Consider the following 57671-nt stretch of genomic DNA (forward strand, 5'->3'; position numbering starts at 1 on the left):
TTTTACTGCAAACGATACAGGCTGCTTTTCTCCGTAATATTCGTAGGTCATAAAACGGACTTGCCCGACAATGGGAACGCTTTCGTATTCCCCCGAACCTTCTGCATGAAAAATCGCATCCCATGTACGTGGGGGCGTTGCCTGCGCCAATCCCGCCAACATCATCACGCCAAATCCCAACATTCCCGCCAGTTTATTCATTTTATTTTTCCTCTTGTAAGAGTTTTGCCGCTTCTTTTGCGAAATAGGTCCAAATGATTTTTGCGCCAGCGCGCTTGATTCCCATGAGGCTTTCTAGAACGACTCGACGGCGATCCAGCCAACCGTTTTGAGCCGCAGCGCAAAGCATGGCATATTCGCCGCTGACCTGATACGCAGCGACAGGAACTTCCGAAAAATCCGCCACTTCGCGCAAAACGTCCAGATAGTAGCACGCCGGTTTTACCATCACCATGTCGGCGCCTTCTTCGATGTCCAGGGCGACTTCGCGAATCGCTTCCTTGCGGTTTGCCGGATCCATCTGGTATGTTTTTTTGTCGCCTGCTTTGGGTGCAGAATCCAAGGCGTCTCGGAAAGGCCCGTAAAATGCGGATGCGTATTTGGCACTGTACGCCATAATGGAAGTATTTGTCAGCCCTTCGGCGTCCAATGCTGCCCGAATCGCTCCGATGCGTCCATCCATCATGTCGGATGGGCAAACGAAATCGGCTCCGGCTTTCGCATGGCAGACCGCCATTTTGCACAGGACTTCCACCGTTTCGTCGTTGAGGATTTCACCCATCGGCGAAACAATGCCGTCATGCCCGTCGATATTGAACGGATCCAGGGCGACGTCCGTCATCACGACAACTTCCGGAAATTTTTCCTTGATGGCCCGAACGCAAGTCGGTACAAGTCCGTCGGGATTGAAACTTTCGCTGCCTGTCCGGTCTTTTTTTTCTTCGGCAATGCTGGGGAACGGAGCGATGGCTTTAACGCCCAACGCCACGCATTCTTCGATTTCTTTCAACAATACATCGACGGTTTTGCGGGTCATTCCCGGCATCGAAGGAATTTGTTCCTCTCGCTGGGAACCTTCCATGATGAACACCGGATAAACCAGATCTTTCACGGAAAGTTCCGTTTCGCGAACCAAATCACGAACCGTTGCGCTTTTTCGGTTACGGCGCGGACGCTGAGTCAAATCTAAAGAAAAGGGATGATTCATAATTCCTCAACGCATTCTGCCGGAACGCAGAACGTCCATCATATCGAAAGGTTTTGCGGAACCTTTTTTCAATTCTTCCGCCAAAAAATTCACGGCATCGACGGAGCCTTCCGCATAGATTTTCCGCCCGCATACGTTGTGCTGAAATTCAAAATGTACGGTGCCGTCTTCGCTGTCGAGGCTGTAGGTGTGAAAGGCGTGTCCGGAAAGATAGGCTTCTGGAACTCCCATCCGTTCCATCGCTTCCTTGTCGTTGCGCACTTTTTCAATCTGGCTTTCGTCGATGTTCAAGCCCATGTTCGCAAAGGAGTGGGCGACCGCTTTTGCCGTTCCGCTCGTGTCCGCTTTGGTTTTCTGGTGGCTTTCGACAATGGAGAGCTTGTAACCCGAAAATGCCGTCGGGAATGTTTGGGAAAGCCATTCGATCATCGCTTGGAATGCAACGATTTGCTTTGCCATATTCGGCGCAATCACGCTCGGGTGATTCGCTTCGGCGACGAGTTTTTTCAGGGCTTCCCGGTCGCCGCCGGTCGTTCCCATGACGAACGGAATCTTGTGCGCCACATAAAAGGCGGCGTTATCGTTCACGGCGGTCGGGTGCGTAAAATCGACGGCGATCAGTCCCGGATATTTTTCCAAGACTTCGCCGATGCGCGCTTCCCGATTGGAAGGTTTCAAAAGCTGGATGTTCTTGCCCGCGACTTCCGATTCATTTTCGACGATGATTTCCCCGGTCAAAGAATAGGGAACCAGTTCCAATCCTCGCTTGACGCAGGTTTCCGCCACGATTTTTCCCATATTTCCCGGAATGCCGTTTACCATTACCAACGTTGCCATAAAGACTCCTTGCCGCTAAATATTGATGCGCTCCAAAGATAGAAAAAACAAAAAAGAATCGCTGATTGGCGATTCTTTTTCATCGAGAAACAAAGGAAACTAGGCGTTCTTTTTGAAGTTTACGTATGCGCGAAGCACGTCGCAGAATACTTCGTCCGGCGTGTTGTCGCCCACAATGTGGCTGATGATTTTCGGGTCGTATTTTTCCAGAACTTTCGCGGTGGAGTCCTTGTAAACGTTCAAGCGGTTCTTGATGACGTTTTCGTCGGCGTCGTCCTTGCGTCCTTCGATTTTGGCGCGGTTCAAAAGGCGGGCGACGATCGTCGCTTCGTCCTGAATGTCAAGTACAAAGATATGCTTCACATCGACAATCGGGCGAATCAAATCGACCTGGGCGACCGTGCGAGGGATGCCATCCAAAAGGAGAGTGTCCTTTTCCGGGTTCAACTTGTTCGTGTTTACCAGCCCTTCTACATAGCGTTCAAAAATTTTGACGGTCGCTTCGTCTGGGACCAAAAGGCCTTTGCTTGAATAGGAGGCAAGCAATTTGCCCGATTCGCTCGACGGTGCGATGCCGCGGAAAATGTCGCCCGTGGAAAGATGCTTCAGAGAAGTGGTCGCTGCGAGTTTTGCGCCGACAGTTCCTTTTCCAGAACCCGGAGCACCAAAAATAAGAACAGCAGAAATAGCCATAATGGTATCCTCTTGAAAAATTGTTTCGCTGGCAAATGTAGAAAATAAACCTGCCCGCCGTTGGTGCTTTTGAATTTCGCTTGGAAATTCCCAGATTTGTTTGCACGATTATTTTACAATCAAGGCGACAATGGCGGTGACAAGTCCCCCAAATAGCAGAACAATGCCGACGGTCGCTAAAATCAGGAACCATTTGAAATACTTGACGATTTTCACCAGCAGCGACTTTTGATTGCTCGTAAATTGCTGCACCACATTGAGTACTGCAAATGCCGACACGCCCAAATCGTCCATCCACCCCAAGACCGGAATGGCATCGGGCAAAATATCGATAGGGGAAACGGTATATAGTCCAGCAAGAATGGAAAGAAAAATCGCCAGCCCTTTCTGCAAATCAGACGCTCCTTTTTCGGCCTGTTTGCCCGCCGCTTTTTTGTCCGCTTCTTTTTGCCGCTCTTCTTGCAACGTTTTCACGTCGCCGATTTCCACATAGGGCTCTTCTTTTTTCTGCATGAATCCTCGGACAAAGTGTTTCTGTTCTCCGTAAAGAGAATTTATAAAAATCGGAGAGCCTTCTTTAAAAATGGACGGGATTTTTTCTTTTGGAATGGTATATCGGAACGATTATTTCTACATTGTGCGATATGGAAAAACTTTGGTCTAAAACTTTTGTTTTAGTCGGCATCACCAATTTTCTACTTTTCTTCGCCTTTTACGAATTGCTGCCGATTCTTCCGCTCTACATCCTCGAAAAGTTTCACACGGGGGCCACGGTCTCGGGAATTATCATTTCGCTGTACACGATTGGCGCGTTGTTCTGCCGTCCTTTCGCTGGTTTTCTGGTGGATTCTTTTTCGCGAAAACCGCTCTATCTTGTGATGTATTTCTTTTTCGCGTCCATGTTTATCGGCTATGTCGCGGCGGGAACTCTTTTTTTGCTCGGGCTTTTCCGCTTTTTGCACGGAATCTGTTTTGGTATCGCCAGCACTGCGGGAAATACGATTGCCATTGACGTTCTTCCGTCCAGTCGGCGGGGCGAAGGAATCGGCTATTTCGGCGTGACCACCAATCTGGCTTTTGCCACGGGACCCATGACGGGAATGTTCCTTTACGAAGCGTTCGGCGAAATTCCGGTTATCGCTCTTTCCGTTGTTTTGTGCGTCATCGGGTTGATTCTCATCCTTTGCGTTCACCCTAAAGCTCGGCCCATCAAAAAGAATGCCGCTCCGATTTCTCTCGACCGATTTTTTCTGACCAGAGCCATCCCTCAATTTTTCAACATGCTTTTAATCGGTTGCGCCTATGGCCCGCTGACCAATTACATCGCCTTGTATGCCAAACAGAATTCCCTTTCCGGTTCCGGCTATTTTTATGCGCTTATCGCCATTGGGCTCATCGCTTCCCGACTTTTGACCGGCAAGTTGATTGACCGCGGTTACCTGACCCGCCTGATTTCCATTGGGCTTCTTTTTGTTTCTTCCGCCTACCTTCTTTTTTCTGCGTTCCCCCATCCATTTCTATTTCTCGCTTCGGCGTTTTTCATTGGCTGCGGTCTGGGGCTTGTTTTTCCCGGCTACCAGACGATGTGCGTCAATCTCGCTCGTCACGACCAGCGCGGCACTGCGACTAGTACTTACCTGACCGGCTGGGATCTGGGAATCGGGCTTGGCATTCTTGTGGGCGGACCGCTTGCCGAATCGTTCTCTTACGCAACCATGTTTTTTTGCTGCGGAGTGTTATTGCTGGCATCCTTCTTGTTCTTTGTGAAAAAGACCGCTCCGCATTATCGCAAAAATCGTTTGACGGAATCATAAACGTGTGATTCTTTCCAAAAGGAATAATGCGCTTTGACGGCAAGACTAACGGCAGTAAAAACATTTTTCTACATTGTAGGCCATGATGAACGAAAGCATTTCTAAAGTCCGCGAACAGTTTGAAACCGAACTCGCCCAAACGAATTTGAACGAAAAAGACGCCGTTGATGCGCTCCGCGTCAAGTGGCTTGGCAAAAAAGGTCAAGTCACCGGCATGATGAAGCAGATGGGAACTCTCCCCGCCGAAGAGCGGCCCGCATTTGGAAAACAGGTGAACGAATTGAAACAGTTCGTTTCGGAACACATTGACAATGCGCTGGCAGAAGCGCACAAAAAGGCGCTGGAAGCGGAACTGGAAAAAGGCTGGACGGATATCAGCTTGCCGGGGAATGGTATTCCTGCGGGGTCCACGCATCCTGTTTACGACGTGCGCGAAGAGATTATCGATTTCTTTAGCCAGATGGGATTCGCCGTCGATTCGGGCCGGGACATTGAAACGGACTGGTATAATTTCGAAGCGTTGAATACGCCGCCCGATCATCCCAGCCGCGACATGCAGGACACGTTCTACTTGGGCGACAAGGTCATGCTTCGCACGCAGACTTCTGACACGCAGATTCACTACATGGAAACGCACAAGCCGCCATTCCGCATGATTGCGCCGGGCCACGTCTTCCGAGTCGATAACGATGCGACTCACGCTCCCATGTTCCAGCAGTGCGAAGGACTTGTCGTCGATGAAAATATCACATTCGCCCAGCTCAAGGGCGTGTTGCAGATTTTTATGAACAAGCTTTTTGGCGAAGGTGTCAAAACGCGCTTCCGTCCGAGTTTTTTCCCCTTTACGGAACCTTCTGCGGAAATGGATGTGAGCTGCGTGTTCTGCGGCGGCAAGGGCTGCAAACGCTGCAAGGGAACCGGCTGGATGGAAATCGGCGGTTGCGGCTCGGTGGATCCGAATGTGTTTAAAAATTGCGGAATCGATCCAGAAAAATACACCGGCTTCGCCTTTGGCTTCGGTCTTGACCGCATAGCGATGCTCCGCCACGAAATTCCGGAAATCGGTTTGATTACCTCGAACGATCAGCGATTCCTTTCGCAATTCTGAAGAGCGTATCTAAAAATTCATTTTCAAAAAATTTACGGAATCTCCACGACTTCGCCAATGGTCGGCGTTATGACGGGAATTCCTTTTTCTTGAAGCGCTTTGGCGTTTTGCGTCGGCTCGTTCCATGGGTGGTAAGACAATTTGAATTTAGAATGGTGCACCGTGACAACGTGTTGCGCTCCAAGCTCCATCGTTTCTTTTTCCAGTTCTTCGGGCAGGGTGTGGATCAATTTCCAATCCTTGTTGTATTGACCGTTTTCCAAAATGGCCAAAGTGATGTCGGGAAATTGTTCTCCCAATTTCTGAAAGTGCTTGCCGTAACCGCCGTCGCCCCCGATAAAGATTTTCTTCCCGTCCGGAGTTTCCACGAGGAACGATGCCCAAAGGGTTTTCTGCGGAAAAACGCTTCTGCCCGAAAAATGCCGCGCCGGAAGGCAGTGGAATTTGAAGCCGTCGCCCGTGGCAAGGGAATCGCCCCAATCCAATTCCGAAATTTTTTCTTCCGGAAATCCCCAATATTCAAAATCCTCGCCGACGCCAAGTCCTGTAACGACTTGCGCAATGCGGGGCTGAAGTTCTTTGACCGTCCGGTATTCCAGATGGTCGTAGTGGTCGTGCGAAATAATCAGATAGTCGATGTCCGGCATATCTTCCGGCTTGTAAATGTCTGTTCCCGGAAAAGGTTTGTTGATGAATTCAAAAGGCGCGCCCGCGTAAAAAACCGGATCGACAAGAATGCGTTTTCCCGAAAGTTGGAGCAGGTAAGAGGAATGCCCGAACCAGACAAAAAGGTCTTTATTTCGATCCAGATTTTTCAGGTTTGTGCGGATTGCTTGAATTTGCCCGGAATCGGGAACGGTGTTCGGGTATTTTTTGAATAGAAAGTGGAGCAGGGCTTGAAAGGAGCCTTCGTCACCCGTCATTGTAACGGTGGGCTCTTGATTTTGAAAATGGCCGTCTTTGTAATTCGGGGATTTTTCAATGCGCTCCAAGCGTTTGCCGCTGGGAATTTTTCCGAATTGCGGTTGGTTGAGAATGCCGACGCCAGTAATGCCGATTATGCCGACGATGGAAAGAACAATAAGGAACATCGGAACTCCGGTTTTTGTAAAATATACGATTTAGAGACGACTCGAAGTCAAGAGGTAAATTAGGGGGGGAGTGATTAGTTGTCAGTTATTAGTTGTTAGGGTTCATAGGAGAAACGGCTGCATCCGACGAGGATTCCTGAAACTTGGAATTTCCGATTCCATAATTGAAGTATCCCTGAAACAAGTTAGTGATTTGGGGGGGAGTTAGGAGTTGGGAGTTGGAACTGATAACTGGTAACTGGTAACTGAGTTCACCGTGTGAAAGAAAATCCCACGTGTGAAAAGAAGAACTCTTCCTCTCTCCACGGCACAATATCCAATTCTACCCCAGAACCTAAAACTTCCAACCACAAAGCGTGGCGGGGGATAGGGTGAAGGGAAAAGGGGGCTGCCCATGAGTCTTAAGAGTTTTACTCTTTTAGACGAATTGTCCCTGGAAGGGAGCCTTCGCAAAAGCGTGCAAGGCGAATGTTGCGCCGCAAGCTTGCTTGCAGGCATTATCTTCGAGGAGACTAGTAGTATTCGTCATTGCGTACCCACCAAGGAGAAAATCAGTCATATTTGAAAGCGACCGTCACCCCGAACCCCGGAGGGGTTATACGACACTTGGTAACTTTGTTACCTTAGTGGAGTTATACTCGAAGTGTAGAAGCAATCCTTTCCCGCTGACAAGATTGCCACGTCGCTACGTTCCTCGCAATGACGAGGTGCCAGCACAGATTGCTTCGGCTGCGCATCCCTGAAACTAGGAATCTCCGATTCCGTAGTTGAAGTATCCCTGAAAGGGACAATTCGCCTAAGGGAACAAGTTCCCAAGCAAGGCTCATGGGTAAGCGAGCACCTCGCGACCCGCGAGAAGAAATTCATCTTGTGAAAAGAAATTCTCGTTTTGAAAAAAAATATTTGAGGGTATTTGGAGGAATTTTGTATATAATTTCCAAAAATGGTAGAATGGGTCTCCAAAAGTTTTGGGAATCGCTCGCTAAATGGATGGAAAAACGGAGAAAGTTTTTGGCGGCAAGATAGGATGAAATTGGACGCTTGGGCGTGTTGCGCTGATGGTTGTCTGTCCCAAAGAATTTTGATTTTCAGAGCGTCTTTTTGATGTGGGGTTTTCCAAATTCTTTTCAAAATTTGTAAATTAAGCGGGCTTCAAAACAAGGCTGCTTCTAAAAATGGCTTGAATGAAGAGAAGTCGAATGGACTGCCGGTAAAACGGTCGCTATCGATTTTTTGAATATGAATTTTTAGAAGAGGCCATAAAGGATTTTTATGATTCGAATTGGAATTCTTGGTTATGGTAATCTTGGACGCGGCGTGGAATGCGCTCTCCAGAAATCTTCGGACATGAATCTCGTTGCGGTGTTCACCCGTCGGGATCCGGCTTCGCTAAAGCTTTTGACGGCAGGTGTTCCGGTTGTGGGGATTCAAAACGTTCTGGATTGGAAAGACAAAATCGACGTGATGATTCTCTGCGGCGGAAGCGCTACGGATTTGCCGATGCAGACTCCGGAATTTGCCAAGCATTTTAACGTGATCGATAGTTTTGACACGCACGCTAAAATCCCTTCGCATTTTGCGGCTGTCGATTCGGCGGCAAAAGCCGGGAACAAAGTCGCCATCATTTCGGTCGGCTGGGATCCGGGGCTTTTTTCTTTGAGTCGGGTTTATGCGGATTCGATTCTGCCGAACGGAGAAACTTACACGTTCTGGGGTAAGGGCGTTTCGCAGGGACATTCCGATGCCGTCCGCCGGATTCGCGGTGTGAAAAACGCCAAGCAATATACGATCCCCATTGAGAGTGCGCTGGAAGCGGTTCGTTCGGGAAAGGCTCCGAAACTTTCGACTCGGGAAAAGCACTTGCGGGAAGTGTTCGTCGTTTTGGAAGCGGGCGCAAACGCTGCCGAAGTGGAAAGAGAAATTAAGACCATGCCGAACTATTTTGCGGATTACGACACGGTTGTCCATTTTATTGACGAAGATGAATTTGTAAAAAATCATTCGGGAATGGCTCATGGTGGCTTTGTGATTCGTTCGGGGAAAACGGGTCTGCAAGACGAATTTTCCAATGTGATTGAATACAGCCTGAAGCTCGATTCAAATCCGGCGTTTACCGCTTCGGTTTTGGTCGCTTACGCCCGAGCCGCCGTAAAATTTGAACAGGCGAGTTCGTTCGGTTGCAAAACGGTTCTGGATGTGCCGCCCGCTTACCTTTCGTGCAAAAGCGATGCGGACTTGCGCAAGGAACTTCTCTAATGGAACAGGTCATTCAAATTCAGTATTTGGACGATTCGATTCCGCGTTTGGAATATATCGGCGGTAAATCGGACTGGATTGATTTGCGCGCAGCGGAAACCGTTTCTTTGAAAAAAGGGGAGTTCCGCTTGATTCATCTGGGGGTCGCAATGAAGCTGCCCGCAGGTTATGAAGCGCATATCGCACCGCGCAGTTCCACGTTCAAAAACTGGAAAATTTTGCAGGCGAATTCCGTGGGCGTCGTCGATTCCAGTTACTGCGGCAAAGAGGACTGGTGGAAGTTCCCGGCTTACGCGACGGAAGATGTCGTTATCGAAAAGGGCAGCCGTATCGCCCAATTCCGCATTATGGAAAATCAGCCCAAAATCCATTTTGAAGAGAGCACCCTGGAAGATAAAAACCGCGGCGGCTTTGGCAGTACAGGAATTAAATAGGACCTTGCTCTTTCAAAAAAGCGGTTGCATCAGAGGCTAGAGACTGTGATTCGTGGTCTCTAGCCACGATTCTCTCACTGGATTTATTCGTTTAAAAACGAAAGGAATTTATTGTAAGGTCCCGGCGTTTTGGCGTCGGGATCTTTTTCGTCTTCGAGGTCGCTGGAGACCAGCTCGCACAAGCGCGTATAGCGGAGTTGCATCCGGTTATTGCGAATGGCTTCTTCAAAAGCGCCGTTCCCTGAAAGAATCCAAACGTGTCCTTTGGCGCGGGTGATTCCCGTGTAAAGCAGATTTCTTTGCAGCATCCATGGCGTGTCGGCGTTCAGTACAAGAACGATGGCGGGGTATTCGCTTCCTTGGCTTTTGTGGATGGTGCAGGCGTAGGCGAGCGAAAGCTCTTCCAGTTCGTCGGATTCGTAGCAGACGAGATGCCCGTCAAAATCTACGGTGATTTTGTCTTTGCTTTTTTCTTGGGCGATGATTTTCCCGATGTCCCCGTTGAAAACGTTTTTCTCGTAATTGTTTTTCATTTGCATCACCCGGTCGTTCCTTTTCCAGAGAACGCCGTGCGAAGTGAATCCGTCCGAAGAATCGTTGAGAAGATTTTGCAGACAGCTGTTTAAAGAAATCGTGCCGAGGGGACCTTTATGCACAGGAACCAGAATCTGCAAATCTTTGCAGGCGTTTTTGAAAATCGACGGGATCTTTTCGGTGACGAGTTCTTTTAATGCGAGCAGGGCTTCTTCGGGTTCGGTAAAGGTTCGGTAGTGAAAATTGTTGCCTTCTGTCGGCGACGGCTTTTTCCCTTGGTTGATGATGGCCGCTTTTTCGGCGATGTCGTTTCCTCCGGTCTGACGAAAAATATGGTGAAGCCGGATATTGGGAATTTGCGAAATTTGCAAAAGGTCTCGCAGAACGTTTCCCGGGCCGATACTGGGCAGCTGATCCTTGTCGCCGATCAATATAAGGCGCGTCTGTTCCGGGATGGCTTTCATCAGTCCTGCGCAAAGCCAGGTATCGACCATGCTAAATTCATCGACGATGACGATTCCCGTCGCAAGCGGAAAATTCTCGTTTCGCAAAAACCGCCGAGTCTCGGGATTGATTTCGAGCAAGCGGTGCAAAGTCTTGGCTTCGTGGCCGGTCACTTCTTGCATTCTTTTGGCGGCACGGCCCGTGGGCGCGGCAAGGGCGACGTCCACTTCGTTCGCATCGGCAAGAGCCAAAATGCCTTTAAGAAGGGTGGTCTTTCCTGTTCCCGGTCCGCCCGTGATAATGAAAATGCGGCTTTGATATGCCTGGATGATCCCCGCTTTTTGTATGGGATCGTATGCAAATCCCTGCTCTTTTTCTAAATCGGTAAGCAGTTCTTCCAGTTTTTGAAAATTGTCGGAATCGGATTCGTGCGAAGTCATGCGCTTACGAATAAATTCGGCCACAAAAAATTCGGCGCGGGCTAGATTGGGAATCGCTATCTGGTCGTTGTCCTCGTTCAGTTTGCGCTCTTTGAAAAGCTGTTCTAGCGCATAAGCCAGATTGTCGAAAGCTTCTTGCGAGTCCATTTGTAGGCGCAGTTCTCTGGCTGCGTTTTTCAGCAGAACTTCGCGGGGCAAGTAAGTGTGCCCTTCTTCGGAAGAGGCTTTGAATATGGCAAAGCAGATTCCCGCTTCCAGGCGTCTTTCGTCCCAATCGGGGATGCCCACTTTTTTGGCGATGGCGTCGGCTTTGGTAAATCCAATCCCCCAGACTTCTTCGCAGAGCAGGTAGGGATTTTGCGAAATGATTTGGACGGTACTTTGACCGTATTGCCTCCACAGCCTTAAAGCGACGCTTCCCGTGATACCGTGCCCGTAAAGAAACAGCATCGTTTCCCGGCTTTCCCGCATTTGCCGCCAGTCTTCCAAAAACTTGGTGACCTTTTTCCCAGAGAATCCTTTGATTTTCTTTTTGGCCAGCGCATCACCGTCGCCGTCAAGGATGTGCACCAAATCGTTTCCGAAAGTATCGACAAGGCGTTTGGCAGTCGCTTCCCCGATTCCTTTGAAAAGCCCCCCGGACAGATAGGCAACAAGCCCGGCTCCGCTTTCGGGGACAAAAGCCTCGCTCTTTGTGCAAATGAACTGCCTTCCGTATTTCGGGTGCATTTTCCAGTCGCCTTCCATCCGCAGCGATTCGCCAATGGAAAGATCGGGAAAGGAACCCGTGACGGTGACAGGGCGCGCTTCGCTTTCTACCAAGAATTTAAGGACCGAAAATCCGTTTTCCGAATTGCGAAAGGTAATGGTTTTAAGCGTGCCTTCGATTTGCATAGGGGAAAGGTAGCAAAAAGAGAAATGGGAATTATATACGAACTTCTACAAAATACTCGCGCTGAAAAATTTTTCAAAGGGGAGCTCAGTTCTTAGTTCTCAGTTCCAACTCTCAACTCTCAACTCTCAACTCTCAACACCCCCGCTCCTTGGAGAAGCGAAGCTGATTTTGCTTTTAAAACAAAAACAAAAGGGAAAACCGGAAGGCATCCCTTTTACTATTCCGCAAGTCTTCGGAAAGAGTCAGCTGATACTAGCGAATCTTCTTCTTCTGACGATCACGACGACGACGTTTTTTACGTTTGTGGGTCGCAATCTTCTTACGCTTTCTTTTCTTTCCGCAAGGCATATCCTTATCTCCAAAAAGGGTTAAATTTCTGTTTGTCGAAAGCAAAAAGAGAAAATTTTTGTCCTTTTGTCAAGGGGGCGTGAAAATGGAGACCGAATAACGCAAAATTTGCGTAGAAATGCAAAAAATGATTTTGAGGGCGCAAAAAGCGTGAAAAATCCAAAGAAAAGCGGGAAAAAGTTAAATTTCCCTTATCCATGAAAGCCTACATTATCCGCCGATTGCTGCTTATGATTCCCACGGTTTTGGGAATTACGGTCGTCTGCTTTGCCTTGGTGCAGTTGATTCCGGGCGGTCCCGTCGAGGAAATGATTGCCAAGGTGCAGTCCGCGGCGGCAGCTCATGGGGGAGTTTCGGCGTCCAAGGCGATTTCTCCCGAACAGATAGCGCAGATTCAGAGCTATTTCGGTTTTGACAAGCCGGCCTGGGAGCGTTATCTGGACTGGCTGTGGAATGTCGTCCATCTGGATTTGGGAACTTCGTATTCCTACGGAATCCCGGTGTGGGATGTCATCGCTTCCCGCTTTCCTGTTTCGCTGGCCTTTGGAATCACTTCGTTTTTTTTGAGCTATCTCGTGTGCATTCCTCTGGGGCTTGCCAAAGCGGTCCGGAACCATTCCCTGTTTGACAAGGCTTCTTCGGCGGTGATTTTTTCGGGCTATGTGATGCCCGGTTATGCGCTTGGCATTCTCCTTATCATCTTTTTGGCGGGCGGCTCTTTTTTGGATATTTTCCCGCTGGGCGGCATCGTGTCCGAAGATTTTGAAGAACTCTCCTTTTGGGGAAAAGCTGGAGATGTTCTGATGCACTGGACGCTCCCGATGTTTTGCTATATGATCGGCGAGTTCGCCTTTTTGACTTTTTTAATGAAGAACAGCGTACTCGAAGAATTGGGCAAGGACTATATGCGAACGGCGATGGCGAAGGGACTTTCTTTTCGCGAAGCTCTGGTTCGGCACGCCTTGCGAAACGCTTTGATTCCGATTGTCACGCGTCTTTCCGAAATTTTCACCCTTCTTTTTGCGGGAGCCCTTTTAATTGAAAAAGTTTTCGACATCGACGGCATGGGACTTCTTTATTACAATTCCATGGTGAATCGGGATTACAATGTTGTGATGGGCGTGATTTTGCTTTCGAGCGTCCTCACGATGTTCGGTCGTCTTTTCAGCGATATCCTTTACACTTTTGTGGACCCGAGAATCCGATTCGGCTGAGGCGTTTATGTTCAAACTTTCATCCGAAACCCAAAAGAAAATTCTGCTGCTGAAAAAAAACAGGTTGGCTTTTGTTTCGTTTTGGGCACTGGTTGCTCTGTATGCGTTTTCGCTGCTCTCGCCGTGGTTGGTGAACGATGAACCGTTGCTCATGCGCTATGAAGGGAAAACTTATTTCCCAGCCTTTGTCTCTTACGCCGAAACGGAATTCGGGGGAATATACCAGACCGAACCGGATTACCCCAAGTTGATTTCCGAAGCAAAGGAAAACGGAAAAAACGTATGGGCGCTCATGCCCTTGATTGCGCAGGATCCTTTGAAAGCGGATCTTTCGGAAGAAGGGACGCCGCCATTCGCGCCTAGCCACCGGCACTTGCTGGGAACGGATGCGCATGGTCGAGACGTTCTTGCTCGCCTGATTCACGGTTTTCGAATTTGCATGAGTTTCAGTTTGCTCTTGACGTTGCTCGGCACGTTTTTGGGAATCGTCATCGGCGGGATTCAGGGTTATTTGGGCGGCAAGTGGGACATCTTTATGCAGCGGGGGATTGAAATTTGGTCGTCGCTGCCGTTTTTGTATGTGGTCATTTTAATCGGTTCCATTTATGGGCGCAGCTTTGTCTTGCTGATTGCGATTATGGCGGCTTTTAACTGGATATCGCTCAGTTATTATATGCGTGCGGAATATCTGAAGTTGCGTTCGCAACAGTATGTGCGTGCAGCGAAAATGCTGGGAATGGGAAGGTTGCATATTTTTTTCAAAGAGATTTTGCCGAATGCGATGACTCCTGTGATTTCGCTATTTCCTTTTACGTTGATCGGCGGAATTGGCAGCTTGACGTCGCTGGATTTTTTGGGCTTTGGACTGGAACCGCCGACGCCGAGTTGGGGCGAACTGATGAGCGAAGGTTTGAACAATTTGTATGCGCCGTGGATTTCGGTCAGCACGGTGGCGGCTCTTTTTGTGACTCTGCTCTTGACGACTTTTGTCGGCGAAGGAATCCGGGATGTTATGGATCCGAAACGCGGAGACCGTTATGAATGATTTGGCAGAAAACGTGTCGCCGGTGATTTCGGTGCAAAATGTTTCGGTGGCTTTTGGCGGGGAACAGCGGAAACAGGTGACTTTTGACGTTTCGTTTGATATTCGCCCTGGAGAATTTTTTGCGCTGGTCGGCGAATCGGGCAGCGGAAAGAGCGTGACGGCGATGAGCCTTTTGGGACTTTTGCCTCGTCCTTCGGCACAAGTGATTTCGGGATCGGCGATTTTTCACGGCGAAGATTTGCTCCAGATGAAACCGGTGGAATTGCGGAGGATTCGCGGGAAAAAAATCTCGGTGATTTTTCAGGAACCGATGCAGGCACTGGATCCTGTTCGCAAAATCAAAAGCCAACTTTTGGAAGCGATTCCTGAAACGCCCAAAAAGGAAGCGTTGGAAAAAATTCGGGAACTCTTGCGTTCGGCGGGTTTTTCGGATTTGGAACGCGTGCTGAACGGCTACCCCTGCGAAATGAGCGGAGGAATGTTGCAACGGATTTGCATCGTGATGGCTCTGGTCTCGGAACCGGATTTGATTATTGCGGACGAACCGACGACGGCTTTGGACGTGACCGTGCAAGCGGCGGTGCTGAATTTGTTGAAACAAATGGCGAATCAATCGCAAACAGCGGTGCTTTTGATTACGCACAATATGGGACTGGTCGCGCAATACACGGATCGCGTAGCGGTGATGTTCAATGGTCGCATTGTGGAAACGGGAACGAGCCGAAATGTGATTTTGCATCCCCAGGCGGACTATACGAAAAAATTAATCGCGGCGATTCCGCAATAAGCGTGGACGGTAAAAATGGTTCGCATTCTTTTTGTTTGTCATGGAAATATCTGCCGAAGCCCTATGGCGGAATTTGTCATGAAAAAACTAGTGTCAAAAATCCCCGTTGGGAAAAAATATGCGCCTGCTGATTTCGAAATCGCTTCGGCGGCGACAAGCACTGAAGAAATTGGAAATCCCGTATATCCTCCCGCTCGCAGAATTTTGCTCAAAAATGGAATCGATTGCCACGGAAAATTTGCCGTACAAATGACAGCCGAAGATTACTCCTACTATGATTACATCGTTTTGATGGATTTGAATAATCTGCGAAATCTTCGCTGGATTTTGCCCGCTGATATTTATGCGCGAGAAACGGACCCTCAAGTCAAAGGGAAAATTTCTTTGCTGATGGATTGGTGCGGAGAAAATCGGGATGTCGCTGACCCTTGGTACACCGGCGATTTTGAAGAGACGTGGAAAGATGTGAACAAAGGCTGCCACGCGATGCTGGAAAAAATTCTGCAAAATCTGGAATAGGGCGCATCCGAATAAACATTTTTGCCATTTTAAAAGGGAACAAATCCGATGATGAATTTTAACTCCAATAAATACAAGCAGTTTCAGGAAATGTTCGCGGGAATGTCTCCCGAAATGAAAGAGCAGATGATGAAAATGGCAAAGGCGCAGATGAAGTCGCGCCTTGTAGGATTTTGCAAAAAGTGGCTTTCTTTGCCGGCACTCTCGCTTGTTGCGCTTTTGCTGGGAACTTTTATCGGTGCTTTGATGGCGTTTTTCGGTCGAGTCCTTTTGCTTGTTGGAAATTTGCGGGACGCTCATCCGTTGTATTTTATTCCTTTGCTGGCTCTTGTCGGTGTGGGAATCGTGTTTGCTTATAAAAAATGGGGAAAAGGTTCGGAACGCGGCTTGAACCTGGTTTTTGCCGTGGGGCAAGGAAAGGAATCCGGCATTCCGTGGCGAATGATTCCATTTGTCGCCGTTGGCACGTGGATGACGCATTTGTTTGGTGGAAGCGCTGGGCGCGAGGGCGTTGCCATGCAGATGGGTGCGGCTTTGGGCCATGGCGTGGGCAAAAAACTCCCCTTTGAAAATGCGGGACATATTTTGCTTGTCGCGGGAATAGCCGCTGGATTTTCGGGACTTTTCCAGATTCCTTTGGCGGCGACAATTTTTGCGCTGGAAGTTCTGATTGTCGGCTATCTTGATTTGAAATCCCTATTCCCGACGGCGATCGCATCCTTTGCCGCTTGCAAGGTTTCAAATATGCTGGGGCTTCCCAAATTTTCTGTGGATTTGAACGGTTTGTTAGAAAAGAACGGCGGCTTGGATGTGTTTTCTCTTTTTGTTCATGAGGGTTCGCTGGATGTGAATTTCATTTTGAAACTGGCATTGCTCGGAGTACTTTTTGGCATTGTGGGCGGCGGCTTTGCGAAGGTGCTAAAGCTTTCCCGTGCGTTCTTTGCCAAAAAATTTCCGAATGAAATCCGGCGGGTTGCTGTGATGGGTGTCGCGTTGAGTATCCTTTTCCTGTTGCTCTGGCAAGGGCGTTATTCTGGGTTAGGAACAAATCTGATAGACTGGAGCTTTATTGGTGCAAATGGATATGCCGAGGGCATTTATAATTACGATTGGATTTTGAAATTCGTTTTGACGATTTTAACCCTTTCGGCGGGATTTGTCGGCGGAGAAGTGACTCCTTTATTTAGCATCGGTGCGAGTTTTGGCGCGGTCGCTTCTGTCGCATTAGGACTTCCTTTTCCGCTTGCTGCGGCTCTCGGGTATGCTGCGGTTTTTGGAAGCGCTACAAAAACATGGCTCGCTCCGATGTTCATCGGCTGTGAAATTTTTGGTTTTGGCACTCTTCCCGCTTTTTTTGTCGTGTGCATTGTCGCTTACGCCTGCAATGGCGGGCAATCGATTTACAGTCAAAAAAGAATTGAATTGAATTATCGGTAAGAGGCTTCACCAGATGCTCGCCTGCCGAAGGGCAGGGACAACTGATAACTCCGAATTGCCCCGCTAACTTATCGATGCGCTTTGAAACATTCCCTATGCCTGTTTTGGCTCCGTTACATTTGGTGATTCAGACGTGCGTCGGGCTTTGTAATGGTTACATTCGGCGTTTCAGACGTGCGTCGGGCTTTGTAATGGTTACATTCGGCGTTTCAGACGTGCGTCGGGCTTTGTAATGGTTACATTCGGCGTTTCAGACGTGCGTCGGGCTTTGTGATGGTTACATTCGGCGTTTCAGACGTGCGTCGGGCTTTGTGATGGTTACATTCGGCATTTCAGACGTGCGTCGGGCTTTGTGATGGTTACATTCGGCGTTTCAGACGTGCGTCGGGCTTTGTAATGGTTACATTCGGCATTTCAGACGTGCGTCGGGCTTTGTGATGGTTACATTCGGCGTTTCAGACGTGCGTCGGGCTTTGTAATGGTTACATTCGGCATTTCAGACGTGCGTCGGGCTTTGTGATGGTTACATTCGGCGTTTCAGACGTGCGTCGGGCTTTGTAATGGTTACATTCGCTGTCCCAAGCGAAAAACGGATTGCGGTGTGACAATCCTTTGCGTGATTGAAGATGGCTTCGCCGATTTTTTCCTTGCCATGACTTTCGCACCGGTTGGTGTGCTTCAACAACCGGTTGCTGCCCTTCGACAGGCTCAGGGACCGGTTCTCGAAACACAGCAGCCGCTTTTCGAACTAGTCGAAGCACATCAACCACTGACCAAGCAAATCGGCAGGAGTTTTGTATATCCCGCCCTAAAAAGAATATATTTTCTTTCTAAACAAAAGGATTTACCATGCGATTTTTAAAAATATTCACTTCGGTTGTTTTCGGATTCGGAGTTTCCGCGTTTGCTGCGGAATCCTATGATTGGGGCAATGTCCGCTTTGACGGTGGCGGATTTGTGAGCGCGGTGATTTTTCACCCGACCGAGAAAAATGTGCTTTACGCCCGAACCGATGTCGGCGGCATTTACCGTTATAATTTTGATGCCAGCCGCTGGATTCCTTTGATGGACTGGATTTCGGAAAACGACAAGGGATTATACGGAACGGAAGCGTTTGCGCTGGATCCCAAGGATCCGAAACGAATTTACGTCCTTGCGGGAACGGGATATTTTAGCGATGGTAGAACGGCGGTTCTTCGCAGTGAAGACTACGGAACGACTTGGGACACGAGCTATGTGGAAATGCTGGCGCACGGAAACGGTATGGGTCGGCAAACCGGCGAAAAACTTGCCGTCGATCCGAATATGTCGAACATTATTTTGTGCGGTAGCCGAACCAAAGGGCTTTATAAAAGCGAAGATTACGGCAAAACATGGAATCGCATTTATGAAGTCGCTCTTTCCAGTGCCACAGGAAATTCTCTCACTAATGTCAATGGCATTAGCTTTGTCCTTTTTGATGATTCACAAAGCACCCTTGCCGACGGTTCCTCTTCGACGATTTACATCGGCATTTCCCAAACTTCGGACAATTTGCAGGTCAGTCGGGACGGCGGAAAAACTTGGACGGTCGTTTCGGGTGGTCCCGCGAATCTAATGCCGCACCGCGCCAAGCTGGTAGAAGGAAATCTCTATATCACTTATGCCGATGGCCCGGGACCGCATAGCGTCAATAGTGGAGCCGTTTACAAATACAATGTTGCAACAGGAACGTGGACGGATATTACGCCTTCCAACGACGGAGAAAAAGACGCCAGCTCTTACGGCGGCATTGCGATTGATCCGAACGATTCCAAACACATTGTCGTTTCTACGGTCGGCAAGTACACCGGCAGGCATCTTTACGAAAATGGAAAGGATAATTACGGCGACCGCATTTACGTTTCTACGGACGGCGGCACAACGTGGATTCATGGGCAGGATTACAACGCGGGCGTGAATGTCGATGCAAATGGAACCGTCTGGATTCCGGGCAATGCGATTCATTGGGCGGGTTCCCTCGAATTCAACCCTTTTGATTCCAAACAGGTTTGGGTGACCAGTGGAAACGGCATTTTCCAGACGGACGATATTACAGCGGCTGTCCCGCTTTGGAAATTCCAGTCCAAGGGAATTGAAGAAACGGTCCCTCTCGATATCGTGAGCATTCCGAACGGACCGCTGGTTACGGCGATTGGGGATTATGACGGTGCTGTTTATGAAGATGTCGAAAAAAGTTATCCGCGCCACACGCCGACAATCGGAACGACAGAAAGCATGGCGTATGCAGCGGGTTCTGGAACGCTTTTGCGCACCGGAGTGATTACGGTTTACGGGCAATACGAATCCATCAATTACAATGTCATGTATCGCTCTGACGATTTGGGAAAAACTTGGGATTCTGTGGAAACGAATCTCAAAGGTTCCAAAGGCCTGGTTGTTCTTTCTGCGGACGGCAAAGTGATGCTGCATCGCCCCGACCAGAGCGCAACGGTTTACCGCTCCGAAGACAATGGCGTTACGTGGGAATCCGTCAATACGGGCGAGCAGACGCAGTATGCGCGAATTGTTGCAGACCCCGTGGACGCCAATACATTTTATGTTGTCAATTCAATGGGTTCGCTTTATAAATCGACGGACAAAGCCAAAACATTTTTGAAGCAGGATGCCCGTTTGCAAAACGAATCCACGGGCGAATATTATAATGGTGGCGGTCTGATTCGCACGGTCCCCGGAAAGGAAGGACATTTGTGGGTGCCTCTCGACCAGTCTCAAGTTTGGCTTGCCAAAGGGTATTCCGAAAATGGTCTGGCCTATACGGAAGATGGCGGAGCTTCTTGGAATCGCGTTTCTGGAGTGAATACGGCGATTGCCGTGGGAATCGGCAAAGCGAAAGAAGGCGCGGATTACGAGACGATTTTCATTTGGGGCATTGCCGGCGGCGCGGAGAATCCTCTGGGCATTTACCGTTCCACGGATAAAGGGAAAACTTGGGAACGCATCAATGACGATAAACATCAGTTCGGCGGTCCGGGCAACGGCAATTTTGTACAGGGCGACATGAACCATTTTGGTGTGGTCTATATGAGCACTGTTGGACGAGGGCTCGTTGTCGGAGCACCGAAGGGAACGATCCTCCCGATTCCGACAAAGGTAAATCCGAAAACGCTGGCTGCTTCGGTGGAACTTCGCGCGCGGAATTTGTTTGTACAGGCTCCGGCGCAAAGCACTTTATCTCTGCTCGGTGTCAATGGAAAACTGTGCTTGCAGCAATCGGTTTCGGGGAATGCTCAGGTATCGCTCTCCAAAATCCCTGCGGGCAAGTGGATTGTCAAAGTCGTTTCGGAAAACGGTAAAACGCTTTTGACAAAAACGCTGGTGCTTCGGTAGCCGTTAAAATTCTATCCGGGCGTTTTCTCCAGACGATGCCCAGAATTTTTTGCCGGAAGAGTTCATATAGCGAACATTCCGGCTTTTTTATTTGGCCTAAAAGCTGTTCTTGCACAAAGCATTTTTCAAAAGAGAAGATTTATTTTTAAAGTTGTAATATGTATAAATGGCTTTTTGTTTTGGCGATTTTTTGGGCGATTCCGCTTTGGGCGATGGATTCGGAAGAACGATTGACTTTGCAGGAAGAGGAACTGCGGCTGCTTCAAGAGGCTTACGACGGCCAGATCAATCGTGTCATGGGCGATATGAACGAAAAGGATTCTTCTGCGTTTTTTGAAGCGCGGCGAGCGGGCAAGTTTGTCACTTGGAAGGACTTTGAAATCGAAATGCCCGCATTGCAGGCGTTCACGGTTCAAGAGGTCCCTTACGGTTTTTCGGTAAAGAGCAAATGGAATTCCCGTGAAACCGCGACGATTCTTGTCTATACTCGGGACGACGAACTCTATTACAAGGTGACAGTGGGCAAGTCGGCTTCGAATGATTTTGTCCGTATGGTTCATGCGGTTTTTGAATCGGACGGCGAAACGACTTTCCGGGAGGGAACTCCTTGCAATAGTCAGGCCGTTTCTTGCTTGAATGGATACGAAAAAGGCACTTCCGGAAAAAACAAAAAGTAATTGGAGAATAGGATGGCAGAACTAGGAACAATTGGAACTCCTCTCAGCGACAAGGCGACCCGTGTTCTTTTTTGTGGCGCGGGGGAACTCGGTAAAGAGGTAATCATTGAAATGATGCGTTTGGGCGTCGAGACGATTGCTATTGATCGTTATGCCAATGCGCCCGGAATGCAGGTGGCGCATCGCAGCCATGTCGTTAATATGCTGGACGGCTCCGAATTGCGTCGGGTGATAGAACTCGAAAAACCGGACTACATTGTGCCAGAGGTCGAAGCGATTGCTACGCCGACCCTTTTGGAATTGGAAAAGGAAGGTTACAATGTGATTCCGACGGCGATGGCGACTCGCTTGACGATGAATCGCGAAGGCATTCGACGGCTGGCCGCGGAAGAATTGGGCCTTAAGACTTCGCCATATCGTTTTGCGGACAACGAAGCCGATTTCAAAAAAGCGGTGGAAATGGTTGGCATCCCCTGTGTTGTCAAGCCCGTTATGAGTTCTTCGGGGCATGGACAAAGCACCATAAAAACCGAAGCGGATATCGAAAAGGCTTGGGAAATTTCGCAGAGCCAGGGACGTACGGGACAGCCATCCCGGGTGATTGTCGAAGGCTTTGTTCCTTTCGATTATGAAATCACCTTGCTCACGGTGCGTCATGTGGGAGGCACTTCTTTTTTGGAACCCATCGGGCATCATCAGGTCAATGGGGATTATCAGGAATCTTGGCAGCCGCAGCCGATGGCAAAATCCGTTCTGGCTAAAGCGCAGGACATCGCGAAAAAAATTACGGACGCTTTGGGCGGTCGTGGCATTTTCGGCGTGGAAATGTTTGTTTGCGGAGAAGATGTCCTTTTCAGCGAAGTGAGTCCGCGCCCGCATGATACCGGAATGGTCACTTTGATTTCGCAGGATCTTTCGGAATTTGCGCTTCACGCTCGAGCTGTTTTAGGCTTGCCGATCCCGAATATCGCTTTCCGCGGTCCTTCCGCTTCCAAGGCGATCGTTGTGGACGGCGAATCTGATCGGGTTGAATTTGGCAATCTCGCGAAAGTGCTGGAAAATCCAGATACGGGATTGCGCCTGTTTGGAAAACCGCAAGTCGGAGGGCACCGTCGTATGGGCGTTTTATTGGCCCGGGCGAACTCGGTAGAAAAGGCGGTAGAAACGGTAAAAGAAATGCGAGAAAAAATCTCTATCCGTTTATAGAGCATTTTTGACTTTTGCAAAAAGAAAAGCGAATGGACCTCCGTTCGCTTTTTTATTTTTGTATTATGGTGATTTTTTATTTGATTGCGATGTGTGTAATTTCCGCCGTGAACTTGCTTATTTTGTATAGCTTGTTCCCGAAAAAGAGAGAAAACTTTTTTTATTCGTCTGTTTTTCATTTTTTGGCAATCGCGCAATTAGGGCATTTGTTTTTGGCGCTGTCCACCAATGTGGAAGAAGCGATTTTGGCAAATAAAATTGCTTATATCGGAGCGGCATTTTTCCCGATGTTCATTTTCTTGGGAGTCCTTGATGTCTGCCAGATTCGATTGAAACGGAAAACCTATTTGTTGCTGCTGTTGCCCAGCATTTTTGTTTTTACAATGGCTTGCACGACGGGATACAAACCGTGGTTCTATGAAAAGGTCGAATATATCACGACGATGGGCGTTGGCAATTTTGCTGCGGAATATGGGTCGTTTCATGTTTGCTTTAATGTCATGTTTCTCTCTTATATGGCGGCGTGCATGGGCGTTTGGCTTTACGCTTGCATCCGAAAGAAAAACATTCCTATTTATAATTTGGCCTATACATCGCTCATCGGTGTTGTTTGCGGCGAAGCTTTTATCGTTTCTCGTGCGTTGGGAACCGATACGCTGGTAATGCCCGCTTGCTATGTGATTATCGAAGTAATTCTTTTATTTGCCGCGAGCCGTTTCCAACGGTATGATTTGAATTCTTTGATCGTTGAAGAAGTTCAAAAAAATAATTTTTGCGCCTATATTTCCATTACTCCCGATTATCATTATGTGGGAGCGAATGAGTTGGCGTTTCGCTATTTTCCGGAACTTTTGCACCGTCGAATCGATTCCGTCCTTAAAGATTCCAACGAGAGCTTTAAGGCGTTTTTGAATGTGATTCATCGGGCGGTTTCCATGAACCAGAACCTCTCCTATTTTCAAATTGGGGATGATTTTTTCAAATGCCTGGTGCGCTCCGTAAGCTATGGGTATGGCAGCAAGGGATTTTTGCTGCGGATAGAAAAGGACGTGCAGATGCAGCAATACAGTTCGCTTTTGGGGCGTTACAATTCGTCTTTGACCGATTTAAAGGAAAAGAATCTCCAAATTCATTCGATACAAAAGCAGATGTCGCTCGGCCTGGTTTATATGGTGGAATTCCGGGACGGCAGTACGGGTGGACATTTAAAACGCGTCGCCCATGCCGTTCAAATTTTAGTCGGCGTAATCCGGCAAAACGCAAATTGGCAAATTTCTGAAGATTTCTGCAATAATGTCATCCGTTCCGCTCCCATGCACGATGTGGGAAAAATTGCGATCAAAGATTCCATATTGACAAAAATGGGAAAGTTCTTGCCCGAAGAATACGAAGTGATGAAAACCCACGCGGAAATCGGGGCGGCAATTATCAAAAACGTGCTGTCGAATGTGGAATCGGAAGAGATGCAGCGAATCGCCCAGAACATGGCCTTCTTCCATCATGAACGCTGGGATGGCTCGGGTTACCCGAAAGGATTGAAAGGCGAACAGATTCCGCTGGAAGCCCGCATTATGGCGATTGCCGACGTGTATGACGCCTTGGTCAGCGAGCGCAGCTACAAGAAAAAGTTTTCTTTTGCCGAAGCGGATAAAATCATTTTGGAATCCATGGGCACCCAATTCGATCCGAATTTGCAAAAGTGCTATGAAGAATGTCGCCCCAAGCTGGAAGCTTATTATTCCAGCTATAACGAGGAGTAGAAAATGGAAAATCGTCCGAGAAAACTTCTTCTTTTGGATTCGTATGCTCTGGCGTTTCGGATGTTTTATGCCTATGCCAAAAATCCTTTGATCAACAAGAATGGATTGGATGTTTCTTTGGTTCACGGTTACTGGGGGACGGTTTTGCGATTGCTCGCCAAGCACAAGCCGACGCATTTTGCCATTGTCCGCGACGTGAACGCTCCGACTTTTCGCCATGAACTCTATCCAGAATACAAGGCGAATCGAGGTCCCATGCCCGAAGAAATGGCAAGGCAGCTGCCGCTTTTGGAAGAAGCGATTCAGGCCAGCGGTATTCCTGTTCTTTCTGAAAAAGGATTTGAAGCGGACGATGTGATGGCTGCTGCTGCGGAAGTGGCGTATAAAGAGGGCATCGAGCAGATTTTTCTAGTGACAAAGGACAAGGACCTTTCGCAGGTGGTGAACGATAGAATTCATCTTTTCCATTTGGAGAAGGGAGCCGACGGCATTGATTTTGGCCCGGAACAGGTTCAAGAAAAATTCGGAGTCCCCCGGAACAGATTCGCGACTATTTGGCTTTGATGGGCGACAGTTCCGACAATGTCCCCGGTGTCGCAAAAGTCGGCCCGAAAACGGCTGTACAGCTTCTTTTGGAATTTGGAAACATCGACAATCTCTATGAAAATTTGGATAAAGTTTCCAAAAAGGGTTTGCACGACAATCTGGAAAAAGGCAAGGAAAACGCTTTTCTTTCTCGGGAACTTGTCACGATTCAATCGTCCCGAGGGTTTAAAGGAACCTTGGAAGAGTTGGAATTTCACGGCATCGAAAGCGATGCGCTTGCCACCGTTTTCAAGGAAAACGAAATTTTCAGTCTGCTGCGACTTTTAGAAGACGTTCCTTCCAAGGCGGGATTTTCGAGCGAATTGCCCAAGCGAAGTGCCAAGTCTTTTGAAACGGTGATGGTGCGCACGACCAAGACTTTTCAAGAAATGCAGGCGGCGGTGGAATCCTGTGAGTCGCCTTCGATAGCGGTCATGTTTGACGGCGAAAATCAAATGGAGACGGCCATTGTCGGCGTAGCGTTCGCTGTAGAACCGAATCGCGGCTTCTATGTTCCGCTGGGACATACGGACGACATGGGCATTCCGTTGAACAATATCGATACGGAATACTTTGCGGATTGGTTTGTTCCTGTGTTCACGATTGCGTCCAAAAAATGGCGGATGTTTTCGGCCAAGACGACGTTGCACGTGCTTTCTCGGGCGATGGATGAACGCGTGGAACCCGCAGAAATTTTAGATGCGCAAATCGGGGCTTGGATGCTTTCTCCCGGGGAATCCAAATACGAATTGGAAGAACTCTCCATGCGATTTGTCGGCAGGGAACTGGATTCCAAAGAATCTTTAGTCGGGCATGGAAAAAATGAAATCCCGTTTTCTCGCGTATCTGTAGATGAGGGCGGCGAATTTGCGGCAAAGAACGCCGCTGCGATTTATGAACTGTGGGATTTTGTACAAAGTAAACTTGCTGCGGCCAATTTGGAAAAGCACTTCCTTGAAACGGAAATGCCGGTTTTGAAAGTGCTTTTCAACATGGAAGAAAACGGAGCCGCCATCGACTTGAAATCCTTGGAGGAACTTTCTAAAGATTTCGCATCCCGCATTGAAAAAACGGAAAATCTTGTTTACAAGCTTTCGGGAAAACCTTTCAACATCGGTTCCCCCAAGCAACTTTCCGAAGTCCTCTATGACGATTTGAAATTGCGCGTTCTGAAAAAAACGGCGACGGGCCGCAGCACGGATAGCGCCGTTCTCGACCGCCTTCTGAACGAATTCGATTTGAGCGAACAGGAAACCGTTTTGTTGCAGTCGATTTTGCATTTTCGTGAATTGAAAAAATTGCAGAACACTTATGTGGAAGTTCTGCCGACTTTGGTCAATAAGGAAACGCATCGCATTCACACGAATTTTGTCCAATGGGGAACAGCGACCGGTCGCTTGTCCAGCCGGGATCCGAATTTGCAGAACATTCCGATTCGCTCGGAGGAAGGTAAAAAAATCCGCGCAGCTTTTGTCCCGGCGGATCCTGAAAACCAAGTGATTCTTTCTGCGGACTATTCGCAGATTGAACTCCGGATGCTTGCGCATTTGAGCGAAGACGAAAAATTGATTGAAGCGTATAACAGCGGAACGGATATTCATGCGCTGACGGCGGCTGCCGTGTTTGGCAAATCGCCCGAAGAAGTTTCTGCGGACGAACGCCGCCGTGCGAAGGTGGTGAATTTTGGTGTGCTTTATGGAATGACTCCGTTTCGGTTGTCCCGCGATTTGCATATTTCCATGGGCGAAGCAAAATCCTTTATCGACGGCTATTTTCATTTGTACCAAGGCGTCGAAGCTTATATCGAAAAAATCAAGAATTTTGCGCACGAGCATGGCTATGTGGAAACGCTTTCTGGACGCAGACGCGCTATTCTGGGCATCGACTCTTCGGACAGAACGGAATGCCAGATGGCGGAACGCATGGCGGTCAATACGCCTGTTCAAGGAAGTGCCGCCGATCTCATTAAAACGGCGATGATTCGCATCGCATCGCGTATTGAACGGGACGCATTGCCGCTCACGCTGATGCTTCAAGTTCACGATGAATTGGTTTTTGAATGCCCCAAAAATCAGGCGGACGAATTGGGAAAAATCGTGCAGAGCGAAATGCAGCAGGCGATGACCCTCAAAGTGCCTCTCGTCGCTTCGGTCGGCTTTGGCGCCAACTGGCTCGAAGCGCATTAAAAATCGGGCAATTTTCCGTTGGGCAACGCGATGAAGCTTCGCTTTGCTTCTGGAGCGCATTTTTTGATGAAGGCTTCCAAGCGTAAGGCGTCGTGTTTGGATTCCAGTTCAAAAATCTTCAGAATTTTTTGCGGCGGAAATGCCCGCGTAAATTTGGCGCCTTTGCCGGCGCAATGCGCTTCAAAACGTTTTTGCACATCGGTTGCGTAACCGGTATAAATGCGACCTCCTTGACAAAGGAGCATATAAACGTAATGCATATGGTAAAAATTCATTTCTAAAAATTGCCAGTTACCCTTTCAAAAAGCCGTACTCATATACCTTCGGCTGGATTTTTTCGGCCAGCGTTTTCATTTTTTCCCGCAGGTCGGAAATTTTCTCGTTGTAAATTTCGTCGTCGGAAGTGCTGTTCATTTTGCCGTTCTTTTCGCCCTGAAAATATTTGCGGATGTCGTAAAAGGATGCGTCGGGTTTTGCGCTCGGTTGGGCGTGGTAGTATTTCCACAGTTCCAGCGCGGAGTTGTAAACCGCCTTTGCTTCTGAAGAAAGATTTTCCAGAGGGGAAAGCCTTCCCCTCGCTCCAGCCGCGCTTGCGTCTTGCGCTGCCCCTTCTGCGGGGGACACCCCCGCAACGCCCCCGTGCATTGTCGCTCCGTCCGCGCCGCCCTCGTGGGCATAGTCCGCGCCGTCATTGCGAGCCGTAGGCGAAGCAATCTTTACGGCGCACTCGTCCGAAGATTGCTTCGTCGCTTCGCTCCTCGCAATGACGGACTCTTCCCTGAACAGCCCGCCGTCCGCAGCTTTCGCGCGCAGCCTTAAATCGCCGCCTTTCAGGAAGTCGCTCATGAACGTGCTTTTGAACGTCTTTTTGCAACCCACTTGTTCCCGGGTAAAGGGAATCCAGTGGTTTACGCCTTGCGCAGAGGAGATGCGGTTCTGTCCGTGGAAAAGCGCATAGACGAGGCAATCCGTCTGGAATTCAAAATTCGTTTTCCAGCCGTCGCTGGGGAACAGGAACTGGTCGCGGTCGTTGAGCCAGGTTTGTGCAATACAATGACGAACAGTGAAATAAATACACATCGGAATTAAGGCAATCACTAAAAATTCCTAATTTTCCGTATTTACAAACAAACTAACTTTTTCTATATTGAGGGCATAACCAAGAGGATGCCCTTATGGATAACCAGCTCAGCTTCTTTGACCTTACGGACCGTTATTCGCAGCTTTCAAAGAAGGGCGATCCGTTGGAGAGACTTGACGAGGTTATCGACTGGAAAGAATTTGACGACATTCTCGCCTACGTGAAGAAAAAAGGCCGCGAGGCACGCGAGTGCCACAGCAACGCCGGGCGCAAGAGCTTCGGTTCGCGCACGATGCTCAAGGTGCTGGTACTCAAGCATCTCTACAACCTTTCCTTCGAACAGGTGGAATACCAGCTGAAGGACAGACTTTCCTTCATGCGCTTTGTCGGCGTGGGCCTGAACGGTACCGTACCCGACGAGAACACCGTACGCAACTATTTCGAGCAATACAAGGAAACCGGCGCCTGGGACAAGTTGATAAGGACGTTCGACAAGATACTGGAGAAGGCCGGCTACAAGGCCCAGGAAGGCTCCATCGTTGACGCCTCCATCGTGGAGGCCCCGCGCCAGCGCAATACCCCCGAAGAAAACAGGACAATCAAGGAGGGGAATATCCCCGAGGAATGGGAAAAGGTCCCGAACAAACTGAGGCAGAAGGATACCGACGCCCGCTGGGTGCAGAAACGTGGGCAGAACTACTTCGGCTACAAGCTCCACACACTGGTGGACGTGAAGCACAAGTTCGTGAGGAAGGCGATGGTCACCGACGCCAGCGTGCACGACAGCAACGTGTACGGCAAGCTTACCAAGGGCGACAAGAACGACGTGAAGCGAGTCCATGCGGACAGCGGTTATCTGAACAGCAAGGACGCCTTGCCGCAGACTTACGAGGAGGTCGTCTGCGAGAAGGGCTACCGCAACCATCCGCTCACCGATGAACAGAAGAGGAACAACCGGAAGAAGTCGCACATCCGCGCCCGGGTCGAGCATGTTTACGGGTTCATATTCGGAAGCATGGGACTGTTCATACGGACTATCGGCATGGCCAGGGCGAAGGCTACAATCATGGGGAGCGTGTTCGTGTACAACATATCGAGATTCGCCACCCTCGTAAAGGGGCCGAAACGACCACGGGAGAAGTGCGCCCAGCCCGCATAGCGGGCGCCCTCCGGGGCATACTCCGGGCGGAAACGCCCGGGAACCGGAGCCGAAAAGGCCCATCAAACGGCTAAATTACGAATAAATCGACATTAAAATGCCGGAATGACGGCGTTCTATGCTATTTTTAGTGGTTGCCTTAAATTCTTTTTCGTTATTATGAAATAAAAATGCGCCCGTAAATCATTTGGTGTAAGATCTACTGTAAGAAACAGCCCCATATTGTTTTGCATATCTTGTCCATTTACACGGACGTATCCAATAAAATCCCCATCTTTGTCATAATACTGTCTAATCCAATGCAGCATAAATTTGACATTGTTATATGAATAAAAAGAATGCTTGTATAAATAATTTCCATTTGAATCAAAAACGTCTGCAACATATTCTGGCAAAGGTTTTATCTCCGTAGATTTTTCATTTTTTGTATCTGTGTTCCAAATAAAAAAACCGATGGGAAATTGTCCCTTCACATTATCGAAAGTGTTTGCAGGAACTACAAAAAGGCTTTTTAGTTCCGCCCGAAATACAGAGCGAAACTTTGCAAAATTGGGGGCGCAAAGTGCCTTCAATTTTGCAAACTGTGCCAGTTTGCAACATTGAATTTCTGTATAAATGCGAATTAAAAATTCTGCATACACTTCTCTTGCGGCAGTTCCAATTATTTCACTCCATTTATCATAAACTTTATTTTCAAATGAAACTTTACTTTTGTTCTGCCCTGTATCAGAAATTTGTCTTTTATTTCCCGCTTCCGCATAGGGCGGATTTATATAAATCACCAGCTTTTTCCGCTTTTCCGCGTCGTGCAAAATCTCTTGCAATTCTTCCGGGCATTTGGAAAACTCGTCGTTCAGAAAATCAAATTGGAACACGTGGTTTTCTGCCATGCGCCAGCCGTTGGCTATGCGGTCGGTCATCACGTCCACGTCCTGTTTGTCCAGGGTGCTTGCCCACACCCGGTCGTAGTTGGCAAGTCCGTTCAAAAGGTTGCCCGTGCCCGCGCAGCAGTCCCAAATGTAATAGTCGTCCTGCCAGGTTTCGCCGAGGACTTGGGCCAAATACGCCTGGGATTTTTCCACCCAGATTTGGGGAGTAAAAAAGCTGCCTTTCCGCTCCCGAATGTCCTGGGGCACCAGCAAATCCCGCCGCGCAATGATGTAGTCCCAGTATTCTTCCTTGGGCGGCCTCTCGTAAACATTCCAGAATTCCTTGTAGGCTTTTTGCTTGTCGGTAAAGCCAACGCTTTTCGTCGTTAAGAATCCGTCCTCGTCCAGCTTTTTCGCCAGTTCATACTTCGTGTTTTTCAACACCACGTAGAGCGAATCCTTGAGCGACTCGCCGTCCTTGGAAAGCAAATCCGCCAAGAAAAAGTCGGCGGCGATAATCCCGCTCTTGTTGGATTTTTCCCAGTCCACGGCAATGGAGGGCTTCACCTTTTCCGACCATTTCTGGAACACGAAAGTGAAATTGTTCTTGGTGACGGCGATTTTTTCCGAAACGTCCTTGTCGGTTTTAAAATTCAGCCGGATAAACTCTCTGAACTCCTCCTTTTGATTTTCGTAACGGAACAGGATGGAATTTTCTTCCAGGGAATTTTTGCAGAGAGTATAAAGCTGCTTGAATTCCTTCGTGTCGTGATTGGAGGGAGTGACAGTCCAGTTGAAGTCGTTCTGAAAAAAGATTTCTTGAATCTGGTGGTATTCGATGAAGGCGAATTTTTCTGCATCGAACGCGCCGATGTATTTGGGCGGCAGGTATTTTTCAAAGGTCCTTTCTTTGCCAATCGTCAGGATGAGCTGCACAAAACTTTCGTAAATGTCGTGATTCGTTCCCTGCTTTGCTTCTGCCCACAGGATGGATTTCAAACCGTCATTGTCGATGGAATCGAAAAGCGATCGGGAGCCGCCCTTGGTCAGGTGCTTGGCAATGACAAAGTCGATGTTTCCCAGCTGGGTGTATTTGTAATCCGAAAACCAGTCTCCATAGACGGCACTTTTCAGCGGTTCTTCTTTTAATTTTTTGTAATTCATGGCTTTTCCAAAGGAAGGGATTTCTCTTTGGAAGTATAGAAAAGTTGGGAATTGGGGTGCGAATTTTCGTTGCTTCCCGAGCGGCAGAATTTGGAAATGGACTTTGCGATTTTTGCGGAAGGCATTCTGATGAATGATATGGTTGGTCCGAACTGGTGCGAATGATTTTTGGCGCAAACAATACGAGAGCGGGGAATTTGTGAAAATAAAAAAGTTCAGCGTCGATGTTTTCAAACGCTGAACTCTTCAATTTCAAGGAAAGTTTAAACGGCTTTCAATGGCTTCGCTTATTTCTTGATGCAGCGAACGGATGCGGAAATGTTTTTGTTGAAATGCTCGTAAGAAACCTTGTCGGTTACGCGCACAAGCGTTGCGCGGGAATCGTCGTAGGAATCGCTGGTCCAAAAACTTCCGCTTTCGTTTAAGTCCACGAATTTGCCGTCGTAATAGCGGAATCCCGTTTTACTGTTTTGCAAAGCGTTGGCGTCTAATGCTTCGAAGTCGGATTGAGAGGGCAACTTCCATCCTTCGGGGCAAATTTTTTGTGCGGTTTCAAAGGGATACAGGCTGCCGTATAGCTGGCAATTTTTAGCGGAGTCGTTATAGCAGTGGCTGGAGCCGGTCAGCGACAAGCGGGCGAGATTTTCCATCAGCCAGATATTGTTTCCCACTTTTGCGGTCTTGTAAATTTTTTCCACGCAGACGAGTTCACCCCCTTCTTCATTGTAAGTGCAGGAGTTCGATTTTTCGCAAGCGCAAAAAAGGATGGCGGTGATGGCGGCAAAGCCGAGAGTCAGAATTTTATAGAATCTCATATTTTCTCCGATGCGTTTTGATGTAGCCAAAATTAAATCCTCGGGGAAAATTTGACTAATACTATTCAAGTATTGAACTTATTGTTTAAAATGATGAATTGAAATGGGGCAAGTCTAAACTGTGTTTAGCGCCCTTCGACAGACTCAGGGACCGTTTGTCGAAGCAATCGTCAAAGCCATTTTCAGAGATGCCTTTGCAAGGATTAAAAATTATCGTCCCGATCAAACATGTGAGTCACGAATTGCACGACGAGCTCTTTGTAAGTCTCCTCGCCAAAGAGGGGCTTTTGCATCAAGTCGATGGCCTCTTGAGAAAGCGTTCCTGTTTTGGCAAGTTCCGCTCCGCCCTGCGCATAATTTTTTCGCAAAATATCAAGACGGCGTTTTCCGCCGCGGTGATGCAATGCCCGCATTTGCGGACAAGCGATTAGGGTGTAGCCGCCCTTTCCCAAAATGATATCAAATTGGCGAACAATCGGTTCGTAAACGACATCCAAGTCGCACCAGGCGCAGCTGGAAAGCAAAATGATTTTTTGCCCCGGTTTTTGATTTTGAAGCCCGTGCATCGGCTTGTTCATGCTTTCGGGTTCGTTGAGCTTTTGCCCCATATAGGGGTGAACCATTCCCACGATGCGGTCCATCAGCACTTTCATCTGTCCGGGAATGCTGAAAAGGAACAAGGGAAAACTCCAGATGACGATATCCGCTTCTTCCAACTTTTTGCGTGTTGCGGGCACGTCGTCGTCTTTGATAAAGCAGCTTCCGTCCGGGCGACCCCAACAGGTAAGGCATCCTCGGCAGGGCTTAATGTTCAGACGGTCTATAAAAACATATTCCGCTTCGTAATCGCCATTGGCGAGCATTCCATCGACGAATGCTCTTGTCGGCACAAGAGTTCCGCTTTTTTCTTGTTTAGGGCTGGCGACCATTATCAGGATTTTCTTTGTCATGGGAAACCTTTAGTTTTGGGCGTTTGTCCGGTTTCTGTTTTGTTCTGCGCGCAGACGTTTGCGCGCTCGGCTACCCAAGCGTTTGCCGTTGGAAGTTTTGGGCAATTTCTGCTGATTTTCTGGGCGTTTCGGCGTTGGATTTCTTTCGGCGCCTTCTTTTGATTTCGGGCGTTTTTCACGTCGGTTTGAAAATTTTCCAGTTCTCCAACGGGAATTTCGGGCTTCGCTTTCAGGGGTTTCCTTTTGTGGCGGGGGCAGCTTTTCTAAAATGCTCGGGTCGCCTTCTGGAATTTGAATGCGAGTCAAGCGTTCAATCGCCCGCAAATCCTGTTCTTCGTCCGGGGCGCAAAATGAAATGGCGACGCCGTCCCTGCCTGCTCGGGCGGTTCTGCCGATGCGGTGTACAAAGGTTTCTGGAACGTCGGGCAGGTCGTAGTTGAATACATGGGAAACATTGTCCACGTCGATTCCCCGCGCGGCGATATCGGTTGCGACCAGTACGCGGATTTGCTCGGTTTTGAAATTGCCAAGAGCTTCTTGACGCCGGTTCTGGCTTTTGTTGCCGTGAATGGCGGCGCAAGTGATTCCCGCTTTTTCCAAAACGCGAACGATTTTGTCGGCTCCGTGCTTTGTTCTGGAAAAGACCAGAACTTTTTTCATCTCGGGATGGGCGAGCAGCAATTCTTTGAGAAGAGCGCCTTTGCGCCGTTTGTCGATGCGGTAGAGTTCTTGCTGGATGCGCTCTATCGGCGTGCTTTGCGGAGCGACTTCAATTCGTACGGGGTTTGAACGCAAAATGGAAGCGGCGAGCTTTGTGATTTCGGGCGGCATCGTCGCGCTGAAAAAAAGATTCTGGCGCTGCGCCGGAAGAAGCCCGACGATTTTGCGAATATCGTGGATGAATCCCATGTCGAGCATTCTGTCCGCTTCGTCCAGAACAAAAAATTCGAGTTTTTTCAGGCTGACGATTCGCTGGTTGATTAAATCCAGCAAGCGTCCCGGCGTGGCAATCAGAATATCGACGCCTCGGGAAAGCGCGCGCTTTTGCGGCGTATCGCTGACTCCGCCAAAAATACAGGCACTGGTCAGTTTCGTGTATTTTTCATAGGTTTCAAAGCAGTCCGAAACCTGAATGGCGAGTTCGCGCGTCGGGAGCAGAATCAGGGTGCGAATGGATTTGGATGTGTTTCTTGCCCCATCCTGTAAAAGATTTTGTAAAATGGGCAGGGCGAATGCGGCGGTTTTTCCCGTTCCTGTCTGGGCGATTCCCATTAAATCGTTGCGCGCTAAAATAGGAGGAATGGCTTTTTCTTGAATCGGTGTGGGAAGGGTATAATTGGCTTCGGCGATGGCTCGTTGCAGTCTTTCGTCTAAAGGTAAATCGGAAAATTTCATATGGAAACAAAGCTAGAAAATTTTGCTATATACGTTCCGATGAACTCGCATTTTACCTTCCAGACGATAGCGCGCATCCGTTCCGATTTCCCGGAAAAATTTGGGATTCCTCGGCAAAGCGGAATACTTAAGGAACTCCAATCGCAGATTGTCTTTGAACCGGAATTTCGCGATGCGGCGGCAATTCGCGGTTTGGAAGGATTTTCCCATTTGTGGTTAATCTGGATTTTTTCCGAAAATATTCGGACAAAGTCTGCCTTGACCGTTCGCCCTCCGCGATTGGGAGGGAATGTGCGGATGGGGGTTTTTGCCACGAGGTCTTCCTTTCGGCCAAATCCCATCGCCTTGTCCGCAGTAAAAATCGAGAATGTGGAAAATACGGCAGAAGGCCCGGTAATCACCGTTTCGGGAGCGGATTTGCTGAACGGAACGCCGATAGTCGATATCAAACCGTACTTGCCATACGCAGATGCCATTCCGGACGCTGCCGGAGGCTTTACGGACAGCTTGTGCCCCGAACCGTTGGTGCTTGAATTTCCGCAGACCGAGCTGGAAAAAGTCGCCTTCGAAAAACGGGAATCCCTGTTGAAAATCCTCGCCGACGATCCGCGCCCGGCTTACCAGGAAAATCCGGCTCGCGTTTACGGCTTCCGATTCGCATCGTATGAAATCAAGTTCAAAGTGGAAAACGGAAGATTGTTTGTTTTGAGCGTCGAAGAGAGGAACGGTTAGGATTTGTTTTGGAAATTCTCGCTTTAGATGGGGAAGTTGTATTGAATCAAAGATGGGGCTGGCGGACAAAACGCGAGTGCGATTTTATATGGACTGCACGGACAACCGAACGTTTTTTCGGGCTTAGCCCCTATTTCAAACCGTGAAGTATGAATTGCCGGAAAGTTTGGACAGAGCTGTCATTTGTTTGAAAAAGGATGATGTTTCCTGTCAATCGGATAAAATCCGACATCTCCATTCCCGTCTTTTTCGTTCGCTCAATACTTTGGCTGATGCTGATGACGATACAAGCCTCCAGCTGAAAGGGATTTAACAAAAACAGGATTTGCTGTCAAGATTGATGGCCGAAAGTTTTTATTGTTGCCGCTCGGCAAAAATTCCAATCAGAATACAACAGGAACATCTTGATTTGACACATTGATTGATGTTCTGTAATCGCGTTCCAATTGACAATGAAGATATCTTTTCCATCGTCAAATGATATACAAAACCAAGCCGAAAAATAATCCACGTCTTTTGCTTGATAGGGCGTTTTCCTTGGCGATATAATTATCGCAGTTGTTTTTGTGAAATTTTGAGAGGACCGGTATTTGTTGCACGAAGTAAAAATCCCGAACCGGATTGAGGTCGGGATTTTGAAAACAATTTTATTTAATTAGTTGCTTTGTACGACGCAACTTAATTACTCTTCACAGGGTATTTTTCTAGTTAATTCAATTATGAATTGGTTGAAAACTATAGGATCCATAATTTCGTTGATCATACTCACTGCAGCATTCCCTCCCAACCCATTTATCATAAGAGTTTGTAATTGAAGTTCCATTCCCTCTGTAGGATCGTGGTTGGCGTTGGACATAGCATTTTCAATTCCAACTCCATAGGTCTTGTTCCAAATGTCTGCGGCGTTGGGAGAGGCTAATCCTAAAGCGGAGAAAATAGAATAAAAGGCCTTCATACCGTCTTCTGCTACTTTACATTTGGGACCTTTACAATCTACTCGAGCCTCGTACACGTATAAATATTCTTCGCCATCGTATTCGCCGACAACGAATTTTGTTTGACCTTTATTTTTCATCTTGCCGTCTGGAGTTTTGGTGACTGCATTCCAATCGACAATCAAGATGTCTTCTCCATCTTCTTTCTTTGTGCTGAATTTTACATTTACGTTCTTGCATTTTTTTGTATAATATTGAGGACAACCTTTGTCCATTACTATATGCTTATTTTCTCCCTCACCTTCCGACTTTGCGCCCCATCTACAGGCGTCTTGAGAAACTAATTTGATCGGACTTGTCGCCGCGCATGTTCCCACAAAGGTGACAAGTAACAGAAGAATATGTATAACACTGTTTTTCATTGAAAACTCCTTTATTGCCTAAAATTTGAAAATGAACGACGTCCAGCTTCTTTACAGTTTTCTACGTAATCCTTGAAGTGTTCTACGGACGATTGCCCGTTGAAAGTTTCCATAACTTCCAATTGTTCTGGAGAATTGATTTCACCCATGACTCCAACTTTATCAACAATTTGCACAATCCCGTCGTTTTTCAGATGATTGATTGCGTTTTGAACATAAGAATCGGCGATTCTGTCCAATTCTAGTTCTAGGCGATTTATTTTAATGATATTCATAATAACTCCTTTTTTTTGATTTAGCAGACGCAAATGTAAACAAAAAAAAACATTGGCAAGTCTTTTCTTCAAAAAGGCGTACTTTCGGCAATTTTTTTTTACAATTAACCTCTTCAAAAAAACGAAAGTGACCGTGGTTAATCAAAACGCCGTCTTTACAATTTTAAAGTTCGGTTTTATATTTGTAAAAAAGTCTGAAGGCGGTATTCCATGATTTCACGTGAAATGCAAGAGAAAGTTCAGAAACTGGCAAACCAGTACCCATTTGTTGCTGTAACTGGCCCGAGGCAATCTGGGAAATCCACCCTTTTACGGAATTTGTTCCAAGATTATGATTACGTGTCCTTGGAAGACTTGGACGAGCGTGACCTCGCCGAGCGGGATCCGCGGGCATTCATCCGGATGCATCCTGACAAAGCTATTCTGGACGAGGTGCAACGTGTTCCGGGGTTGCTTTCTTACCTGCAGACCCACGCTGATGAAGTCGGTCGAACAGGGATGTATATCTTGAGTGGGTCGCAAAATTTTTTGCTGATGGAAAAACTGGGGCAGAGCCTAGCCGGTCGAGTCGCCTTGCTTGACTTGCTTCCGTTTTCGCATTCGGAACTGAAGGCAGCAGGAATACTCCCGCCATCGCTGGACGATGAAATTTTCACCGGTGGATATCCCCGCATTTTCGACAAAGGAATTGCACCTACGGACTTTTACCCCAGTTATTTGCGCACATACGTGGAACGAGATTTGCGAACGGTCAAAAATGTAGGGAATTTGAATTTGTTTGTAAAATTCCTGAAATTGTGTGCCGGGCGGATCGGGCAACTGTTGAACGAGTCTTCGCTTGCAAACGAGTGCGGCGTTTCTACGCCCACTATAAATTCTTGGCTTTCGGTTTTGGAGGCTAGCTTTATCCTTTACCGTCTTAGACCGGATTTTCGCAACTTTAACAAGAGACTTGTCAAAACACCAAAAATCTATTTTTACGATACTGGCCTTGCGTGTTCTTTACTTGAAATCGATAGCGCAAACCAATTGAAATCGCACTTTGCGCGAGGTAGTTTGTTTGAAAACTTGGTCATCAATGAATTTATGAAAAAATCCTTGAATCAGGGTAAGGAGCCTCGGCTTTCTTTTTGGCGAGACAATGTTGGTCACGAGGTGGATCTGATTCAAGATAGAAATGGAATGCCCTTTGCATATGAAATCAAGTCGGGCGAAACTTTCAACCGTGAATTTCTGGACAACTTGAATTTCTGGGGAAAAATTTCTGGTTTTCCACCCGAACAGAGGACCGTCGTATATGCCGGAGCAAAGGAAATGCCCTTAACGGAAGCTCAAGTTGTTCCTTGGGTAAAACTCGCGGATACTTCCGTTGTTTCATAAACAGCCCCAATTTTCTTGCAAAGACGAGCCGCAATCTTTGCAACTGCAAATGACGCATATTCCCCCAAAAGGCCGCCTCTAAAAATGGCTTTGGCGATATGATTCTTGTTCATTTTAAATCCGGTTCCGTTTTTCCATTTTATACAGCGTGCGCATCCATAAAGAATCTTGTTCCCCGTCGTATAAGCGGAAAATATCGATTGTTCCTTTCAGCCGGGAATCGCCAATGATGAAATTTGTCAAATTGCCGAATCCATTTTCGCGTTTAAAATCCGTGTCCCGAATGACTTCTCCGTCCAGCATCACAGCGATATGCTTTCCGTTCAAGAGAACGGCAATCTGGTGCCACGCATCATCCAGAATTTTCATGGAACCGTAAATGGTCGTGTCGGAAATCACCAGCGAATCCGCTTTCACAAAAAGCTCCACTCCAATGGCTTTCTTTTGATTGCTGGAATTTTGCCGAACGACAAATCCCAAGGAATCTTGCATCGCGGTAAAGAGGGCGACGTTGGAGTCTGCACCAAAGGCGTCTTCGGGCAATTTTACCCAAAAAGAAATGGCGACTTTTTCATTTTGGAAGACTTCGAAATTTTGGATGGTGTCGGGGAGTTCTATGGGACTGTCCTTGGCGAAACGGAGATGGTTCAAAATGGAAAATGCAGAATCGTCCTCGGCGGAATTTGCCGCATAGACGTTTCCGCTATCGATATTCCAGAGAACGGGAATGCTGAACGCTTCGCCGTTAAAAACAAGAAGTTGCGAATAATCGGCGGCGGGAATTTTAGAAACGACGGCAATGTCGTTTTGAACGTCTTCTGCGGAAATCGTTTGGCAGGCAAATGTTTCCGGAATGCACACGGTATCGTTTTCGGAAAGCCCGAATCCCGAAAGAGAAATCGCGATTTGCGAATAGGGAAGAAGGACCTGATGAAATGGAAGCGTGTCGGAATTTTGCAGGGATATGCTGGCTTTGGCTCCCGAATCTTCTTCTTCATTTTCAAAAAGGATAGTGTATGTCCCTGTGGGAATTCTTTCGGAATGGAGTACAAACGAACCGTCTTCAGCGGATTCGGTTTTTAAAAGGACGGAATCTTGGACGGCGTTGAATCCGATTTTCACCATATAGACGGCGACTTTGGAAAGCGGCGATCCAGAAGGATTGGTGATGATGCCCGCCAGTGTTTGGCCCGATTCGGTTTCGGTAAGCACTCCGGCGTGATCCTGGCTGCTGCAAGCGGCGAAGTAAATGGCGAAAAGATTTGCGATTAAAAGGGAATGCCGAAAGTTCATTTTCCCTCCTCGTCCAGATTGGAAAACAGGTGAATGTTCAGATGGTAAACGCCGTCAGCGTTGGCTTTGTCTTGGGCGATAATTTGCCGGGTTTTGGCTTTGAACTGCTGCAATTCGGCTTCGATTTCCCGATACGCGTTGCGGGAAATGCTGAAAACCAGAGTGCTCATCACTTGCGGATTTTTCCCCGGCGAAAGCAGTGCCTTTTTAGAGAGTTCAAAACATTGCAACTGATATTCGCGGATAAGTTCCTGATTGTTGTATGGCCCACTGGAAATGGCGTCTTGGGTCGGTTTCCAAAAGCCGTCTTCATTTTGGCGAACAAGTCCGAGTCTTTTCAAAAGCGCAAGGGATTCGTTCAATTTGCCCGGAGTGACTTTGGGAAAAATACGTTTGGCTACGGGAGAAAGATCGTCTTTAACATCGATGACGTCGAGAATGGCGAAAAGCGCGCTGTGATACCATTCCGCATAATACTCGTAAGCGTCGGAATGCAAAAGCATTTGCGGATTCGGATTGATTTTGAGCAGCTCTTCCATGGCTTCTTTGCGAATAACATCCGATTTGGCCTGATCCAGCTGAACCATCGCTTCAAAATAGCGGGCTTCTTTTTTGTCCAGTTCCAAAATTTCAATGAATTTGCTCACCATGCGGGGGGAAACTTTTTTCCCGCGGAGAACATCGGCGAAATAGCTTCTGGTTTTGGGAAGTCCCAGCTGGACGCAAATGGAAGTGCGATTGAATCCCGGCTCGACTTGAGAACGGGCATTCTGGTATTCTGCAAGGAATTTGCGGAAATGCGTGTATTGAAAGATGTCGGCAAATTTTTTCACATTCACAATATAATTATTTTTGAGAACGTTCTTAATGTTGTGCTTGAAAATTCATTTTCAAAAATCGGCGGCTTGGGAGTGGCTTGTTGTCAGTCCCTTTCGGCTATTCGACTAGTTCGACAAACGGCTGTAGTGCTTGTCGAAGCACACCAACCAACGGTCCCTGAGCTTGTCGAAGGGCAGGGACCGCTAGCTGAACACTTCATCTTTAGGCTGCATGAAATGGAAACGGCGTTTTGTGTGATGCAGAACAAATTGGGGGGTATCCAGTTGTCAATTTTGACAGGAAAACGGATTTAGATTTAGGGCATGAGTACTGGATACAGAATTTTGCATACTTCGGATTGGCATTTGGGCAATTCGTTGCACGAACGTTCTCGCATAGATGAATACAAAAAATTTTTGGATTGGTTGAAAGGAACAATTATCGATCAAAAAGTCGATGCGCTTTTGGTTTCTGGCGATGTCTTTGATACGGGTTCGCCCAGCAATGCGGTTCAGGAGCTGTATTTTTCTTTTTTGACGGAATTGAATGGGACCTGCTGCAAAAATGTGGTGATTACGGCGGGAAACCACGATTCGCCTTCGACATTGAATGCGGCCAGTTCTGTTTTGGAATTGCTGAACGTGCGCGTTGTGGCGACTCCGAACAAGGAAACGCATTTTGAAAATGAAGTTTTTGCGTTGCCGTCGGCGAAAAATCCTCAAATCATCGTCTGTGCGGCTCCTTATTTGCGGGATGCGGCTCTTCAAGCGAGCTTGGAAAGCGAAAAACCGACAACGAACGAAGAATTTGTACGGGAGGGAACTCGCGCGCATTTTGAAAAATTGAAAAAAATCGCTTTGCAAAAACGGGAAACTTTGGGAAAAAATTGCCCGATTGTCGCTATGGCGCATTTGTATGCGGCGGGAGCGTCCCTTTCGGAAAACGCTGCCGATACGGAATACTCGGTGGTAGGAAATCTGCAAAATGTGAATATGGATATTTTTCCGTCGGATTTTGACTATGTTGCTTTGGGGCATATCCATCGGGCGCAGAAAGTTGCGGGTGAAAATCGAATCCGCTATTCCGGTTCTCCTCTACCGATGGGATTTGACGAAGCGAATCGGGGAAATGCGGTCCTGCTGGTGGATTTTGAAGAAGGAAAGGAGCCGCTTGTCCGTGAAATTCAGGTTCCGACATTCCGCAAATTGCTGACGATTCGCGGAGATGATTTGCAGGACATTCGCCGGAAAATGGAACTTGCCGCCCAGGAATCGCCCAAAGCTTGGGTTCGTGTGCAATTTGCAGGGGCGGGCGCTGTCGGGGATTTGCGGAACGTCCTTTTGGCGGATTTTGAAAAAACGGATCTTGAATTGCTCAAAGCGGAGTACGTCGCTCGGATTGATGGCAATTCTGAATTTCAGGAAGAGGAAAGGGATCTTTCGGATTTTTCTCCGTCCGAGGTTTTTGCTTTGCGCTTGCAAGATAGCGATGGCGCAAATTTGCCCCCGGAATTGAAAAAACAGGTTGAAGAAGCTTTTCAAGAAATTTTGAAGCAACTCCAAGAAGGAAAAGAAGAATGAAAATTTTAAGTCTGCATTTTAAAAATGTGAATTCCTTGGCGGGAGAATGGAACATTCGTTTTGACGATCCGTCTTTTGTACGCAATCACCTGTTTGCGATTTCGGGACCGACGGGTTCGGGAAAAACGTCGATTCTGGATGCGATTTCGTTGGCTCTTTATGGGAAAACGCCAAGGCAAAAGAATGTTGCGGACAAGCAGAAAGTCGATGGCATTTCGGAAATGATAATGACTTCGGGAACGGGCGAAACTTTTTCCGAAGTGGAATTTGAATCGCTGGGACGTCGTTATCAAGTAAAATGGAGCGTTCACCGTAGCCGGAACAGTCCCACGGGGGCTATTCAAAATGCCGAATGGAAATTGCTGTTTTTTGAAAAGGGACAGTTTGTTGCTCATGACGATGTTTACAAAAAAAATGAAGTCGGGAAAAAAATTGAAGAAGTCGTCGGTCTGAATTTTGACCAATTTATGCGAGCGGTGATGCTTCCGCAGGGCGGATTTGACAGCTTTTTGAAAAGCAGCCGGGATGAAAAAGCCCTTATTTTGGAAAAACTTTCCGGGCAAGAAATTTATCGGAAAATTTCCCAGGAAGTTTTTGAACGAAACAAAAAAGAAAAGGAAAAAAGAGATTCTATCGCGAAGCAATTATCCGATATCCAGTTGCTTTCAGAAAGTGAATTGCGGGATATGACAGCCTGGATGGAATCGGCGAAGAATACGAAAAAAACAAAAACCGAAGAGCAAAAAAAATACGAAAATCTACAGAGCAGCTTGCTGGCATTGAAAAAAGCGGAAAAGGAATGTCAGGAACTGCGATCGGCTTTTGCAGAACTCCAGAGTGAAAAGGAAAAATTGAAAGAAGTTCGACAAAGGCTTGATCGCGGCAACAAGGCACAGGAAGTGAAACCTGTTTGGGATACGCTGGAGCGCACTCAAATGGATTATGCACAGAAGTGCAGTCAAAAGGAAAAATTGCAGAAAGATATTCCGTTGAAGGAAGAGGACGGGCGACGACTTCAATCCGATTTGGAAAAGTGGAGTCAAGAAGAAGAAGCTTTGCAACGGGAAAATAAAAATCGCGATGCTCTTCGGGATAAAGTTTCCCAATGGGATGCCGAGATATTGAATTTGAAAAAATCCTGCCAGGAAAAAGAATCTGAAATTGCCGACAAAAAGAATCGCATCAAGCAGATTTTGTTGAAGCTGGAAAGCTGCAAAACGCGGCGGGCGGCTGTTGAAAAGGAATTGGATGCGAATCTCCGTTATAAAAAGGAGCATGCTTCGCATCAGGCGCTCGAAAGTGAAATCGCGGTGATTGCCGACCGGTTGCAACAATGGAAAACGGCGCAGGACAATTTTGAAAAAGCGAATGGTTCTTTGGAAACGGCGAAGGTGCAATTGGATAAGTTGGAAAAAGACTATCGGATAAAAGTTGCAGAATACAAGAATGCCGCCGCGGAAAGGGATAAAAGTTTTTCAAATGACATCCATAAAATTGCGCTATTTGTGCAGACCTCTCTTCGTGATGGCGATACCTGTCCTGTCTGTGGAAATCCGTTTCATTTGCCGCACACCGAACCCGTTTTTGCTGGGGAAATTTCGGCGACAGCCGCCCGTTTGAATCATTTGCAAAGCGCTTATGAAAAAGCCAAATCCGCGGAAGAGCTGAGTCTTAACGAATGGAATCATGGAAAGGAAAATGTCCTGGCTTGTGAAAAGAATGTTCAAGAAAAGAAACTGGCTGTAGAAAATATTCTGGCATCCGTCACGGAAAAATTAAAACCTTATGGATTTGCCGAAAAGGATTTGCTTCAGCAGCAGACGGTGCTATGCAAACTTCGTCAATGGATTACGGAATGGAATAATTGCATTCTGAAAATCGATAATGCGAAAAATCAGCTGAACATTTTGGATGCTGACGAAAAATCTTTGGCGGCCAGCATGGAAACGGAAAATGCGGATCTTCAAAATTTGGAGCAGAATCTATTGCAGCAGCAAAAGGATCTGCAAGAACGTTCCTTGAATCGGGAAAAACTTTTTGGAAATAAAGATGTCGCCGCCGATCGGCAGGAATATGCTGCGAAAATTGAAAATCTCGTCTGTCGGAAAAAAGAATTGGAAAAGGACTACAATCAAAATTTGCAACTTTTGACCTCTTTAAAATCTCAGTTGCAAATGATTTTAGAAGACTTGTCCAAGGTCGAACAGGAAAAAAATCGTTTGGAAGAAGCGTTTATGGCAAAATTGCGGGAATGCAGTTTTGCGACCAAAGACGATGTGATAAAAGCGATTGTTTCCGAAAAGGATCGTCAGGAGCTTTTGCAAAAAGTGGAGCAGGTAACTGCGGAATATGCCGCCAAAAGCGGACAGCTGCAACAAGCGGAAAAGCAGCTGAATGAATTGCGCTCTGCGGAAACGGAACAAGCGACTCTGCAAACCGTAGCTTCCAAGTTGGAAATACTGGAAAAGGAATTGAAAGATTTGGACTCCCGGATCATGGAAACTTCGAATAAATTATCCGTGAATCGAGATGCGCAAAAACGGGCGGAGGAATTCCTGCGTCAAAAAGAAGCGCAGGAAAAAACGTTCCATATTTGGGATACGCTGTGCAAGCTTATCGGCAGTTCCGACGGAAAACTTTTTGTGAATTATGTTCAGCAGCTGACTTTGAAAAAACTGATTGTCGCTGCAAACAAGCATTTATGCGCTTTGGCTCCGCGTTACAAGTTGAAATATGACAACAGCATGAATATGGGGCTTTATGATGCGGAATGTGGAATGGCTAGACCCGTGGCGAATCTGTCGGGCGGGGAATCTTTTCTGGTCAGCCTTTCGCTGGCACTGGGACTCTCTTCGTTGGCAAGCCAACGCGTTCGAATTGACACGCTATTTTTGGACGAAGGCTTTGGTTCTTTGGACGAAAAGAAATTGCAAAAAGCCATTGATGTTTTGCGCAATTTAGGAGAAAGCGGCGACAAGCAGATTGGCGTTATTTCTCATGTGGATTTGGTGAAAGACGGGATTCCCAACCATATTGAAGTTATTCCGGTCGGCAATGGGCGCAGCCGGATTGTAGGAGCTGGCGTTGAAGAATTCAAAAGGCAAAATCTATCGGCGTAAAACGATTAACCGATTAAAGTTTTGAAATTTTTCTTATCGCATCCTTGCCGGGTGCGATTTTTCGTTTAAATTCAGATGTTTTCGGTGATGTTTTGAAAGCAAAGAGGGCGCGACGATGCGAAAATTTGGATTCTATTTTGCCGTTTTCATCAAAGCGGCTTTGGCGACGGAAATTTTTGGCGGAATAGGCCTTGCTGTTTATCCTTTTGAAGCGGGTTTTGAAGTGGTTGGTGTCGTGCGGGATGCGCCTGCGGAAAAAGCGGGAATTGCCGTCGGAGACAAGCTGCTTGCTGTGGATGGAATTTCACTTGCCGGAAAATCGCTGGAATCGGGTTTGTCTTTTTTTCGGGGAAAGCCTGGAGAAATTTTAAACGTCTGTATTTTGCGTCAAAACGATACCCTTTGGAGAAAAATTCGCCGCGAAAAATTGATTGTAGAATCGGCGGAAACGAAAGGAGAGGACAGCGCTAAAAATCGTTTTTTGCTAGGCCGGATGGAATTTTTGAATTTGGATATTGCCGTCTATACGGAAAAGGAATCGCTTTTTTCTGAAGTTGGCCATCCTTTGGATAACGCTTTGCTTATTTTTTCACGCGAAGGCATTTTGTTTTATTTGAAAGAAGATGGCTTGGTAAATATTTCCATTTTTCATGCGGACGGAAAATTTTTAAAGACGCGCGAGTTTTCATCGCCAATGCAACTGATGTAAGGTAATCCGGAAAGAAAATTTCCCCAGGGGCGAGCCCCTGGGGAATGGCCGAGTTTTTCTACCTTGCCGTTTCAGCTAAAAAAATAGGTGAGGTGATGAGACTCGACCGAGATAAAAGATACCAAATTAAGGCCCTGCTTTCCGCGGGCTTAATGCAAAAAGAAATAGCAAAGTTGCTCGACGTAAAGGAACCGACCCTGTCCAGGGAGATATCCCGGAACGGCGGTCGCATACACTACGATCCCGAAAAAGCCCATAATCGAGCAACTAGACTGGCGGCCACAAGCCACGTGCATTACGTGTACGATGCGGAAGACTGGAAGATAGTGGATGCCCAAATCAAGGACGACCTGTCGCCCGAACAGGTGAATGGACGTCTGAGCAGTGATGGGGTGGGTGTTCCCTGCGTTTCCACGATTTACAGGCACGTGAAATGCGACAAGGAACTCAGGTCGCATCTGCGACATGGAAAGAAGCCGTACCGCAAGAGGGGCGAGAAGAAGGACAGGAGAGGCCAGATTGTAGGCCGGGTCTCCATCGACGACCGTCCCGCGATAGTCGACGAGAAGAGCCGCATCGGCGACCTCGAGATAGACCTGATCAACAGTGCGGACCACGATGCGAACTTGCTGACAGTCAACGACAGGATGTCCAACTACTGCCTGATACGGTACCTGCCAACGAAAAATGCCGACGACCTGAAGAAAACTCTGGTTCGTGCCCTCAGGGATTACCGGAAGACCTTCCCCCTATACACCATCACGTCGGATAACGGCAAGGAGTTCGCTTGCCATCTGGATATCGCCAAGGCACTTGGCGTGGAATACTACTTCGCCCACCCCTACCACTCTTGGGAACGCGGGGCAAACGAGAACATGAACGGACTCATACGCCAGTATCTGCCGAAAAAGGAGTCGTTCAAGGGAATCTCGCCGCAAAAAGTCCGGTGGATACAGGACAAACTCAACAACAGGCCAAGAAAAAGGGAGGCATCATCAACATGTGTGGTAGCATTTAGGCAGCCTTGCTAGATGATTCTCTCGATTCCGATTCCCATTCGTAGGCTATCTTTACATCGACATAGGAACAGCTCAACATTATCAGCGACAGCATGTTGTTCATGTTCCTGAAGCCATAGGCAGTCCGTATCAGTAGCTTTATCTTGTTGTTCGTCGCCTCGATCCTTGCGTTTGACACGCCCAGCCTGATTGTGTTGAGGATTCCGTCGTAGTTACGCTTGATCTTTGCGTACAGATCCTTTACTGAGCCGATGCGTGAGTGGCTTGCACGCCACAGCCACCTGTCCAGATTTTCCCTGGCATCGTCATAGCCCATCTTCAGGATGATGCGCAGTTCCTCCTTGAGCTGGTATGCCCTGTAGAGACGCGGATAGCGGCTTGCTATGAGTTCTATTTTTCTCTGCTGGCTTTCGTTAAGGTTCTCTGGAGCCTTGCCCAGAGCGTACCTGGAGTTCTTTATCCCCTCCGCGGTGCGGTCCTTCGGGACGCTATCCTTCGTGGGCCTGCCTCGGCCCCGTTTCTGATTGCGGTTTTCCTTGCGGGCCTCCTTCCAGGCTTCCACACGGACCTTGTCCAGGGCTTCTGTCGCCCACTGTACGACATGGAAGCTGTCCACGCACCGTTCGGCATTGGGCAGGAACTCCTCGATGCTTGACCTTATCCACTTGGCTCCGTCACAAGTCACAAGCTCCACGCCCTTGCGCTGCTCTTCGCTGAGTTCCCTCATGAAGATGTCCAGCACCTCCTTCCCGTAGCCCTCGTGTACCCAGATCACGCAGCGCCTGTCGTGATCCACTACCACCGTTATGTACTTGTGCCCTTTCTTGTAGCTGGTCTCGTCGATGCCTATGCGCCTGAAGATGCAGCCTGCCTTGATAGGCCTTGTGTCCAGGCGTTCCCATACGCGGTCGGCGATTTCTCCCACGGTATTCCAGGCGATGCGTAGCTGCTTTGCGACAGCCTTTTTCGACATGCTGCATACGGCCCATGCGACTTGCTGCTCGAAGGCGTCGGTAAAGCCTGACCTGTGGCTTGCCCACGGCACCTTCACGGTTTTTACGCCGCACTTCCTGCACTTCACCCTGTAGGTGTCCATCTTGATGAAGCCCATTTTCGTGCCGAGATCGAGCGTCCGCCACACCCTCTGTTCCCGGCCGTTGTCGTAGAGTTTCCCTTTTCGCCCGCAACAGCCGCACCTGCTGGCGTTGCCCTTGGTGAGTCTTACCGTGATGGTGACCGTGGTGTCGGTTTGCTCCTGCTTGACGACTGAACAGCCGTTGACATTGAAGATGGATTTGTATAATTTTGACATGGGCTTTTTCTTCTGTTTTTTTTGGCGATTAAATTTTAGAAAATAGCCCATTTTTTGTTTAATTTAGGCGAAAGTCAACAAAAAAGGGTGGCGAAGCCACCCACACATGTTGATGAAGAACCAAAGGCACTCTTCATTGAAATCCGTGGAATGCGAATGCTGCGGCAGCTTTGACCACCGGAATTTGAAATGGCGAGATAAAATATTGAGAAGGCCTCCTTGTCTTGGAAAAGGCAATTCGGCTTAAGGGAAACAGAGTTGCCCTCTAATCCCTAGCTACTTCATTTTGTACACTTTCGGGGACCTTCCGCTTTATAACGGGCAATGGTCGTCTCGTAAAAATTGAAAGTCTGCTTGGCGATGCTTTTCCAGCTGAATACATCTACCGCTCTTTGGCGGCTCGCTTCGCCGAATTTTTTTGCCATATCGGGATTGTCCAACAGGGCGTTCAGTTTGTCGGCAAGGGCGTGTTGGAAAACTTCGGGATCTTTGGGTTCAAAATTGGTCGCAGACGTCGCTTCAAATGGAACGAGGAATCCTGTTTTGCCATCGACAATAATTTCGGGAATGCCGCCGACGGCGCTGCCAACTACCGGAGTTCCACAGCTCATCGCTTCAAGATTGATAATGCCAAAGGGTTCGTAAAGCGATGGGGTCACAAAGGCGGATGCGTATGAATAGAGAACGCGCAATTCCTTGTGCTGCATCATTTCCTGTATCCAGAAAATTCCTTTTCGGGTCGCCTGTAGCGCACGGATTTTTGTTTCGCATTCCGCGGCGAGTTCCGGCGTGTCGGGCGCACCGGCGCAAAGCACAACCTGCACGTCTTCTTTCAAGTGGGGAATGGCGCTGATCAGTTGCGAAATGCCCTTTTGACGGGTGATTCTGCCGACAAAAAGGATGAACGGTTTGTTCTTGTCGATGCCGTATTTATCCAAAACTTCCGGTTCAAAAGTCGGCTTGTAAAAATCGGGATCGATGCCGTTATAAATGACTTGGACTCGATCGGCAGGAACGCCATAGAGTTCCATCACGTCCCGCTTCATTTCGTTAGAAACCGCAATCACGCCGTCGGCGGCTTCGTAAGCGGTGCGTTCTATCCAGGAACTCATCTGGTAACCGCCGTTTCCCAACTGTTCCGCTTTCCACGGGCGGTGCGGTTCCAAGGAATGGGTCGTCAAAATCAGCGGGCATTCCAGCAGGCGACTGGCGAGAACACCGCCAAAATGGCTGTACCAGGTGTGGCAATGCACCACGTCAATTTCTTGGAGGCTGCTCATCCATTGCAGATTGATGTCCAACGGATTCAGAATTTTGGACAATTTCGGATTGGCGGGCTGGGAATTCAACTTGGGTGAAAAACCGATGGCGTTTAAATTCTTTTCGGAATCGTTCTGGCTTCCGAATGCGCGCGCTTCGATTTCACAATGGTTGCGGAGTTCGCGGGATAAAAATTGAACGTGGATGCCGGCACCGCCGTAGATGTCGGGGGGAAATTCATTCGTAAGAAGAGCAACTTTCATGGGTTTAAATCTATTTCAATTTGAAGATTTGGGAAAGGAAAAAAATGACCTTGCGCGTTGTTTTTGGAAAATAAAGAAGTTTGGGCAAGGGAAAAGCGGCTTCAGTTGAGGGGGCGACCGAAAATTTTGCGATTCAAAAAATCGATTGCATTAGGAACAAGAAATATTTTCAGACAAAGAAAAACTGACGCATTACGCCATGCGCCGGTTTTGAATGTATTTGACAAAAGACGTCCCCTCCGTGGAATCTCTCGACGACCTTCCCGCTTGCACGGACAGCCGCGAGGGCGACTTGGTTCTGCTCTCCTCGCTGAACGCGGTCTATGTCTGCGACGACGGCAAGTGGGAAAAGTTAGACATCGATGACTTGCAGGAACCCTGCAGCTCAAGTTCTTCCTCGACAGAGATAAGTTCCTCGTCGGTGGAAGTCTCTTATGGCACATTCACCGATTCCCGCGACGGTCAGGTTTACAAGACTGTGCAAACCGGTGAACAAGTTTGAATTCGCCTTTCCAAAACGCGTGCCCTATTCAAAACTTAAAAACTCTGTCTGGTCGAATTCCGGCTTGGCAGAGCTTTTTGTTCGGTCATCAACTGCGCTTTGGCTGTTACCCTTTCCTCAGAAGCTTTCAAATGGGTGATTCCCTCCCCAAAGAATAAAAATTTCAGAAAATTCCGAAAAACTCTTGACAATGTTTTTTTTTTTTGTTTGTTTACATTTGGAGTGATAAAAGGGATGAAATAAAATGACAAATCGAGTCGTTGCCCAATCATCCCGGCGTGAGCTGCGCCAGGCATAATTTAAAGGAGATGGAACCATGCAAAAAGAACTTTCGTTAGCTGTCGCTACTGCATCTGCGGCGATTTTCCTCACAGCTTGCGGAGACGAGAATACCACCAACATCACGGAAACCACCGGTATCGCCGTCGTTGCAGCGGGGGATTCGCTGCCCGCTTGCGGCGAGGAGAACGTGGGCGAAATCGTCTTTGCGGAGGACTCCGCGCAGGTTTATTACTGCGCCGACGGAAAATGGACGACGCTCAAGGGCGAACAGGGCGAACAAGGCGAAACGGGGGAAGCTGGGGCTGACGGCAAGGATGGAGAGAATGGCTCGGACGGTTCCAGCTGCACAGCCATTCCGGTGGATGGCGGAATTGAAGTCCGCTGCGACGGCGAAGTTGTGGGAGTCATCGCCAACGGCAAGGATGGAACCGACGGCGAAGTGGGTTCGGATGGAAAAGGCTGCACAGCGGAAGCCATCGAGAACGGTTACAAGATTCTTTGCGGTGGCGACTCCATCGGCGTATTGCTGAACGGCGAACAGGGCGAAAAAGGCGAACAGGGCGAGCAGGGCGAGCAGGGAATTCAGGGTGAAAAAGGCCAAGATGGCGCAAGTTGCACTGCCGTAGCTTTAGAAGACAATTCCGGATTTAATGTTATATGCGGCGGCGATACCATTGGCGTATTGAAAAATGGGGAGAAGGGGAAAACCGGTGAAAATGGCTCGGGCTGCAAAATAGCCGACCTGGGCGATGGCGTTGTGGAAGTGACCTGCGGCGAAGGGGAGAACGCCTCGACGACGACTCTGTATAAGGCCATGTGCGGAGCGGCAGCCTACGATCCGGCAACGCAAATTTGCGCGGACAACCAAATCGTGGTGTGTTCGGAAGCGCTGGACGGCGAGAAGATTACGGTGAACGGGATTTCCTACCAATGCTGGGAACAGAAGTGGATTGAAGAAAAGGAGAATTGGCAATATCTGAATCCTGCGATTTCCTATGAAATGTTCAAAGACGCACGCGATGGACAAATTTACAAGTCCGTTAAAATCGGAAATCAAGTTTGGATGGCGGAGAACTTGAACTATGATTACAATGAAGGAACCGCTAAAAGTTACTGCTACAACGACGAACAGGAGTCCTGTGCCAAGTATGGTCGGCTCTATACTTGGGCTGCGGCGATGGACAGTGCCGGGGTATTCGGCGATGGCGGCAAGGGCTGCGGTTACGACGTAACGTGCTCTGCAAAGGAACCGGTTCGCGGCGTTTGTCCCGAAAGCTGGCACTTGCCCAGCGACACGGAATGGAAAACTCTGTTCACGGCTGTCGGCGGTGAGGATGTCGCCGGAACAAAGCTCAAGTCCAAGAGTGGTTGGTACAATAATGGCAACGGCACGGACGAATACGGCTTTTCCGTGTTGCCAGCGGGCAACCGCTTTGACGTTGGCAATTACTACAACGCCGACTACTACGCCTTTTTCTGGAGTCGTACGGAGCACAGCAGCGTCAATGCGTACAACTGGGACTTCTTCTACGTCGACACGTACGTGCGCTCGCAGTACTACAGCAAGGAGATCGGGTTTTCCGTTCGTTGCCTCAGGGACTCGGACTAGGGGCGGGGTAGGGCCCCCGCTCCTAGCCGTAGGCAAGGCCGCCACCCGAATTTTGCCAACCATTTTCAACTTGTTGTAGGTGCTAAATCATGGCAAATAAGAATTCAAACAAAAAGAACGAGAACGCAGAAGAAATCGTTTCCCTGATGCGTTACACGACCCTTGACAAACTGACCAAGATGATTCGGCTGGCGTAATATCCCCTTGTGAAAGAAAGTTCTCGCTTTAAAAAATTACTTCAGCGCTTTCTCGATGGCATCCGTGGTCAGGATTTCTGGCAGGACATTCCACGAAGCGGTCTGCGGTTTGTAAACAGCATAGGCGGGAACGCCGCTGCGACCCAGTTTCCGAAGCAGCTCGGTGACTTCCGGCGATTCGAGCGTATAGTCCGCCCGCATTAAAATCGCGTCGGCTTGGGCGAAAAGTCCTTGGACCGTTTCGCTCGAAAGAACGACCGCTTCGTTGGTCTTGCAAGTCAGGCACCAGTCCGCCGTCACGTCCACAAAGATTACCCGGTTCTCGTTGGCAAACGCATCAAAAGTCTTTTGGGAATAGCGATACCAGCCGTCATCACTCAGAGTTTCTTCTGCTGCAATGCGAGCTTTTTCTTTGATAGCGGTTTCGATGGCGACTTTTCCGAACAAGAACCACCCGGCTAGAAGAATCAGACAGAATGCGATTAACAAAACGGGTTCTCGAACAAAGGGCTTGTCGGGTCTAGCGATTTTGCCGAAAGCCAGGGAGAAAAGGATGGCGATCACGCCAAAGCCGAGAATGATGGCGGCTCCGGACGAACCAATCATTTGGAATGCGACCCAGACGAGCCAGATAGCCGTTCCCAGCAGAAAGACTCCCAAAATTTTTTGGAAAATCGTCATCCAGTTTCCGGGTTTCGGGAGAATTTGGCGAATCTGGGGAAAGATGGCGACCAGAATGTAGGGGAAAGCGAGTCCGATGGCGGCGACGGTGAAGAACAGGAATAGAATGGACGTGCTCTGCGTAAAGGCGAAGCCCATCGCCGTTCCCAAAAAGGGCGCGGAACAGGGCGTGCTCAAAAGGACCATGAGAATGCCGCTGAAGAAGGCTCCGGCTAAACCTTCCTTGCGGGTAGCCGCATCCATGCGGGTCAGCGTTTTTCCGGGAAGGAAAATTTCAAAGGCGCCGAACAGGTTCATGGCGAATGCGGAGAGTAAAACAACCATAAAGGCGATGAATCCCGGGTTCTGGAATTGAAAACCCCAGCCCGCGTTTCCGCTGCCCGCTTTGATGAGGGCGACGATTCCGGCGAGAATCCAAAAGGAAATCAGTACGCCCAGAACGAGCGCGCCTGTAAGAAGCCAAAGCCGTGAGCGGGTTTCTTGGGCGTTGCGGATCAGGCTGAAGAGCTTTAAAAAGAGGACGGGCAGAACGCAGGGCATCAAATTCAGAATCAGCCCGCCGACAAAGGCAAGCAGCAACAGCAGCGTTAGGGATTCAGAATCGTTTTTTTTTGAAGGAGAGTCGAGCGCGGGGGAAGAAAGAGAACTCTGTCCCAAGGATTTCAGCTCCAGAGAGGCGTGGACGGTTTGCGGAGCTAGGCAAATGTTGCTGCAAGCCTGGTATCCGAAATCCAGATTGGTCGTGCTCGTGTCGTAATCGGCTTCAAGTTTTTGGATGGGGATTTGAACGGTCAGCGTTCCTTTGAAAACCAGATTTTCCAAATCCAGCGCTTCGCTGTATTCTTTAATGGGTTCCGGCCAAATGGGGTCGCCAAATTGGATGCCGCGCGCTTGAATATTCAGGGTGGACGGCTTTAAAAAATCGTCCGCGACAATGTTTGCATTGACGTGCCAACCGTCGGGAATGGTGATTCGGACGGAAACGAGAGAGCCTTCCCGGGTCGTTTCTTCGGGATAACGGATTTCCACTTTGGGCGGCTGCATCCCGTTGAGATCAATGGATTCAAAGCTTTGCGCAGAGGCGAATGCGGCGCAGAGAAGAACGCCGAACATCAAATGCGACCAAATGGTTGCCAAAGTTTTTTTTTCGTTCGTTTTCAATCTAAAGCTCCTGTTGAAAATATATCTTTTGCACTGTCGCTTTTCGTATGTCTGGGAATGGACGGAAATATATGGCCAGCATTCAAGGGCCTGTTCGCAATCAAGATATATTGAATTTCTGGAATCGACATCGGTTTCAAATTTACAAATTGTGCAAGAATAAATTGCATCCCGGGATTGCCCTTCAGGATTTGATGCAAAATGTTTACTTGCGACTGCACACGCACTTTGAAGAGGTTAGGGAGCTGCAAAATCCGTCCGGGTGGCTGTTGCGGGTCGCCGAAAATCTTTGCAATGACGAACTTCGCCGACTTGCCAGGTCGCAGCGAGTTTGCGAAAGCTATTTCCATTACGAAGTCGAGCTGTCCGCCAAGAACGATAAGCAACTATTTGATGAACAGCAGGTGAATTCTATGCTGAACGGCATTTCGCCGAATTTGGGAACATTGGTCGATTTGCATTATTTAAAAGGATTTTCCATCAATGAATTGTCTGGGATTTCGGGAATCAGCCGCTCGACGATTGCCAAGCGATTGACGACTTCTGTAGGAAAAATGCGGGAAAATGTGGGGAAAAAGATGAAAATGTCTTGATTATTTTGGTAATATTGGAGTGTGAACATCATTTTCCGCTCTATATTCTTTTTTTGGGTGGCTCACGCGCTGGCCGTGGAAAGCTGGAATACTTTTGCCCGAACGACGGCGTTTTATGAAGCGGCGCTGGCCAATCGGACTCTCATTTTGGCGACAGACGGCGGCGTGCGATTCATTTATTCGAATGGTGCTTCCGAGGTGTATTCTTCGGAAAATGGCTTGGAATCGTCCGAGATTTACGGCGTTGTCCACACGGCCTCCGGGGAAATTTTTGCCGTTTCTTCCTTGGGAGTTGTTTCGCATTTTTTGGGAAACGGCAAGTTTTTGGTGCATAATCGTTCGTTCGCCTCTCTGGGGACGACTCTTGTGCCGGGCTTGCTGGAATCGAGCCATTCGATTTTGGTGATGGGATTTCGGGACCGCATTGCTTTTTACGACTATTCGCAGGGAAAATTTGTGATGAGCGTTGCGCGCATCGCCGATGTTTCGCTAAAATCCAGATCGCCTTCGGCTTTTTTGGTTCGCGGGGATTCCCTTTTTGTCGCTTTGGGAAATTCGGTCTATGTCCGCGAAATGCAGTGGGACGCCATGCGGCAGGATGTTCTGTTGTCCGATCCGTCTTCGTGGGATTTGGCGGCGACATTTGCGAGCGGGGATTCTTCGCTCACGGAAATTCAACGGATGGAATTTGACGGAAAAAAATGGACCGCCGATTTTAAAAAGACGCTCTCGCCGATTGTCGCTTTGGGAGACACCCTTTCGTCTAAAAAATTTCCATCCCTCTGGAAAAAGGACAGCTCCAAGGTTCGCCAAGTGGTGGAAGATGGAGAAATCGCGTATCTGGTTGGAGCGGACTCCGCTTGGGTCTATGACGGGGGAGAAGTTTCCAATGTGTCCGAGTGGTCGGAATGCCCGCTGGAAAGGCCTTATGTCATAACGCCTTTTGTGGGCGGCGAAGGCGGCATTACGGCGTATTCCGAGGGGGGCGATTTCGGCTGGAGCGATGGCGAAGGCTGGAATGCAAACCCGTCGCTCTCGGATCTTCCCTATTATGGAGGGACGGAACCCACCAGTCGATTGCTGAAAAATCTTTCTTCCTTGGCGGATCAAAAAACGCTGGTCGGCATTTGGGGCTTTGGCTGGCGTCTTTATTCGGGGAACGGTTTGGGTCTGGAAGAAAATATCTCCATGCAAAATGCCGGTTGCGTAGAAACCTATCTGCCGAATTACATTGTGCCGGGTGGAGTGACGGCGGCTCCTGATAGCATCGGTTGGCTGGTCAGTTATTGGGGAAAATCCAGCTATGGCATTGCGTATATCGACGAATCCGGCAATGTGAGCTGCGTGAATCAGGCCGGAACAGGGAAATTTGCGGGACCTTTGATCGCCGCTTTTTCGGAAGATAGTTCGGAGTGGGTTCTTTATTCGGGCGCAGGACTTACGGAAGGAGTGGAAGGTTACGGATCGTTGGATATTTTCCGCTTAAAACCGGTTTCGCAAAACGGCGGAGAACTCTCTGTGATTTCCAAAGAGAACGTTCCGACTCCCGGGCATTACGCGCTTATCGATATGGATTTGGAAAAGTCCGGAAGGCTTTGGGGAATCACGTATGCGGACTTTGCCTATTGGGAACCGGGAATGGACTCCGTCCAGGCTCCGCACAAAACGCAGTCTTACGAGCAGGCCAGCCTTTCGTCGATAGCCATCGATCCGAATGGGCGTCTTTGGCTGGGGACGATCGGGAGCGGCGCCTACATGATTCAAAAAAAGGGGGGCAGCCCCGATACTATGAAAACGACAAAGTTCGTCAGTCGGGACGGTTTGCTGAGCGACATTGTTTTTGATGTGACTGTAGATGGCAAATTGGGTGAAGTGTGGTTTGTGCACAAGAATGGACTTTCCCGCTACGCAAGGACGGATTTGCGGGAAACGGGGAATTACATGACATCGGAAGGTCCCCAGATCAAAGTCTATCCGAATCCGGTTCGTTTTGATTTGAACCAGTCCCTCGTGTTTGAAAATGTGGCGGAGTCCGCGGTCATTTCGGTTTACAATTCGGGAAAACATCTGGTCCGCTCTTTTTCGGGCGGCGAGCTGGATGGCGGCAAAGTCGAATGGAATGGGGAAGACAAACGCGGAGTTCGCATTGCGCCGGGAGTTTACCATTACATCATCAAGAACGGCGGGAAAACCAAAAAAGGAAAAATTCTGGTTGTTCACTAGGAAGCGTTCAATTTCTATAATATCACCGATGAAATACGTTGCTTTTCTATTTGTTCTTTTCGTGTTGCTCGGCTGTGCGTCGCAGCGGCAAAAGCCCGTTTGCGCAGAAATCGAATACCGTTTGAACCATACGGCCATGTCGCCGGATCAGCGGGAATGGACGGCCGAAGAACTGCGCCAGTGCCAGGCCGAACAAGAAGAATACGCCAAGTCGGATTCGCTGACGAACAAAATCAAAAAGAGCATTTACGAAATGTATGCGGATTCCCAAAAGGATTCGTCGGCACAAGACGGTTTGAAAAGGGTGAACACGGACTCTCTAAAGACGGATTCCTCGGCGACCCGTTCGGAAAATCCGGATTCCGATGAATAGCGAACGGATTCAACACGACATTCCCGAACGCCTGATGCGCATTGCGGAGCGGATCCGTTCGGCGGGAGGCCGATGCTATCTTGTCGGCGGTTTTGTTCGGGATGCGCTGCTAGGCAAGTCTTCTCGGGATTTTGACGTGGAAGTGTACGATTTGGAACAGCAAGCACTTCTCGCCATATTAAAGGATTTTGGGCGTCCCAACTTGGTGGGCAAAGCTTTTGGCGTTATTCATCTGGTCAGTCGGGGATTGGACTTGGATTTTTCGTTTCCGCGGACGGAGAGTAAAATCGGGGAAGGGCACCGCGGATTTTTGGTGCAGACGCATTTGCATTTGTCTTTTCAAGAAGCGGCGCGTCGCCGCGATTTTACGGTCAATGCCATGGGGCTTTCGCTGCCGGATTTGCTTTTGTCCGATCCTTACGGCGGAAAAAGCGATTTGGAAAAGGGAATTTTGCGCCATGTTTCGTCGGCGTTTGCCGAAGATTCCCTTCGCGTTTTGCGGGGCGTTCAATTTGCGTCCCGGTTTTCGCTGCGGCTTGCGCCGGAAACGGCGGCACTTTGTCGCGGTCTGTCGCTTTCGGATCTTTCTCCCGAACGGATTTTTGAAGAGTTC

The 57671-nt window shown here is 48.4% G+C and carries 50 protein-coding genes (2 of these 50 only partly in view); 29 read left to right on the top strand and 21 right to left on the bottom strand.

The window, feature by feature from the left end; translation table 11 throughout:
- The 5 genes from BGX14_RS10190 to BGX14_RS10210 all read right to left on the bottom strand — a co-directional run.
- Positions 1–201, bottom strand: partial view of a fibrobacter succinogenes major paralogous domain-containing protein gene (locus tag BGX14_RS10190; protein WP_073305235.1) — the start only. The gene continues 903 nt to the left of window position 1, outside the view; 201 of the gene's 1104 nt are visible here — the first part of the coding sequence; its start codon is at positions 199–201; its stop codon lies off the left edge, out of view.
- Between the two features lies 1 nt (position 202).
- Positions 203–1207, bottom strand: coding sequence for a porphobilinogen synthase (hemB, locus tag BGX14_RS10195; protein ID WP_073305233.1), 1005 nt, complete (start codon positions 1205–1207; stop codon positions 203–205).
- A 6-nt stretch (positions 1208–1213) separates the two neighbouring features.
- Entirely contained in the window at positions 1214–2044 is an 831-nt protein-coding gene (gene dapB / locus BGX14_RS10200) for a dihydrodipicolinate reductase (RefSeq protein ID WP_073305231.1), read from the bottom strand.
- Between the two features lie 99 nt (positions 2045–2143).
- On the bottom strand, positions 2144–2737 hold the full coding sequence (locus tag BGX14_RS10205; protein ID WP_073305229.1) for a nucleoside monophosphate kinase: 594 nt from the start codon (positions 2735–2737) through the stop codon (positions 2144–2146).
- Between the two features lie 108 nt (positions 2738–2845).
- Complete coding sequence (locus BGX14_RS10210) at positions 2846–3250, bottom strand: YkvA family protein (protein WP_095879836.1); 405 nt, start codon at positions 3248–3250, stop codon at positions 2846–2848.
- Between the two features lie 89 nt (positions 3251–3339).
- On the opposite strand from BGX14_RS10210, the gene BGX14_RS10215 reads away from it, so the two are divergent.
- Positions 3340–4551, top strand: a complete 1212-nt coding sequence (locus tag BGX14_RS10215) for an MFS transporter (RefSeq protein ID WP_233126511.1) — start codon at positions 3340–3342, stop codon at positions 4549–4551.
- An 85-nt stretch (positions 4552–4636) separates the two neighbouring features.
- Positions 4637–5659 carry a phenylalanine--tRNA ligase subunit alpha gene (gene pheS / locus BGX14_RS10220; RefSeq protein ID WP_073305243.1) on the top strand — a complete coding sequence of 341 codons (1023 nt, stop codon included), beginning with the start codon at positions 4637–4639 and terminating at the stop codon, positions 5657–5659.
- Between the two features lie 32 nt (positions 5660–5691).
- Here the strand turns inward: pheS and BGX14_RS10225 are convergent, their stop codons facing one another.
- A complete protein-coding gene (locus BGX14_RS10225) occupies positions 5692–6750 on the bottom strand; it encodes an MBL fold metallo-hydrolase (protein ID WP_095879837.1) in 1059 nt (352 codons plus the stop codon).
- A gap of 1272 nt (positions 6751–8022) precedes the next feature.
- Between BGX14_RS10225 and BGX14_RS10235 the strand changes: the two genes are divergently transcribed.
- Together BGX14_RS10235 and BGX14_RS10240 are read left to right on the top strand one after the other, a co-directional pair.
- Positions 8023–9006, top strand: a complete 984-nt coding sequence (locus BGX14_RS10235; protein WP_095879838.1) for a diaminopimelate dehydrogenase — start codon at positions 8023–8025, stop codon at positions 9004–9006.
- On the top strand, positions 9006–9440 hold the full coding sequence (locus BGX14_RS10240; protein ID WP_073305221.1) for a dUTP diphosphatase: 435 nt from the start codon (positions 9006–9008) through the stop codon (positions 9438–9440). Before BGX14_RS10235 ends, BGX14_RS10240 begins: the two co-directional genes overlap by 1 nt.
- Before the next feature lie 83 nt (positions 9441–9523).
- On the opposite strand, the gene BGX14_RS10245 is transcribed toward BGX14_RS10240, so the two are convergent.
- Complete coding sequence (locus tag BGX14_RS10245; RefSeq protein WP_095879839.1) at positions 9524–11752, bottom strand: ATP-dependent RecD-like DNA helicase; 2229 nt, start codon at positions 11750–11752, stop codon at positions 9524–9526.
- A 546-nt stretch (positions 11753–12298) separates the two neighbouring features.
- Between BGX14_RS10245 and BGX14_RS10255 the strand changes: the two genes are divergently transcribed.
- From BGX14_RS10255 to polA, 12 genes are all read left to right on the top strand, one after another.
- Complete coding sequence (locus BGX14_RS10255; RefSeq protein ID WP_073305215.1) at positions 12299–13315, top strand: ABC transporter permease subunit; 1017 nt, start codon at positions 12299–12301, stop codon at positions 13313–13315.
- Between the two features lie 7 nt (positions 13316–13322).
- Positions 13323–14360, top strand: a complete 1038-nt coding sequence (locus tag BGX14_RS10260; protein WP_095879840.1) for an ABC transporter permease subunit — start codon at positions 13323–13325, stop codon at positions 14358–14360.
- Positions 14353–15147 (top strand): ABC transporter ATP-binding protein, encoded by a 795-nt coding sequence (locus BGX14_RS10265; RefSeq protein WP_158223294.1) that lies wholly within the window; start codon positions 14353–14355, stop codon positions 15145–15147. The genes BGX14_RS10260 and BGX14_RS10265 overlap by 8 nt, the downstream gene beginning before the upstream one ends.
- A gap of 15 nt (positions 15148–15162) precedes the next feature.
- A complete protein-coding gene (locus BGX14_RS10270; RefSeq protein ID WP_095879841.1) occupies positions 15163–15666 on the top strand; it encodes a low molecular weight protein-tyrosine-phosphatase in 504 nt (167 codons plus the stop codon).
- A 114-nt stretch (positions 15667–15780) separates the two neighbouring features.
- The gene (locus BGX14_RS10275) at positions 15781–17103 is read left to right on the top strand and encodes a chloride channel protein (RefSeq protein WP_369833026.1); all 1323 of its coding nucleotides are present in this window, start codon (positions 15781–15783) and stop codon (positions 17101–17103) included.
- A gap of 616 nt (positions 17104–17719) precedes the next feature.
- A complete protein-coding gene (locus BGX14_RS10280) occupies positions 17720–17965 on the top strand; it encodes a hypothetical protein (protein WP_143394217.1) in 246 nt (81 codons plus the stop codon).
- A complete protein-coding gene (locus BGX14_RS10285; protein ID WP_095879842.1) occupies positions 17953–20472 on the top strand; it encodes a sialidase family protein in 2520 nt (839 codons plus the stop codon). Before BGX14_RS10280 ends, BGX14_RS10285 begins: the two co-directional genes overlap by 13 nt.
- A gap of 158 nt (positions 20473–20630) precedes the next feature.
- Positions 20631–21149 carry a hypothetical protein gene (locus tag BGX14_RS10290; RefSeq protein WP_073305203.1) on the top strand — a complete coding sequence of 173 codons (519 nt, stop codon included), beginning with the start codon at positions 20631–20633 and terminating at the stop codon, positions 21147–21149.
- A 12-nt stretch (positions 21150–21161) separates the two neighbouring features.
- Entirely contained in the window at positions 21162–22355 is a 1194-nt protein-coding gene (gene purT, locus BGX14_RS10295) for a formate-dependent phosphoribosylglycinamide formyltransferase (RefSeq protein ID WP_095879843.1), read from the top strand.
- An 89-nt stretch (positions 22356–22444) separates the two neighbouring features.
- The gene (locus tag BGX14_RS10300; RefSeq protein ID WP_233126576.1) at positions 22445–24115 is read left to right on the top strand and encodes an HD domain-containing phosphohydrolase; all 1671 of its coding nucleotides are present in this window, start codon (positions 22445–22447) and stop codon (positions 24113–24115) included.
- A gap of 3 nt (positions 24116–24118) precedes the next feature.
- Positions 24119–24679 carry a hypothetical protein gene (locus BGX14_RS16155; protein WP_233126515.1) on the top strand — a complete coding sequence of 187 codons (561 nt, stop codon included), beginning with the start codon at positions 24119–24121 and terminating at the stop codon, positions 24677–24679.
- Complete coding sequence (gene polA, locus BGX14_RS10305; RefSeq protein WP_233126516.1) at positions 24679–26886, top strand: DNA polymerase I; 2208 nt, start codon at positions 24679–24681, stop codon at positions 26884–26886. The genes BGX14_RS16155 and polA overlap by 1 nt, the downstream gene beginning before the upstream one ends.
- Here the strand turns inward: polA and BGX14_RS10310 are convergent.
- Positions 26883–27161, bottom strand: coding sequence for a GIY-YIG nuclease family protein (locus tag BGX14_RS10310; protein WP_095879845.1), 279 nt, complete (start codon positions 27159–27161; stop codon positions 26883–26885). The two genes, polA and BGX14_RS10310, sit on opposite strands and share 4 nt — an antisense overlap.
- A gap of 16 nt (positions 27162–27177) precedes the next feature.
- Entirely contained in the window at positions 27178–27966 is a 789-nt protein-coding gene (locus tag BGX14_RS10315; protein WP_095879846.1) for a hypothetical protein, read from the bottom strand.
- A gap of 95 nt (positions 27967–28061) precedes the next feature.
- Between BGX14_RS10315 and BGX14_RS10320 the strand changes: the two genes are divergently transcribed.
- Positions 28062–29126: an IS5 family transposase gene (locus BGX14_RS10320; RefSeq protein WP_095879174.1), complete on the top strand. Its 1065-nt coding sequence runs from the start codon at positions 28062–28064 to the stop codon at positions 29124–29126.
- Between the two features lie 116 nt (positions 29127–29242).
- Here BGX14_RS10320 and BGX14_RS10325 read toward each other — a convergent pair whose 3' ends face one another.
- From BGX14_RS10325 to BGX14_RS10340, 4 genes are all read right to left on the bottom strand, one after another.
- Positions 29243–31159 carry a hypothetical protein gene (locus BGX14_RS10325; protein WP_095879847.1) on the bottom strand — a complete coding sequence of 639 codons (1917 nt, stop codon included), beginning with the start codon at positions 31157–31159 and terminating at the stop codon, positions 29243–29245.
- A 287-nt stretch (positions 31160–31446) separates the two neighbouring features.
- Positions 31447–31974, bottom strand: coding sequence for an FISUMP domain-containing protein (locus BGX14_RS10330; protein ID WP_095879848.1), 528 nt, complete (start codon positions 31972–31974; stop codon positions 31447–31449).
- A 203-nt stretch (positions 31975–32177) separates the two neighbouring features.
- Positions 32178–32924, bottom strand: a complete 747-nt coding sequence (locus tag BGX14_RS10335) for a flavodoxin family protein (protein ID WP_073305190.1) — start codon at positions 32922–32924, stop codon at positions 32178–32180.
- A 9-nt stretch (positions 32925–32933) separates the two neighbouring features.
- On the bottom strand, positions 32934–34319 hold the full coding sequence (locus BGX14_RS10340; protein WP_095879849.1) for a DEAD/DEAH box helicase: 1386 nt from the start codon (positions 34317–34319) through the stop codon (positions 32934–32936).
- Between the two features lie 39 nt (positions 34320–34358).
- Between BGX14_RS10340 and tsaA the strand changes: the two genes are divergently transcribed.
- Positions 34359–35051, top strand: coding sequence for a tRNA (N6-threonylcarbamoyladenosine(37)-N6)-methyltransferase TrmO (gene tsaA, locus BGX14_RS10345; RefSeq protein ID WP_095880348.1), 693 nt, complete (start codon positions 34359–34361; stop codon positions 35049–35051).
- A 682-nt stretch (positions 35052–35733) separates the two neighbouring features.
- Here tsaA and BGX14_RS10350 read toward each other — a convergent pair.
- Positions 35734–36408, bottom strand: a complete 675-nt coding sequence (locus BGX14_RS10350) for a hypothetical protein (RefSeq protein ID WP_073305186.1) — start codon at positions 36406–36408, stop codon at positions 35734–35736.
- Positions 36409–36419: 11 nt separating this feature from the next.
- Positions 36420–36683 carry a hypothetical protein gene (locus BGX14_RS10355; RefSeq protein ID WP_073305184.1) on the bottom strand — a complete coding sequence of 88 codons (264 nt, stop codon included), beginning with the start codon at positions 36681–36683 and terminating at the stop codon, positions 36420–36422.
- 210 nt (positions 36684–36893) lie between these two features.
- On the opposite strand from BGX14_RS10355, the gene BGX14_RS10360 reads away from it, so the two are divergent.
- Positions 36894–38063: an ATP-binding protein gene (locus BGX14_RS10360; protein ID WP_095879851.1), complete on the top strand. Its 1170-nt coding sequence runs from the start codon at positions 36894–36896 to the stop codon at positions 38061–38063.
- 114 nt (positions 38064–38177) lie between these two features.
- On the opposite strand, the gene BGX14_RS10365 is transcribed toward BGX14_RS10360, so the two are convergent.
- Together BGX14_RS10365 and BGX14_RS10370 are read right to left on the bottom strand one after the other, a co-directional pair.
- Complete coding sequence (locus tag BGX14_RS10365) at positions 38178–39356, bottom strand: LamG-like jellyroll fold domain-containing protein (protein WP_073305180.1); 1179 nt, start codon at positions 39354–39356, stop codon at positions 38178–38180.
- The gene (locus tag BGX14_RS10370; protein WP_095879852.1) at positions 39353–40189 is read right to left on the bottom strand and encodes a TIGR02147 family protein; all 837 of its coding nucleotides are present in this window, start codon (positions 40187–40189) and stop codon (positions 39353–39355) included. Before BGX14_RS10370 ends, BGX14_RS10365 begins: the two co-directional genes overlap by 4 nt.
- Before the next feature lie 309 nt (positions 40190–40498).
- On the opposite strand from BGX14_RS10370, the gene BGX14_RS10380 reads away from it, so the two are divergent.
- From BGX14_RS10380 to BGX14_RS10395, 4 genes are all read left to right on the top strand, one after another.
- Positions 40499–41755: an exonuclease SbcCD subunit D C-terminal domain-containing protein gene (locus tag BGX14_RS10380; RefSeq protein ID WP_073305175.1), complete on the top strand. Its 1257-nt coding sequence runs from the start codon at positions 40499–40501 to the stop codon at positions 41753–41755.
- Positions 41752–44874: an AAA family ATPase gene (locus BGX14_RS10385; protein ID WP_095879853.1), complete on the top strand. Its 3123-nt coding sequence runs from the start codon at positions 41752–41754 to the stop codon at positions 44872–44874. Before BGX14_RS10380 ends, BGX14_RS10385 begins: the two co-directional genes overlap by 4 nt.
- A 115-nt stretch (positions 44875–44989) precedes the next feature.
- The gene (locus BGX14_RS10390; protein ID WP_095879854.1) at positions 44990–45583 is read left to right on the top strand and encodes a S41 family peptidase; all 594 of its coding nucleotides are present in this window, start codon (positions 44990–44992) and stop codon (positions 45581–45583) included.
- 95 nt (positions 45584–45678) lie between these two features.
- Positions 45679–46614, top strand: coding sequence for an IS30 family transposase (locus BGX14_RS10395; RefSeq protein WP_158223296.1), 936 nt, complete (start codon positions 45679–45681; stop codon positions 46612–46614).
- On the opposite strand, the gene BGX14_RS10400 is transcribed toward BGX14_RS10395, so the two are convergent.
- Positions 46598–47914 (bottom strand): ISL3 family transposase, encoded by a 1317-nt coding sequence (locus BGX14_RS10400; RefSeq protein WP_158223281.1) that lies wholly within the window; start codon positions 47912–47914, stop codon positions 46598–46600. The genes BGX14_RS10395 and BGX14_RS10400 overlap by 17 nt on opposite strands.
- A gap of 281 nt (positions 47915–48195) precedes the next feature.
- Positions 48196–49437, bottom strand: coding sequence for a glycogen synthase (glgA, locus tag BGX14_RS10405; RefSeq protein ID WP_073305171.1), 1242 nt, complete (start codon positions 49435–49437; stop codon positions 48196–48198).
- A gap of 220 nt (positions 49438–49657) precedes the next feature.
- Here glgA and BGX14_RS10410 point away from each other — a divergent pair, with 220 nt between their 5' ends.
- On the top strand, positions 49658–49939 hold the full coding sequence (locus BGX14_RS10410) for a hypothetical protein (protein WP_143159444.1): 282 nt from the start codon (positions 49658–49660) through the stop codon (positions 49937–49939).
- Positions 49940–49974: 35 nt separating this feature from the next.
- Here BGX14_RS10410 and BGX14_RS10415 read toward each other — a convergent pair whose 3' ends face one another.
- Entirely contained in the window at positions 49975–50235 is a 261-nt protein-coding gene (locus tag BGX14_RS10415; protein ID WP_095879856.1) for a hypothetical protein, read from the bottom strand.
- 20 nt (positions 50236–50255) lie between these two features.
- Here BGX14_RS10415 and BGX14_RS16160 point away from each other — a divergent pair, with 20 nt between their 5' ends.
- On the top strand, positions 50256–51830 hold the full coding sequence (locus tag BGX14_RS16160) for a fibrobacter succinogenes major paralogous domain-containing protein (RefSeq protein ID WP_095879857.1): 1575 nt from the start codon (positions 50256–50258) through the stop codon (positions 51828–51830).
- Between the two features lie 233 nt (positions 51831–52063).
- On the opposite strand, the gene BGX14_RS10425 is transcribed toward BGX14_RS16160, so the two are convergent.
- On the bottom strand, positions 52064–53869 hold the full coding sequence (locus tag BGX14_RS10425) for a thioredoxin family protein (protein WP_233126518.1): 1806 nt from the start codon (positions 53867–53869) through the stop codon (positions 52064–52066).
- A 71-nt stretch (positions 53870–53940) separates the two neighbouring features.
- On the opposite strand from BGX14_RS10425, the gene BGX14_RS10430 reads away from it, so the two are divergent.
- The 4 genes in view from BGX14_RS10430 to BGX14_RS10445 are tightly spaced (at most 57 nt apart) and all read left to right on the top strand, a layout consistent with a single transcriptional unit that may run on beyond the window.
- Positions 53941–54462 carry an RNA polymerase sigma factor gene (locus tag BGX14_RS10430; protein WP_158223297.1) on the top strand — a complete coding sequence of 174 codons (522 nt, stop codon included), beginning with the start codon at positions 53941–53943 and terminating at the stop codon, positions 54460–54462.
- A gap of 57 nt (positions 54463–54519) precedes the next feature.
- Complete coding sequence (locus BGX14_RS10435; protein WP_143394220.1) at positions 54520–56685, top strand: hypothetical protein; 2166 nt, start codon at positions 54520–54522, stop codon at positions 56683–56685.
- A 28-nt stretch (positions 56686–56713) separates the two neighbouring features.
- On the top strand, positions 56714–57058 hold the full coding sequence (locus BGX14_RS10440; protein WP_073306237.1) for a hypothetical protein: 345 nt from the start codon (positions 56714–56716) through the stop codon (positions 57056–57058).
- On the top strand, positions 57051–57671 hold the beginning of the coding sequence (locus BGX14_RS10445; RefSeq protein ID WP_233126519.1) for a CCA tRNA nucleotidyltransferase. 690 nt of this gene lie beyond the right edge of the window; only the first 621 of its 1311 coding nucleotides appear in the window; the start codon lies at positions 57051–57053; the stop codon falls past the right edge of the window. The genes BGX14_RS10440 and BGX14_RS10445 overlap by 8 nt, the downstream gene beginning before the upstream one ends.

The sequence above is a fragment of the Fibrobacter sp. UWS1 genome (assembly GCF_002300445.1).
Lineage (GTDB): Bacteria > Fibrobacterota > Fibrobacteria > Fibrobacterales > Fibrobacteraceae > Hallerella > Hallerella intestinalis.

Excerpts from the sequence above, each read along its gene's own strand:
- hemB (WP_073305233.1), bottom strand. The coding sequence starts at position 1,207 with ATGAATCATCCCTTTTCTTTAGATTTGACTCAGCGTCCGCGCCGTAAC.
- dapB (WP_073305231.1), bottom strand. The coding sequence starts at position 2,044 with ATGGCAACGTTGGTAATGGTAAACGGCATTCCGGGAAATATGGGAAAA.
- BGX14_RS10205 (WP_073305229.1), bottom strand. The coding sequence starts at position 2,737 with ATGGCTATTTCTGCTGTTCTTATTTTTGGTGCTCCGGGTTCTGGAAAA.
- BGX14_RS10210 (WP_095879836.1), bottom strand. The coding sequence starts at position 3,250 with ATGCAGAAAAAAGAAGAGCCCTATGTGGAAATCGGCGACGTGAAAACG.
- pheS (WP_073305243.1), top strand. The coding sequence starts at position 4,637 with ATGAACGAAAGCATTTCTAAAGTCCGCGAACAGTTTGAAACCGAACTC.
- BGX14_RS10225 (WP_095879837.1), bottom strand. The coding sequence starts at position 6,750 with ATGTTCCTTATTGTTCTTTCCATCGTCGGCATAATCGGCATTACTGGC.
- BGX14_RS10235 (WP_095879838.1), top strand. The coding sequence starts at position 8,023 with ATGATTCGAATTGGAATTCTTGGTTATGGTAATCTTGGACGCGGCGTG.
- BGX14_RS10240 (WP_073305221.1), top strand. The coding sequence starts at position 9,006 with ATGGAACAGGTCATTCAAATTCAGTATTTGGACGATTCGATTCCGCGT.
- BGX14_RS10245 (WP_095879839.1), bottom strand. The coding sequence starts at position 11,752 with ATGCAAATCGAAGGCACGCTTAAAACCATTACCTTTCGCAATTCGGAA.
- BGX14_RS10255 (WP_073305215.1), top strand. The coding sequence starts at position 12,299 with ATGAAAGCCTACATTATCCGCCGATTGCTGCTTATGATTCCCACGGTT.
- BGX14_RS10260 (WP_095879840.1), top strand. The coding sequence starts at position 13,323 with ATGTTCAAACTTTCATCCGAAACCCAAAAGAAAATTCTGCTGCTGAAA.
- BGX14_RS10265 (WP_158223294.1), top strand. The coding sequence starts at position 14,353 with ATGAATGATTTGGCAGAAAACGTGTCGCCGGTGATTTCGGTGCAAAAT.
- BGX14_RS10270 (WP_095879841.1), top strand. The coding sequence starts at position 15,163 with ATGGTTCGCATTCTTTTTGTTTGTCATGGAAATATCTGCCGAAGCCCT.
- BGX14_RS10275 (WP_369833026.1), top strand. The coding sequence starts at position 15,781 with ATGAAAGAGCAGATGATGAAAATGGCAAAGGCGCAGATGAAGTCGCGC.
- BGX14_RS10285 (WP_095879842.1), top strand. The coding sequence starts at position 17,953 with ATGCGATTTTTAAAAATATTCACTTCGGTTGTTTTCGGATTCGGAGTT.
- BGX14_RS10290 (WP_073305203.1), top strand. The coding sequence starts at position 20,631 with ATGTATAAATGGCTTTTTGTTTTGGCGATTTTTTGGGCGATTCCGCTT.
- purT (WP_095879843.1), top strand. The coding sequence starts at position 21,162 with ATGGCAGAACTAGGAACAATTGGAACTCCTCTCAGCGACAAGGCGACC.
- BGX14_RS10300 (WP_233126576.1), top strand. The coding sequence starts at position 22,445 with ATGTGTGTAATTTCCGCCGTGAACTTGCTTATTTTGTATAGCTTGTTC.
- BGX14_RS16155 (WP_233126515.1), top strand. The coding sequence starts at position 24,119 with ATGGAAAATCGTCCGAGAAAACTTCTTCTTTTGGATTCGTATGCTCTG.
- polA (WP_233126516.1), top strand. The coding sequence starts at position 24,679 with ATGGGCGACAGTTCCGACAATGTCCCCGGTGTCGCAAAAGTCGGCCCG.
- BGX14_RS10310 (WP_095879845.1), bottom strand. The coding sequence starts at position 27,161 with ATGAATTTTTACCATATGCATTACGTTTATATGCTCCTTTGTCAAGGA.
- BGX14_RS10315 (WP_095879846.1), bottom strand. The coding sequence starts at position 27,966 with ATGTGTATTTATTTCACTGTTCGTCATTGTATTGCACAAACCTGGCTC.
- BGX14_RS10320 (WP_095879174.1), top strand. The coding sequence starts at position 28,062 with ATGGATAACCAGCTCAGCTTCTTTGACCTTACGGACCGTTATTCGCAG.
- BGX14_RS10325 (WP_095879847.1), bottom strand. The coding sequence starts at position 31,159 with ATGAATTACAAAAAATTAAAAGAAGAACCGCTGAAAAGTGCCGTCTAT.
- BGX14_RS10330 (WP_095879848.1), bottom strand. The coding sequence starts at position 31,974 with ATGAGATTCTATAAAATTCTGACTCTCGGCTTTGCCGCCATCACCGCC.
- BGX14_RS10335 (WP_073305190.1), bottom strand. The coding sequence starts at position 32,924 with ATGACAAAGAAAATCCTGATAATGGTCGCCAGCCCTAAACAAGAAAAA.
- BGX14_RS10340 (WP_095879849.1), bottom strand. The coding sequence starts at position 34,319 with ATGAAATTTTCCGATTTACCTTTAGACGAAAGACTGCAACGAGCCATC.
- tsaA (WP_095880348.1), top strand. The coding sequence starts at position 34,359 with ATGAACTCGCATTTTACCTTCCAGACGATAGCGCGCATCCGTTCCGAT.
- BGX14_RS10350 (WP_073305186.1), bottom strand. The coding sequence starts at position 36,408 with ATGAAAAACAGTGTTATACATATTCTTCTGTTACTTGTCACCTTTGTG.
- BGX14_RS10355 (WP_073305184.1), bottom strand. The coding sequence starts at position 36,683 with ATGAATATCATTAAAATAAATCGCCTAGAACTAGAATTGGACAGAATC.
- BGX14_RS10360 (WP_095879851.1), top strand. The coding sequence starts at position 36,894 with ATGATTTCACGTGAAATGCAAGAGAAAGTTCAGAAACTGGCAAACCAG.
- BGX14_RS10365 (WP_073305180.1), bottom strand. The coding sequence starts at position 39,356 with ATGAACTTTCGGCATTCCCTTTTAATCGCAAATCTTTTCGCCATTTAC.
- BGX14_RS10380 (WP_073305175.1), top strand. The coding sequence starts at position 40,499 with ATGAGTACTGGATACAGAATTTTGCATACTTCGGATTGGCATTTGGGC.
- BGX14_RS10385 (WP_095879853.1), top strand. The coding sequence starts at position 41,752 with ATGAAAATTTTAAGTCTGCATTTTAAAAATGTGAATTCCTTGGCGGGA.
- BGX14_RS10390 (WP_095879854.1), top strand. The coding sequence starts at position 44,990 with ATGCGAAAATTTGGATTCTATTTTGCCGTTTTCATCAAAGCGGCTTTG.
- BGX14_RS10395 (WP_158223296.1), top strand. The coding sequence starts at position 45,679 with ATGAGACTCGACCGAGATAAAAGATACCAAATTAAGGCCCTGCTTTCC.
- BGX14_RS10400 (WP_158223281.1), bottom strand. The coding sequence starts at position 47,914 with ATGTCAAAATTATACAAATCCATCTTCAATGTCAACGGCTGTTCAGTC.
- glgA (WP_073305171.1), bottom strand. The coding sequence starts at position 49,437 with ATGAAAGTTGCTCTTCTTACGAATGAATTTCCCCCCGACATCTACGGC.
- BGX14_RS10415 (WP_095879856.1), bottom strand. The coding sequence starts at position 50,235 with ATGCCTGGCGCAGCTCACGCCGGGATGATTGGGCAACGACTCGATTTG.
- BGX14_RS16160 (WP_095879857.1), top strand. The coding sequence starts at position 50,256 with ATGCAAAAAGAACTTTCGTTAGCTGTCGCTACTGCATCTGCGGCGATT.
- BGX14_RS10430 (WP_158223297.1), top strand. The coding sequence starts at position 53,941 with ATGGCCAGCATTCAAGGGCCTGTTCGCAATCAAGATATATTGAATTTC.
- BGX14_RS10440 (WP_073306237.1), top strand. The coding sequence starts at position 56,714 with ATGAAATACGTTGCTTTTCTATTTGTTCTTTTCGTGTTGCTCGGCTGT.